The sequence below is a fragment of the Haloarcula amylovorans genome (genome assembly GCF_004681185.1).
Classification (GTDB): Archaea; Halobacteriota; Halobacteria; order Halobacteriales; family Haloarculaceae; genus Haloarcula; species Haloarcula amylovorans.
In genome coordinates, this window is sequence record NZ_SRIF01000001.1 from 1 (window position 1) to 56,040 (window position 56,040).

Sequence of the window (56,040 nt, forward strand, 5' to 3'; positions counted from 1 at the left end):
GAACTTCTTCGAGGGGAACCTCGACGGCGGGACGCTCCGGGCGGACGGCTTCGACTACGACCTGACCGAGCGGATGCAGTCCTCGGCCGAGGGCCGAAACGACCTGGTCCTCGGGATTCGCCCGGAGGACCTCACGCTGCACGACGACCCGACCGGGGGCCACGAGTTCGAGGCCGTCGTCGACGTCGTCGAGCCCATGGGGAGCATCTCCTACGTCTACCTGCAGCCGACACACCAGGACCACGGTGAACCGTTCATCGCGGAGACGGACGGCCAGCGCCCGATCAGTGAGGGGTCGGCGGTCTACGTCGAGATTCCCGACAGCGACGTCCACCTCTTCGACGCCAAGACCGGCGAGACCATCCACCAGCGGCAACTGGACGCGGACGCCGAACTCGCCCTCGAAGACGGGATGCAGACGGTGAGTAGCTCCTCGGACTGAGTCGGGAAACCGGCACCCTTTCGGTGCATAGTACCAATATTCGACTACGCGGTTCGAGACGCGATTTCAGCCACTATCCATGACATCACGAGACCTAGCACACTACGAGACGAGAAACGCTATCTGCGAGTACGGCCGGAGCCTGCTCGAAGACGACTTGACGACCGGAACCGGCGGCAACCTGAGCGCCCGCCTCGACGACGACCTCGTCGCCATCAGTCCCTCGGGGATTCCCTACGACGACGTGACACCCGCAGACGTGCCGGTGGTCAAGACCGACGGCACGGTCGTCGAAGGCGAGGCAGCCCCGTCGACGGAACTGCCGATGCATCTGGCCGTCTACGAGTCCCGGCCCGACGTGGGCGGCGTCGTCCACACCCACTCGCCCTATGCGACCACGTTCGCCTCGCTCGGCGAGTCGATTCCGGCCTCACACTACCTCATCTCCTTTACGGGGACCGAGGTGCCGGTCGCCGAGTACGAGACCCACGCGACGGCCGAACTCGGCGAGGCGGCCGTCGAATCGCTCGGCGAGGAGTTCAACGCGACGCTGCTTCGCAACCACGGCGTCCTGACCGCCGACGAGTCCCTCGACGACGCCTACACCGTCGCCCTGATGGTCGAATACTGCGCGCGCATTCACCATCAGGCGAAGGCCATCGGCGACCCCGAAATCCTGCCGGACGACGAGATCGATCGACTGAGCGACAAGCTCGACGCCTACGGGCAGTGATAGGGAGCTGACTCAGGCATGAAACACGTCGCCATCGACGTTGGCGCAAGCGGTGGAACCGTCTACCTCGGCGAGGTGACGCCCGAGGCGTTCGATGTGACGGAAGTCACCCGGTTCGAGAACGGTCCCGTCGAGACGGACGGCCGCTACGCGTGGGACCTCTCGGCGCTCCGCGAGCGGATGGTCGACGGTCTCCAGGCTGCGGCCGAAGCGGGCGGCGCGTTTGAGACGGTCGGCATCGACACGTGGGGCCTCGACTTCGGTCTCCTCGCGGACGGTGAGGTGCTCCGTGAGCCAACGTCCTATCGGGACCCCGAGTCGACGGCCGCCCGCGAGGCGTTATTCGAGGCCGTTGGAAAGCGCCGTCTCTTCGAGGAGACGGGCATCACGAACTGGAACACGCCGAACACGCTCTGGCAACTCTACACCGTCGCTCGGCGCGAGCCGGACCTGCTCGACCGGGCCGACCGCCTGTTGATGATGCCCCAGCTCCTCTCTCTGTTGCTCGGGGGCCGGGAAGCCGGTGAGGTGACTATCGCCTCGACCACGCAGATGGTCGACCCCGCGCAGCGCGCGTGGGCGACCGACCTGCTCGACGAACTGTCGCTCCCGACTGACCTGCTCCCGTCGCTCGCCGAACCCGGCCAGCGGCTCGGTCTCGTCGCCGACGAGGTGGCAGCGGACCTTCCGTCGACGCCCGAACTCGTCACGCCGGCAAGTCACGACACGGCGTCGGCCGTCGCGGGGCTCCCCCTTTCGGACGACTCCGCGTTCTTGAACACGGGGTCGTGGTTCATCCTTGGCGTCGAACGCGAGGAGCCGGTTCGGACCGACCGAGCCTTCGACCGCGGCGTCTCGAACGAACTGGGCGCGGACGGGACCGTCCGTCTCCTGAAGAACGTGGACGGCTTCTTCATCCTCGAAGCCTGCCGCGACGCCTGGCGCGAAGCGAACGACTCCGTCGACTACGACGACCTGCTCGCGGCGGCGCGCGACGCGCCAGCGCGGAGGTCGTTCGTCGACCCCGACGCCGACTCGTTCAGCATCGACGACCCGATGCCCGAGCAGATACGCGCGTACTGCCGTCGGACCGACCAGCCGGTTCCGGACGACAGGGGTGGTATCGTCCGCTGTCTCCTCGACAGTCTGGTAGCGAAGACAGCCCTCGCCTTCGACGAGATCGCGGCCGTCGTCGAGGAACCGCCCGAACGCATCAACCTCGGTGGCGGCGGCGTCAGGAACGACCTGTTCTGTCGGTTGCTCGCCGACGCCACCGACCGTCCGGTGACGGCCGGCCCGGTCGAAGCCACCGCCGTCGGCAACGTCCTGACACAGGCCATCGCGGCCGGGACGCTCTCGGACGTGGCGACCGGTCGCCGACTCGTCGAGTCGTCGTTCGCGACGACGACCTACGAACCGACCGGGGAGGACTGGGAACGGACGAAAGAACGGGTCGCGGCGTTGCCGACCGACTGAGCGATCGGCTGCGTTATAAGGGTTCTTCTGCCCCTACCGGGCCGTGTAGCCGCCGTCGATGTTGACCGTCGTTCCGGTCATGTACGAGGAGGCGTCCGACGCGAGGTAGACGACCAGGTCGCGCAGTTCTTCGGGTTGACCGAGTCGACCCAGCGGCGTGTTTTCGAGCCAGGTCTCCTCCATGTCGGGGTTCGCTGCCAGCACCTCGTCGACGAGGTCGGTGCGCATGTAGCCGGGCGCGATGGCGTTGACGCGGACGCCGCGGTCGCCCCACTCGACGGCCAGCGACTGGGTCAGCATCCTGACGCCCGCCTTCGTCGTGTTGTAACTGGCCTGTTTCTGTGGGACGTTGACGTCGAAGCCCGACATCGAGGAGATGTTGACGATGCGCCCCTCGCCGCGCTCTAACATCTGTTGGCCGACGTGTTTCGCACAGAGGAAGACGCCGTCTAAGTTGACGGCGACGACGCGCCGCCAGGAGTCGATATCCGTCTCCTCGGCCGCCGAGTTCTCGACGATGCCGGCGTTGTTGACCAACACGTCGATAGGGCCGAGCCGGTCGGTGACATCTTCGACCATCGCTTCGACGGATGCCTCGTCGGTCACGTCGACTTCGACGGCGACGACGTCGGTTTCGCCGTCGAGTTCAGCGGCCGTTCGCTCGGCCTTTTCGAGGTTGACGTCCGCGATGGCGACGTCGGCCCCCATCTCCGCAAGGGCGTCCGCCATCTCTCTGCCCAGGCCCTGTGCGGCCCCGGTGACGATAGCCGTCTCTCCGTCTAGAGAGAAGCGTTCGAGTGCGCTCATGTGAACGATTAAAGGAGCGGTTCCCACCGGCATAAAACTAGGTCCGACCGGCGCGCTCGTCCCGCTGACTCGCCCCGTTTCCGAGCCTGTCGTTTCAAGTGGTCGCTCGTCTATGACCTACGCATGCAAATCACCGATTACGAACTGTTTGCCGTGCCGCCCCGGTGGTTGCTACTGAAGTTGGAGACCGACGAGGGTGTCGTGGGTTGGGGGGAACCGATCGTCCAGGGGCGACTGGAGACGGTTCGGGCGGCCGTCAGCGAACTCGTCGAGGGGTACCTGCTGGGGATGGACCCACTCCGGACGGAGTACCACTGGCGGAAACTCTATCAGTCGGGGTACTTCCGCGGCGGACCGATACTGATGAGCGCGCTCGCTGGCATCGACCACGCGCTGTGGGACATCAAGGGCCGGCACTACGACGCGCCGGTTCACGACCTACTGGGCGGACACGTCCGCGACCGGATGCTGGTCTACCAGTGGGTGGGCGGGGACGACCACCGCGACGTCGCGAGGTCGGCGAAAGCGGACCGAGAGCGCGGCTATCGTGCGTTCAAGCTCAACTACCCACGGGAGTTCCGCCCGCTGGAGACGCCGATGGCCGTCGACCGCGCGGTCGACCGAATCGGGGTACTCCGGGACGCCATCGGCCGCGACGCGTTCCTCGGCATCGACTTCCACGGTCGCGTCTCGAAGCCGATGGCCCCGGAACTCGTCAGACGACTCGAACCCTACAATCTGATGTTCGTCGACCAGCCGCTCTCGCCGGAACACGGCGACGGGTTCGAGAGCATCGCGAACCGCACCACCATCCCCATCTCGACCGGCGAACGGCTCTACTCTCGGTACGACTTCAAGCGACTGCTCGTCGAGGACGCCGTCTCCATCATCCAACCCGACGTCACACACGTCGGCGGTATCAGCGAGATGCGCCGCATCGTCTCGATGGCCGAGGCCTTCGATGTGGCAGTCGTCCCGCACTGTCCGCTTGGTCCCGTCGCCTTCGCCGCCAGTCTGCAGGTCTGTTTCTGCTCACAGAACGTCCTCGTCCAAGAGCAGGACCTCGAACTCCACGACCCCGAGTCCAGCCAGCGACTGGCGCTGCTCGAAGACCCCGCGGTGTTCGGCTTCGACGACGGCTACGTCGAGCGGCCGACCGGGCCGGGACTCGGTATCGAGATCGACGAAGAGTCCCTCCGCAAGCAGGCCCAGACGCAGGTCAACTGGAACAACCCGGTCTGGCACCACGAGGACGGCAGCATCGCCGAGTGGTGAACTCCGAGCGTCGGCCCCCGCATTTTTTGTGGTTTCACGAGAAGAGGGCACGTATGCGTACCGCAGTGTTAGCCGAACCTACCCAGTTCGAACTGGAGGACCGTCCACGACCGTCACCCGGGCCGGACGACGTGCTCGTCGCTATCAAAGACGTCGGTATCTGTGGCTCGGACGTCCACTACTACGAACACGGCCGCATCGGCGACTACGTCGTGGAAGACCCACTCGTCCTCGGCCACGAGAGCGCGGGCGAAGTCGTCGAGGCCGGCGAGAACGTCACGGGTCTCGAACCCGGCGACCGCGTCGCGCTCGAACCCGGCGTGCCCTGCCGCCACTGCGCCCACTGCAAACGCGGCGACTACCACCTCTGTGAGGACGTGCAGTTCATGGCGACGCCGCCCCACGACGGCGCGTTCACCGAGTACGTCTCGTGGCCCGCCGATTTCGCCTACGAACTACCCGAGAACGTCTCCACCGTCGAGGGGGCGCTCTGTGAACCCCTCTCCGTCGGTATCCACGCCTGTCGACGCGGCGATGTCGGGACGGGCGATACCGTCCTCGTCACCGGAGCTGGCCCCATCGGCCTGCTGGTGATGGAGGCCGCCCGCGCCGCCGGTGCGACAGATATCGTCGTCTCGGACATCGTCGCGGAGAAACTCGACTTCGCCGAGGAGCGCGGGGCCGATATGACTGTCGATGTCACTGAAACGGACCTCGAAACCGCAGTCGAGGAGTATACCGACGGCGTCGGCGCGGACGTGGTCGTCGAGGCGTCCGGTGCCGACCCGTCTATCCGCGCGACGGTGGACACCGTCCGCCGCGGCGGCACCGTCGTCCTCGTCGGACTGGCCGACGAGGCGTCGGTGCCGTTCAACGTGCTGGAAGTCATCGACAACGAGATCGACGTCCACGGCTCGTTCCGCTACAAGAACACCTACGACGCGGCCGTCGACCTCCTCGCGGACGACGCCGTCGACGTCGAGGAAATCGTCGACTTCGAGTCGACGCTCGGCGACATCGACGCTGCGTTCCAGCGAGCGATGGAACCGACGACTCTCAAGGGGATGATTACGCTCGATTCGTAAGACGGACGCGGCAGCGACGCACGTCAAAATAGATGTAAACGACGAGGTGTAGCTCGAATACGAGTAAATCAGATGTCAAACTACGGTACCTATGTGATGATCTATGAATATGGGCACAATATCGGGTCTATATCTGGGTTGTGAGTCTATAAGTTCCAATCTAGAAGAGTAACTGAGTCAGATAGGGGCGGATGCACAGAAAATACGCTATCGAACGCAGTTGGATACTCGTCATTCGATGACGGTGGCTGGCGTTCGGACGACCGGTCACGACACCGGCCCTGTGAGAATCGGCTGTTCACCGCTCTCAACGCCGAAAAAGAGGCTGCGACGACACGACGCTCTCACTCAGTTCTGGTAGATGTGGTCTTCGAGCATCTCTTGGTTCCATACGTTGGCCTTCCAGAACGCGTCGAACACCGTCCCCAGGACGGGGACCGAACCGCCAGCGATGTCGACGGCGACCAAGAGGAGCATTTTCGCCAGCGTGCTCCTCGGAACGTCGAGGCGAACCGCTTCCACCAGGGGGTACAGCGAGAAAGCGCCCGCGATGATGTCACCGGCGACCGGCAGGACGCTCAGTATCGGGTCGAGCCCGATGCGGAAGTCGGTCCCCGGTACCGGAATCGCGTCGTCGAGCAGGTTACTCACTGTCTCGACCCGCTGGAGGGCGGCCTCCTCGCGGGCCGTCGCCTGCCCGTCGCCGTCCGTCTCGACGGTCACGTCCCCTGACGTGTCTTCTCCGTCCGTTTCGGTCTCGACAGGAATCTCCTGCCCTGCCGTCTCCTCGCTGTTCGTCTCGTCGGTCGAATCGTCCGAACTCGCTCCGGAGACCTTGCTCTCGTTTTCCATACATGAACATGGTGACTACGCCGAATAAGCCTCTTCCCGGCAGGTGCAGGGTTCGCGAACTCACAAAACCACGAGAGAATGGGGTATTGCGTGGTTACCGGCCGCGGTCGAGCTGCAGTTCGTCGTCGGTCGTCTCCGCCACCGCGTCGGCCTTGATGGGATACGTCTCTTCGTCGCGGTCTCCCCACCCGAGCACCGACTTCAGTTCGTCGGTTAGTCCGGCGTTGGGGTCGACGTAGGCCGTACCGCGGTCGACCTCTTTGACGATGCCGACTTTCTCGCCGCCGGCCGTGACGACGTCTTTGCCCTCGTCGCTGTCAGATAGTGTTGCCATCGTAGCTCTGTATCCGGGACGCGCCGGCCTGTCCGTTCAGCCTGCACGTGCCACGTCTCCCGCCTGCCGGGAATTCCAGCGGCTATTAAAACACGGGCGGCCCTCTGGCCGACCATGCAACGCGTAGTCGTAAGCGACGACCCGATGGTAGATGCCACGCTGCTTCGCGCGGAACTCGACGCCGAGGTAATCGTAGCTGACACCGGCGACGAGGGCGCGCTACTGGCGGCAGCGACCGGTGCCGAGGCGCTCGTCGTGGACGTGAACACGCCGGTCACCGCTGCCGTCCTCGACGAACTCGACGAACTGCGAATCGTCGCCCGCGCGGGCGTCGGTATCGACAATATCGACGTGGCTGTGGCGGCCGAGAACGGTGTCGCGGTGACGAACGTCCCCGAGTACTGCACCGAGGAGGTAGCGACCCATACGGTGACGCTCTTACTCGACTGTATTCGCACCGTCGCCGCCTACGACCGCGACGTTCGAGGCGGCAACTGGGGGTGGGAGCGGACGCGACCAGTTCACCGGGTCCGCGGCCGGACGCTCGGACTGGTCTCTTTCGGCCCCATCGCTCGCCGCGCTCGCGAGCGCCTGCGCGGATTCGACCTCGACGTGGTCGCCTACGACCCCTACGTGGACGCCGAGACGATGGCCGACGCCGACGTAGAGAAGGTCGCGCTGGACGAGCTGTACGACCGGGCCGACTACGTCTCCCTGCACGCGCCGCTGACCGACGACACCCGCGGGATGGTCGACGCCGCGGCGCTCGACGCGATGCGTGACAACGCTGTCCTCGTCAACACTGGTCGCGGTGGCCTGATCGACGAGGAGGCGCTCGCGACGGCGCTGACCGAGGGAACCATCGCTGGAGCTGGACTGGACGTGCTCTGTGACGAGCCGCCGAGCGACGGACATCCGCTTGTCGGGCTGGACAACTGCGTCGTCACGCCCCACGCCGGGTGGTACTCCGAGGAGGCCCGCGAGGAACTGCACGCCACCGTCGCCACAAACGTCCGGGCCGCGCTGGCCGGCGAGACGCCGCCTAACTACATCGACCCGGAAACCGGGTGGCTATAGGTCGACATCTCTCGGTAACTACCCGATAGCTGATTCGTATCGAACGCACTAGCTTATGCTGTCTACGGTCCTCTAGAGGGTGATGAATCACGTTCGATTGGCAACGCTGTTCGTGGGACTGATGGTGGCACTGGCCGGCTGTACCGGCGGCGGACTCGTCTCCGACGGTGGGGTGACGGACGCCGACGGGTCGGCGAGTGATGGTGACGCAGGCAACGGCGGGGCCGGGGACGGCTCGGCCGCGGAAAGCGGACTCGACGTGACCGAGTCCGAGCGGCTCCTCAGCGAAGCGGGGAGCTTTACGGCTGAGTGGTCCTACACCGTGACCGACAGCAACGGAACCGAGTCCGCGGTTACCAATATGTACCTCGTGGACCTCGACAGGAACCGATCGGTGGAGCGGTTCGGGACGGTCGGTCCGGACTCGCAGATGGACTTCGAGACGTTCTACGCCGATGGGACGACCTACACGCGCTACGGCGACGGCGAGGAGGAGTTCTATCAGGTCGTCGAAGGGGCCGACGACACGTTCGGGTCGGCGCTGGCCCGCGGTTCCTTCGGCTACGAATCGGTCGAGGATGCGGAGTTCGTCGGGCAAGAGACCTTCGACGGCGTCACCGTCGACCGCTACGAGTACACCGACACCCAACTGTGGCGACAGTACGGAGCGAGTGCGTTCGGGAGTGACGAGAACGTCACGGTGACGGACTTCACTGTCGTCGTCCTCGTTGACGGGGACGGGCTGGCGCGCAAGACGCAGTGGACGCTTACCGGCGAGACCGACGACGGCAAGCCGGTCTCCGCAGCGTGGCACTACACGCTGACTGGCGTCGGCGCGACGACCATTGAGGACCCCGAGTGGCTGGATACGGCTATTTCCCAGCAGGGTGCACGGGACTCAGCACGTATCGAACGCCCGGCGCGCGCTTCCTAAGGGGTCGCCGTGAGTGAGAAGCGTTCGTACGTCCCACGCGAGATTTTCGAGGTACGCGACGACGCCGGGGTCACAGGTCCCGGTTCGTCTGGCCTGTCGGTAATCGAAGAACAGCGCGACCGGCAGAACCGGCGTAGCGAACACGGAGACGACGGTGACGCCAAGCGAGGACGGGTGACCCGTGGGGACGAGCGCCCCCACCGCGAGCAAGAGCGTCCACAGGAGCGCCCCGTGGACGACGGTCGGTCGCCAGTTGTGGGTGGGGAGTTGCCCGCTTGTGGCCCCCACGTCGGGCCGCTCTCGCTCGGGCGAGTTCGACGATGAGCACGACATACACAGAGCCAGGCGGTCGGCGACCAAGGTCGCTCGTTCGGCACACGCCGAAACTTTGGGGTGGATATATATACTTCGGCGGGCTACGAGCGGGCAATGCGAGAGTTCATCTTCACGATCGACTACGAGCGAGGGCTGGACCCGCTGATGGACGTGTTCATCGACAACCCGGCGACCCACTCTCGGACCATCGCCTGTAACGTCACCACCGAGGGGATGTGGCGACTCGAACGCATCGCGGGCACCGAGGACGCTCTCGAACGCTTAGACGACGTCTTCGACGGGCCAGTTCAGTGTACGGAGTGTATCGGCACCCGCGACTGTGACACCGAGTGGCACTACGAGGTAATCGCCGCCGAAGCGGGGAGTCGCACCGTCTACAGCTACCGGTCGGAGGCCGGCGATTGCCATTCTATCCCACGGCTGGCCATCGAACACGTCGGCAAGGGCGTCCTCTGTGAGACGGAACGGCGGGGCAGTCGCTGTGAGTGGCGGCTGCTCCTCTGCAGCGACGAGGGCGTCGACGACCTGTTCGGGGCGCTGGAGGCCGAACTCCGGCCCGGACTCACCGTCGAGTTCCGACAGCTGGGTGACCCCTCCTACTGGACCGACGAGGCCGTAACGCTGGCGGAACTTCCGCCGGAACAGCAAGCGGCTGTCGAGGCGGCCGTCGAACACGGGTACTACCGCACCCCGCGGGACACCTCGCTGTCGGACCTCGCCGAGACGCTCGACATCTCCCGCTCGACCCTGCAGTACCGCCTCCAGCGGGCCGAAGCGTGGATCGTCCGTTCGTTTGTCACCCGGTCGATGGGGCCCGTCGAGGCCGACGAATCGGTGGCCGAGGGCTCTCGCCTCCGCGTCAGCCGTTCACGCGTGTGAGTGTCTAACACACTCCTTTGGCACATGCCGAACTAGACCTGATACGGGAAGCGGCCCTTCCCTAGAGTACCTACGCGAGCGGTAGTCTTATCGCTCGCCTTCCTTACCATGACCACACTCAGCACCTACGACGCCGACGAACGCGACAGCACCGTCGAGGAGGAGGAGACGGAGCGCGGCGAGCACGTCTGCCCGGACTGTGGCGGCAACCTCACCCAGGACGGCACACGCGGCGAAACGGTGTGTGCCGACTGTGGACTGGTCGTCGACGAAGACGCCATCGACCACGGGCCGGAGTGGCGCGCGTTCGACTCGGCCGAACGCGACCAGAAGTCCCGCGTGGGCGCGCCGACGACGAAACTGATGCACGACGAGGGGCTCTCGACCAACATCGGCTGGCAGAACAAGGACGCCAACGGCAACTCCCTATCCTCGCGCCAGCGCGAGAAGATGCAGCGCCTTCGCACCTGGAACGAGCGCTTCCGCACCCGCGACCACAGCGAGCGCAATCTCAAGCAGGCGCTCGGTGAGATCGACCGCATGGGAAGCGCGCTCGGCGTCCCCGAGAGCGCTCGCGAGACGGCCGGCGTCGTCTACCGCCGCGCCCTGGACGAGGGACTGCTTCCGGGGCGCTCTATCGAGGGAATTGCTACGGCCTCGCTGTACGCGGCCATCCGGCAGACGAACCTGCCCCAGACCATCGACGACATGGTGGTCGTCAGCCGCGTCGACGAACAGGAGTTCACCCGCGCCTACCGCTACATCAACCGCGAACTCGCCTTAGAAATCGGACCGCCGGACCCCGCGAACTACCTCACCAAGTTCGTCTCGAAGGTCGACGCCAGCGACGAACTGGCGATGCAGGCTCGCGACCTCATCGAGACGGGCAAAGACGAGAACGTCCACAGCGGTAAGAGTCCCGTCGGCCTGGCCGCGGCCGCCATCTACGCCGCCGGACTGCTCGTCGACGAGGAACTCACGCAGGAGACGGTCAGCGAGGCCACCGACGTGAGTACGGTCACCATCCGTGACCGCTACCGAGAGCTGCTCGAAGCGTCGGCCGGCGGCGACGCGGTCGAGACGAACGCGCCGTCCGGGTCGGGCGCGAGCGCCTGAACCGAAGGCGAAAACAGCGTCTCCCCCCACTCCGCGCCCTTTTTGTCGGGTGACGCGGATACATCTGTATGACAGGTTCGGGGTCGGGGAGGGGTGGCGGCGGCGCGGCCGATCTGTGGGGTGTCATCCTGAGCGTGGCTCTCGCGGTGATCGTCGCGTTCTCACCGCTCGTCGAGTGGCGACCCGCGGCTATCTTCGTCGGTCTCCCCTTCGTCCTCCTCGTTCCCGGCTACGCCCTCGTCTCGGCGGTCTTTCCCCGCGCAGGCGAGGCGGCACCGGGATCGTTTTCCGGGACCTCGTGGCTCGCCCGACTCGGCCTGAGCGTCGGCGGGAGCGTCGTCGCTATCGCCGTCGTCGGCGTCGTCCTCGATTTCACCGTCTGGGGGTTCCAGCGGACCGCCGTCCTCGCCGGGCTGTGTCTAGTGACGCTCGCGGCGACGGCCCTCGCGTTCTACCGCCGTCGGCGAATCCCGGCGGACACCCGCGTCACCCTCCACTTCTCGACGGTTCGGTCACGGGCGAGACACGCCGTCGCGGGCGAGGGGGCTGTCGGCGTCCTGTTGACCGCCCTCGTCGTGGTCGCCGCGGTGGGCGCGGTCGGCGTCGTCGCACAGGACTCGATGCCGTCGGCGGACGTGACCGCGTTCTACGTCCTCGGCGAGAACGCCGCGGGCGACCTGCGTGCTGATAGCCAACCGAAACAGCTGACCGCCGGCGAACCGGCGACGGTCGGCATCGGCGTGGGCGTTCGCGGGCCAAAGGCGTTCGACGGGACCGTCGTCGGCCGCCTCGAACGGGTCAGCGTCGACGGCGACTCGGTCCGCGTCCGGCGGTCGCAGGAACTCGCTCGGTTTCCGGTGCAGGTCGGGGCCGGCGAGTCAGTCATCGAGCGACACACGATTCGACCATCGATGACCGGTGAACGCTTGCGTCTGACATATCGCTTGTACCGGGCTGGGGACCAATCGCCAGCCAGACAGGTACACGTCTGGACGACCGTTTCGGCGGCGTGAACGCGCGTTCGATGCCGGTACCTATATGACAGAGAACCACGTACGAGTGGTACGTAAACTGTCCGATAGTGAGCCATAACTGGCTGACGTATCGGATATCCGGGGAAGGGGAACTCAGTGGAAACAAGCGACGGGAACTCAGCAGAAGTAATACACGAAGCGGATGTCTCGGTGACGAAGTCCGTCGAGAGCATCGACGCCGACACGCGGCTCGTGACACTCTCGATGCGCTCTATGGCCGACGAACCCGTGATGGTCTCGATCACCGATTCGGTTCCGGAGACACACGCGCTCACGTCGCTCGCTGGAGACGGGGCGGGAACTGACGAACGGACGACCGACGAACGGACGGGCTACAGCGACGGGTCACTCGCCGTCGAGCAGGTCGCGCGACCGGGCGACCACGCCACGCTCGGCTATCTCGTTTGCGGGCCGTTTGAGACGGAGCTGCCGACTCCGACAGTCAGGAGCGTCGTTCCAGTCACCGACGACGCGCAGTTACTCGCTGGGACGACTGTCGAGTGGATCGGGACTGACAGCACGTCGACGCTCGACATCGAGTCGTCGTCTATTCCGGCGGTTTCCGACGAGGCACTGCCGCTACTACACCTTTCCGACGCCGGACCACCGGCAGCCGCGAGTGCGATGGCGGACGCCGCCGTCGGCGTCGTCCTCACGGCGACGAACGAGGACGCCGCCTACCGAACCGCCCTACGAGCGAGTCGGCGTGGGCACCCGGTGATAGCGACGTACGCGGGTCTCGACGACGACGCGGAGGCACTCGACACGCTCGCGGACCTCGGCGCGAGCGTCCTCTCGCCGCCTCGCCAACGGGCCTCGCAGTCGGAACTCCACCGGGCGCTCTCCCAACACGCCAGAGAGCGTGGGATACCGGGAATCGTCCTCCAGACGCGAGACTGTCCGCGCATCGACTACGACCGAACGGCGCTGGCGTTCGAACGGGCCGACTACGACGTCGTCGCCATTCCCGAACAGTGGCGCGAGACCGACGACGGTCCCGCCGTCGTGGTAGCGATTCCGGCGTACAACGCTGCCGGCAGCATCGGTGACGTGGTCGAACGAGCCGACGCCTTCGCCGACGAAGTGCTTGTCATCGACGACGGCAGCCGGGACGAGACGGGGACTCGCGCCCGCGAAGCCGGTGCGACCGTCGTCGTCCACGACCGCAACCGCGGCTACGGCGGGGCGCTCAAGACGGCGTTTCGGGAGGCCGCCGCGCGCGACGCGGCCCACCTCGTCGTCATCGACGCTGACGGCCAACACGACCCGGCGGACATCCCCCTCCTCGTCGAGACCCAGAGCCGCGACGACGCCGACGTGGTCATCGGCAGCCGATACGTGGGCGAGTCCCGGACGAAGATTCCGTTCGTCCGTTCGCTCGGCCTGTCGGTCATCAACGACCTCACCAACCTCAGCCTCGGCAACCTCCGACCGAGCGGGTGGGTTCAGGACACACAGAGTGGCTACCGGGCTTACAGCAGACGCGCCGTCCGGTCGCTCGCGGCGGACCCGACCATCGGCGACAACATGGGTGCGAGCACCGACATCCTCTATCACGCTCACCGAAATCGTCTGAGCGTCGCCGAGGTGGGGACGACCATCTCCTACGACGTGGAGAACTCCAGTACGCAGGGGTCGCTCTCGCACGGGCTCGACCTGGTCCGCAACATCGTCTGGACCGTCGAGTACGGCCGCCCGCTGCTCATCGTCGGCGTTCCGGGCGCTGTCACCACGCTACTGGGTGTGAGCGTCACGCTCTTGCTGGTCGCGCAGTTCGTCGAGATGGGGACGCTGTACCCCATCCAACTCGGCACCGCCATCCTGTTCGGTATCGGCGGGCTCCTGCTCTGTATCACGGCGCTGATGATGCACGTCCTCAACGGCCACCCCTCGCTCAGACGGTTAGAGCGATGACGGGAACAGCTAAGCGCTCGGCGAGACTGGTCGCCGATACGATGGAAACTCACGTCGACCGGGTGGTGAACGCCCGTGGATAGCTCCGCACACGCCGCGGCCGGCGGTCGCCTCCGCGACCGATTCGGCGAGCGCAACCCGGTACCGCTGTTCGCCGTCCTCGGCGTCGCCCTGTTGGCCGCCGGCGTCGCCGTCCCCGACTTCGAGACGCTCCTGTTCGCGTGGGGCGGCACCGCCCTGTTCACCGCGTTCCTCCTCCAGTTCGTCACGCGGACGGCGACACTGCCCGCCGCAGTGACGACGGACGTCCACACGACGATGGCCCGCAATTCTCGCCGTCTCACGGGCGGCGGTTCGTCTCGCTACGTTCCCGAAGACGGGTCGGTGACGCTCGCCGTCGACGGCTCCGAGCGCCGGCTCGACCCGGTTGGCGCGCGCTTGCTTGCAGCCCGCGGAGACGCCTCCGACGCGACGGCTGAGGAGTGGCTGCCGGTGCTCGTCGACGTGCTCGTCAACGACCTCGAACTCGTCGGACACGCCAGCGCGGTGCCAGTCGAGAACGGTGTCGAAGTGACCGTCACCGACAGCCGCGTCGGCACGGACGAACTGTTCGACCACCCCGTCGTCTCCGTGCTGGGGGTCGGTCTCGCTCGCGTCGTCGGCGGCCCGGTTCAAGTCGAACCGGTCATTGACGGCGAGCAGTTGGTCGTCACCTGCCGCTTCGAGTGACGGACGGGGTTTCCGAAAGTCGATTGCTGCGACCGCTCACAGCGATGCGATAAACTTCTCCAGCGTGCGGAGCGCGACCAGTGCGACGAAGACGACCGCGCCGACCATCAGCGGCCAGCGGAGTCGCGTGCGCCAGTGCGGTGTGGCATGGACCGGACCGGTCAGCGCGGTCAGGAGCACGAGACCGACGAACGAGCAGACGAAGACGTATTCGAGCGTCAGCGCGCCGACGGTCGCCAGTAGCGCGATACCGAGCAGCGTCCAGCTGACGTGGGCATACAGGAAGCGACGCTGGCGCGGTGTCGTCATCGACCGCCGCTACGCTGGGCGAGTGCATAATTACGTGGGGTCCGGGAGCCGCCGCAGCGCCGTCTTGAAGGTGTTCCGTCGCATCCGTTCGATAGCCATGTTCCCGTGGACCCACGCCGCCTTCGGCTACGCCCTCCTCCTCGTCCTCGCCGTGGCCCTCTCCCGGCGCGTCTCACGGGCGGAACTGCTCGCGGTCGTGGTCGGGACCCAACTCCCGGACCTCGTCGACAAACCGCTCGCGTGGTGGTTCAACGTCCTCCCTTCTGGGCGGTCGCTCGCCCACTCGCTGGTCGTCGCCGTCCCGCTCTTGGTCCTCGTCCTCGCGGTCGCGTGGTATCGCTCGCACCCGGCGGTCGGCGCGGCGTTCGCACTCGGGTACGCCAGCCACCTGCTCGGCGATACGTACGTCGAACTCCTCTACTGGCGCACGGAGGACCTCTCCTTCCTCCTCTACCCGTTCCTGCCGGCGTATCCCTACGACGACGGGATCGGGTTCGGCGAGTTCCTCAGCGCCATCGAGGTGACGACGCCCCTCTTGCTCGGGTTAGCAGTCGCCGTCGTCGCCGGGTTGGGCTTTCTCGTCCACTTCCTGCGTGCCCCGTGGCTACCGGAATGAGTTTTTCTCCCGTCGCACCAGCGGCTATTTACCCACCGCTCGCGCAGGGGAGGCCATGACTGCGACGGTCACCGATCGGACGGTGCTGGTGACGGGTGGGGCGGGGTTCATCGGCAGCCACATCGCGGACGCGCTGGTGCCAGAAAACGAGGTCCGCATCCTCGACAGTTTCGTCGGGGGCGACCGGGCGCACTGCCCCGACGAGGCGACGGTGTTCGAGGGCGACGTGCGCGAGGAAGCGACGCTCTCCCGGGCGATGGACGGCGTCGACCTCGTCTTCCACGAGGCGGCTATCGTCAGCGTGGCCCAGTCCGTCGAGGACCCGGCGACCAGCCACGCGGTCAACGTGGACGCGACGCTCGCTCTGCTGGAAGAAGCCAGGCGGCAGGACGCCCGCGTCGTCTTCGCCTCCAGCGCCGCCATCTACGGCGCTCCCGAGACGCTCCCGGTCGCGGAGACGGCGCGGAAAAATCCCGAGTCGCCCTACGGTCTCGAAAAGCTCTCGGCCGACCACTACTGTCGCCTCTACGCCGACCTCTACGACCTGCCGACGGTCGCCTTGCGGTACTTCAACGTCTACGGCCCGCGCCAGTCCGGCGGGGACTACGCGGGCGTCATCACCGCCTTTGCACGACAGGCCCGCGCGGGCAGGCCGCTGACCGTCCACGGGACCGGCGAGCAGACCCGCGACTTCGTCAACGTCGCCGACGTGGTGCAGGCGAACCTCTGTGCGGCGACTACTGACGCGACTGGCGAGGCGTTCAACGTCGGCACCGGCCGCGGGACGACCATCAGCGAACTGGCAACCGTCGTCCGCGACCGCGTCGCCCCGGACGCCGAAATCACGTCCGTCGAGCCGCGAGCGGGCGACATCCAGGACAGCGTCGCCGCCATCGGCAAGGCTCGGACGCGACTGGGCTACGAGCCCTCGGTGACGCTCGAAGACGGCCTCGCAGACTATCTCGGGTGAGCACTGTCTTGGGTGGGAGTCGCCGGAGAGCCTCGTTGCAGCGCCGTCTGGCGACGCTCACTCCACGACGATAGTGCCGCGCATCCCCGATTCGTGGGGGATGCAGAAGTAGGGGAACTCGCCGGCAGTCTCGAAGGTGTGGCTGTACGTCTCGTCCGCACCGACGCTGCCGTCCGGGTAGGACCCGCGGGCCGCGGACTCGCTGTCGAACTCGCCGGAGGCGAAGTAGGCCGCGCCGTCGGGCAGTTTCTCCTCGTAGGCGGTGACGCTGTGGGCGACCGAACCGACCGTCTTCCACGTGACGGTGTCGCCGACGTTCACGGTGAGCGTCTTCGGTTCGAACGCGAGGCTATCGGTCATCGCGACGTTGGTCCCGCCAGCCCAGCCGTCGTCGCTGGTCTCGCCGCCGCTCCCGTTCCCGCCGTCGCCGGAGCAGCCGGCCAAGAGGCCAACGACTCCAGCGCTCGCCGACCGCAACATCGTCCGTCGGTTCATATCGGGAGGAAGATTGCCAGTTTGTTAAGTGTAGCTACCGACTGCAACACTTTTGCTATCCGGCGCTGAAAGATAGTCAACGCAGAGCGTTTCGATGACACCTCTCTCAAATCTTCGGCGAACCGAGTACGTTCCGCTGGCGGTCTGTCTCCTCGCGGCCGTTGGCCTTCTCGTCCTCGACACGCTCACAGTCCTGGAGCGACCGACGCTGCTTCGGGCCGGGTTCACTCTCGTCGGGGCCGCCGTCGCCCTCGTGCTGTTCTACGCCTCACGGGGCGACATCACTGCCCCCACCGGCTCTCGCCAACTTCCGCCGGGCGTGGCGACGAAAGCGGTGGTCGCGCTGTCGGCTGGAGCCGTCGTCGCCGCCGCCGAGACGGGGTCTCGCTTGCTGCCGTTCGCCGTCGTCCTCCCAGTGGGATTCCTGTTGGTCGCCCTCCAACTGCGCTCCGAGCCGTCGGTGCCGGCGGTGTTGACACAGCTCTGTGCGCTGTTTCTCGCGCCGCGACTCGGGAAGTACGTCACGACTGGCTTCTACTTCGGCGGCACCGATACCTTCGCTCACGTCGCCGCGGTGAACTCGCTCACGGAGGTCGGGTATACGACGGCCATCCCGCACGGCTACGACCTCTACCCGGTGTTTCACTTCCTCGTCGGGGCAGTCACGTACGCGACGGGTCTGCCGGCGTACGACGCGCTTGTCCTCACCGGCGCGACGCTGTTCACGCTCGTCGTCCCCATCGCGTATTTGATTGGGACTTCCGTCTTCGGGTCGACGCGGCTCGGCCTGCTGGCCGCGCTGGCGGTCACGTTCTCGGAGTTCGCGGCGTATCACGCGCTGTATTTCTACCCGCAAGGGCTCGCCGTCGTGTTGTTGCTCGTCGCGCTCTACCTCAACAGCCGACTGTTTTCGGCCGACGACGAGCGGGCCTACCGCCGCCTCTCCGTGTTCGTCCTCGCGCTGGTGGCGACGATGGTCCTCACGCACCACCTGACGTACATCCTCTTTGCCGGCGTCGTCGCCGCGGCGCTCCCGGTTGCGCTCGCCCGCCCCGCTCTCCTCGGCGAGACGACCGACCGTTGGCGAGGGCTCCGGTACCGTTGGCTCTTTCCCGGTCTCGCGGGGGCGGCGCTCCTGTTGACGTACTGGTCGTACTCGCCGAGTATCGTCGCCGTCGGCATCGTCCAGTTGACCGCCGGCGTGCTGTTCGACGTGGCGACCGTTCCCGCCTCGCAGCTGTACGGCTACGGTCTCACGCTCCCCGGCGATAGCGTGGCCCGCGCGATCGAGTGGTTGCTGACGCCGACCGGCGTCTACGCCGCCGGACTGGGGTCGCTGCTCTTACTGGCAGGGTACGAACTGCTCGATCACCCCCGCGACTATCGCCGCGGCTTCACGCTCTCGGTGACTGGGCTCGGCCTGTCGGCGTTGCTCCTCCCGCTCCCCGTGCCGATTCCACAGGTCGAGCGGCTGCGGTTCGTCGTGACCATCGTCGCTCTGTTTCCGCTCGCCATCGGTCTCCGTCGGGCACTCGCCGTCGACCGCCGCTACGCCGCCGTCGCGCTCGTGCTGGTGGCGGTAATGGGCGGCGCGACGGCCTTCACCGTGCTGAGCGCCGACGATATGGACGGCGTCTACACCGACGAACGGCGCGAGCAGGTGTCGATGAGCGACGCCGAGCTCCGGTCGGTACAGGCGAGTTCGGCGTTCCTTGGAACGTACGCGAACGACAGCGCGGCTACGGACCGCGTGACGAATCGTGCCTTCGAGACGACTGGGTTCAACGCCACGCGGTCGCTCAGGGCACGGGAGTCTGGCCTGCGAACCGGCGCGTCGTTCCTCGTCGTCCGCGACCGCTGGACCGATCACCTCGTCGCGCTGGGCCAGGGGCTCCGCAGCAGCGAGCAGAACGTCTTCACCGTCTCCGAAGCGCGCTTCGACGCCGCCGATGCGCGGGCCGATAAGGTGTACACGACCGGCCGCGTCCGGATCTACCACAGCGACGACGGCTACCGCGGGCTCTACGGCGAGAACGCGACGGCGGGAACGCCGGTCGGCTAGTCGGCTCGGTCACTAATTCGGCGGCGTCACTCGCCGAACCGGCGGACGTTCGAGCGCAGTTTTCCCCGGAGCGAGGGCGACGCGAGGACGACGGCGACATAGACGACGCCGCCCAGCAGTATCTGCGCGAGGAGGCCCGGAAGCGTCGTGGGGGCGACCGTTCCGGCGACGACCAGCGCACCGCCCATCACCGCGGCCGCCCCGGAACACCACGCTACCGCGTCGGTCGGGAATGACAGCGGGATGATGCGTCGGAGGAACCCGCCGAGGACGAGCGTGTTGACCGCCATCGCGGTGCCCGTCGCGGCGGCGGCCCCGACGAGACCGTATCGGGGCACCAACAGGACGTTCAGGACCACGTTCAGCGAAAGCGACGCGACGGTCGCGTACGCGCCGATGTCGGGCCGGTCGACGGCCCGCACCGTCGCGTCGAAGACGTTGTTGACCGCCGCGACCAACTTCTCGCCCATCAACACGACGAACGCGCCGGCCGCCAGCAGGAACTCCGGCCCGAAGACGAGCCCGAGAATTTCCTCGGAGAGCAGCGCCACGCCGACGAACGCCGGAACGACGAGCACGAGCGAGGCGAGCAGCCCGTCCTGCACCGTCGGCGCGATGCGGTCGCGCTGGCCGGCGGCGTCCCACGCGCTCATTTGGGCGAAGACGGTGTTGGCGACGACACCGCCGACGACGCCGGTCATGACCGTGACTCGCCAGGCGAGTTCGTAGCTGGCGACGTGCGCCCCCGAGAGGAAGAACCCGACGACGAGGAGGTCCATGGTGTTGTAGACGTGGCCGCCGAGCCCCCAGATGCCGTTGAACTTCGCGTAGTCGACGAGCGTCTGCACGTGTTCGACCGACGGCCGGGCGACGCGGGTGGTCATCCGGACGAGACCGGCCCCAAGCAAGACGACGTATCCCACGAGCAGTCCGTAGACGAGTGCCATCGCGCCGAACTCGAACTGGACGAGGACGACGGCGACGACGACGTAGGTGGCGAGGCGCAGGAACTGGAGGACGGCCGTCTCGTCGGCGCGCATCTCGGCTCTGAGGACGTGGAGGGTGAGCATCGACAACTGGTACAGCACCATCGCCAGTAAGAGCGGGACGACGACGCTCGCGCCGACGTATGCGTTTATCGTCCCACGGAACGGGACGACGAGAGCGGTCAGGCCGAGCAACAGCGCCCCCTTCAGGAGCAGGGCGGCCCCCAGAACCGCGTCGGGGTCGGTTCCCTCGCTGATGCGCTTCTCGACGGCCCCGTTAATGCCGAAGTCCGCGAACGTCCCGAGGGTGCTCAGGACGGCCTCGAACAGGAAGAACACGCCGAGCGCCGCCGCGCCGAGCGTCCCCGCGAAATACACCGTCGAGCCGAAGCCGACGACGACGCCGACGACTTCCAGCGCCAGCAGGAGGCCGCCCGCTTTGGCGAAGTTGAGCGTCCGGGGCATCGTCGGCCGTCCGACCGTCTTCGTCTCGGGGTCGCCATCTCCCGTCATGGTCCGTTCAGTTCACCGCCCGTTCGAGAATCGACCGAAGGAGGTGGGCAAGCGTCGCCGGATGCGGCGCGATGCGAAGCGCCCGTCCGAAGTAGGTGATCGCCCGGTCGTACTCGCCCTCCCGGCGGCAGGCCTGCCCGACGGTGGTGAACAGTTGCACGTAGAAGACGTCGACGTAGGGGTGGGCCGCGGGCACCCGCCGGTCGACGAGGTAGCCGAAGCGTTTGGCCTGTGCCAGATACTCGTCGACGGCCATCCCGGTGGCCATCATGCTCCGCTCGTGTTTTCGGCGGGTGAACAGGTCGGGACAGCAACAGACGCCCGCTTCCGTGGCCGCTTCGAGGACGTACAGGATGTCCTCGCCGCGGCGTAGCGACGACTCGAAGCGCACGTCGACGTGGTCGGTGTCGACGAGGATGGCCGACGTGACTTCCTCCAGGTCGCCGACGAACGCCTCGTAGACGAAGTCGTCGAGCGACATCGGGTCGCCCTCCAGACAGAGGCCAGCGCCGGTCTCGGCCATCCGGTCGAGCTGGCGGTCGAGCTTGTCGGGTTCCCAGAGGTCGTCGGCGTCGAGGAAGGCGACATAGCGCGTCGCCGCGCGGTCGAGTCCCGCGTTCCGGGCGTCCGCCGGACCAGTGTCCACGTCGTCGACGACGAGCAGTTCGGTCGGCACCGTCTGTGCGGCGACCGTCGCCTTGGCCTCTTCGAGCATCGACTTGGGTGTGTACTCGGCGCTGTACGGGACCACGACGGTCACCGGCTCGTCCTCTCCGTCCTCTCCGGCGGTCACCATTCTGCCGTCACCATCCGTCCAGCACCTCTCGGTGAATCTCGCTCACCCGTTCGGCGTGGGCCGTCCACGTCCAGCGCTGGTCGCGGAGTCGCTGGAGCCCGGCCGCGCCCATCTCGCGCAGGCGCTCGGGGTCGTCCAACAGCGAATCGAGCGTCCGCGCGAGCGTCCTCGGGTCCTTCGGCGGGACGAGAACGCCGGTTTCGCCGTCGACGACCATCTCGGGGATGCCACCGACGTTCGAGGCGAGCACGGGTGTTTCGGCGGCCATCGCCTCGTAGAGGACCGTCGGCCGCCCCTCCGTCCAACTGGGGTGGACGAGCAGGTCTGCGGCGACCTGCCAGCGCCGGAGCGCGATTGGGTCGAGCCGCCAGAACGACCGCGCCGGGTGAGAGAGTTCGCCGAGTTGGTCTAAGAGCCACCACCGCAGGTCGCCCTCGTGGCCGACCGTGACGAGCTGTACGTCCCCACGATCCAGCGCGTCGACGGCGCTGACGAGTTCTTTCAGCCCCTTCTGTTCGGTGTACGCGCCGACCGACAGCAGTACTTTCGTATCGGGGTCGATACCCAACTCCTCGCGTATCCGGTCCCGGCGGTCGGTCGGGAACTTCTCGGGGTCCTCGCCGATGGGGACCGTCGTCACCTTCTCCTCGGGCGCGAACCGCCGGGCGCGGGCGGCGAGTTCGTCGCTGACGACGAGGATGCGCGAGGCGTAGTCGATGGTCTCCCGGATGCGGGCCTGCGCTTTCGCGTTGAACGAGTCGTAGTTGTGGAGGTCGACGGCGTGGCTGTTGACCACGAGCGGTCGGTCGTGCTGGCGGCAGTACTGCAGCATTCCGTAGCCGTCGAGGTAGATGTCGGAGGTGTGGACCACGTCGTGGGGCGTCTCGAAGGTGCGCTCGACGTAGGGCGTGACGCGCTTCTGTATCGAATCGCCGGAGACGTGGTAGAAGCGGCGTTTCGGGACCGCGTAGAGAAAGCGCGGGTAGTGGGCGACGTAGGTGCCCCAGCGCTCAGTTTTCGGTACCCGCGAGTACTCAGAGTGGGGACCGACCGGCGGAGCAAACGGCGTCGGAACGACCACGTCGAGGTCGGCGGCGGTGCGGTTCAGCGCGTCGAACGAGCGGTGGTTGAACGGCGAGCGGACCTGCAGGGGATGGCTCTGATGGTGGATACAACAGGCCAGCACGCTGTAGGGGTCGCAGTCGGCGGCGTCGGTGACGTCGCCAGCAGTCGCGGTCACGCTGTCCTCCCGGCCGCCAGCGCCCGGAGACCGAGCAGCGACCAGAAAAGCAGTCGAGCGAGGTCCTTCGGGCGCGTGAACGCCCGGCGGTCCAGAAACTCCCTCGCCTCCAAGAACCGTCCCTCGGTGAGGAAATGACCGACGAGTCCCATGCGGTGGATGTGCCGGACGGCGACGCCCCGTCGCTCTACCTCAGCGACGAGGTCGGCGTTGCGGTCAAGGTAGCGCTCGTCGTTCCCGACGTACGCCTCGGCGGGCGCGTCGCCAGTGAAGTGGGTCACCGCGAGCGCTTCGTCCACGTAGGCCACCCTCCCGGCGGCGAGCAAGCGGAGGACGAGGTCCCAGTCCTCGTAGATCGACAACCCCTCGTCGAAGCCGCCCGTCCCCCGCAGGGCGTCGCGTTTGGCCAGTAGCGTCGACCCCGGCCCCATGAACACCTGCATTGACAGCAGCGATTCGGCCAGCTCACGACCCCCCTCTCGTGGTGCCTTCGAGCGAAATACGCTCTCGGAGACGGCGGCGGCGAGTCGCCCGGCCGTCGAGCGGTCTGCCGTCACCACGTCGCAGTAGGCGCCGACCCACCCCTCGCCGCGCGAGTCCAGCAGCGCCAGTTGCCGGTCGAGTTTCCGCGGGAGCCACTCGTCGTCGGAGTCAAGGAAGGCGACGTACTCTCCCGACGCCGCCTCGACGCCGGTGTTGCGGGCGGCGCTGACCCCCCGGTTGGTCTCGTGAGCGAGATAGCGGACGCGGGAGTCGTCGAAGCCTGTGACGACGCGCTCCGTCCCGTCGGCGGACCCGTCGTCCACGACGAGGACTTCGATGGCGTCGACGGTCTGGGCGAGAGCGCTGTCGATCGCGCGCCCGATCAGGGCTTCTCGATTGTACGCCGGAATCACGACGCTCACGCGGGGGCGGTCACTCACGCATGGCCTCCCGGTGAATCTCGCGTAACCGCTCGGCGTGGGCCGTCCACGTCCACTGTTGGTCCAGCAGTCGGTCGAGCCCGGCCGCACCCATCTCGCGCAGGCGCTCTGTGTCGTCGAGCAGGTGGTCGACCGTCGCCGAGAGCGTTTCGGGGTCGTGGGGCGGAATCAGGACGCCGGTCTCGCCGTCGACGACCATCTCGGGGATGCCGCCGACGTTCGAGGCGAGCACGGGTGTCTCGGCGGCCATCGCCTCGTAGATGACCGTCGGGCGCGCCTCGACGTGGCTGGGGTGGACCAGCAGGTCCGCGGCGACGTGGAGGCGGCGCACCGCAATGGGGTCGAGTTGCCAGTAGGCGTGAGCGGGGTGGCGCAGTTCGCCCAATTGGTCGAGGAACCACCAGCGGAGCGCGCCGCCGTGACCGACAGCGGCGACGGTCACGTCCTCGCGGGAAAGCGATTCGAGCGCGGCGACGAGTTCGCGGACGCCCTTCTCCTTCTCGAAGCGGCCGACATACAGCAGGAGCTTTGTCTCCGGGGAAATCCCGAGTTCCTGCCGGACGGCGTCCCGACGCTCGGTCGGGTACTTCTCGGGGTCCTCGCCGATGGGCAGGGTCCGCACCTTCTCGGCGGGGGCGAACTGCCGAGCGACGGCGGCGAGTTCGTCGCTGACGGTCAGTACCGCCGAGCAGTAGTCGATGGTCTCGCGAATGCGCGCCTGGACCTCGTCGTTGAACCGGTCGAAGTTCTTCAGGTCGCCGGCGTGTGAAAGCGTGACCAGTGGAACGTCGTGCCGGCGGCAGTACTGGAGGGCGGCGTAGCCGTCCAGATAGAAGCTACACGTCTGTGCGACGTCGTGTGGCGTCTCGAAGGTGCGCTCGACGTAGCGCGTGACGCGCTTCTGTGCGGAGTCACCGGAGTACTGGTAGCAGTAACGCTTGGGTAGGGCGTAGAGAAATCGCGGGTAGTGAGTCTGATACGAGCCCCACTGCTCCGTTTTCGGGACGTGACGGTACTCGGAGTAGGGGCCGACCGGCGGGGCAAAGGGCGTCGGCGACACCACGTCGAGGTCGGCGGCGGTGCGGTTCAGCGCGTCGAACGAGCGGTGGTTGAACGGGGTCCGAACCGGGAAGACGTGGTTCGGATGTTCGGTCGCACAACCGAGGACGCGGTAGGCCGCCTCAGCGTCTGACCCGGTCGACGGGTCGCTTCTGGATGTCGAGTCGTCTGACATGAGATGGGTAGCGTCTCGCCGGCATCGTGACCGGGCGACGGTATGTTCGTCCTACCATATCAGCAGATAGGTGTTAGGCTTTCCGGGCTGAGCGGCGGAAGCGCGAGCGGAACCGGCCAGTAGCGACCGGCTGGTTGCATCGCACCGATAGGGTTATCCAGTGACACAGCGAGGATGCAGCCGTGTCGACGAATCTGCGCGGCGAGAGCGCCCCGATGGTGTCCGCGGTCGTGGTGACCTACGACTCAGAGCGGACGGTCGCCGAGACGCTCTCCTCGCTCACCGCGCAGACGTACCCCGACGATTGCTACGAGGTCATCGTCGTCGACGGCGGCTCGACCGACGGCACCGAGGACGTTGCCGCGGAGTACGGCGTCCAGTTCCGTGTCGTCGAGGGGGCCACGATCGGCGCGTGTCGGAACCGGGGCATCGAGGCCGCGAGCGGCGAGTACGTCGCCTTCACCGATTCGGACTGTGCGGTCCCGGCGACGTGGCTCGAATCCCACGTCGAGCGCATCGAGCGCTACGCCGACCGTGAGAACGTCGTCGGCGTCGGCGGCCCCAACCGCCCGTTCCCCGACGACCCCCCCTTCGCGAAACTGGTCGGGAGTCTGCAGGGGACGATGTTCGGATCCGGGGGGTCACCCCAGTCTCACGCCATCGACGGAGAGCGACTGGTCCGGTCGGTCGCGGCCTGTAACGTCTGTTACGACGCCGCCGTCTTCTCCGAGTTCCGCTACGACGACGCGGTCAACGTCGGCGAGGACGCCGAGTTCCACTTCCGCCTGAGCGAGGCAGGCTACCGGTTCGTCTTCGACCCGGCTATCGCTGTCTCGCACCACCTCTCGGCCGATTTCGGCTCCTTCTGCCGGAAGAGCCGCTCGTACGGCTACGCGATGGCGCGCATCCAGCGCCGCCACGGGAGAGTCATTCGGTGGTACTCGGCGCTGCCGTCGCTCGGCCTCGGAACTGGATCGCTCGCCACGCTGAGCGACTGGCGCGCCCGTAAGGCCCGCTACGTCCCGTTTCTCCTGTTGGCGTTCCTCCTCGTGAGCGGGTACGCGACGGCACAGGTGTACCGTGATCGACGGACGCCGCTGGCGCTGCTGGTCCCGGTCATGCTGGCCGCCCAGTACGCGTATTACGGCGTCGGGTTCATCGAAGGGGCGCTCGCGCCCGACCCCGTGCCACAGGAATTGCCGTAAGCTCGCGACGTCGCTCAGCTTGTCACTCGGTTCCTCAAACGTCTAGCGAACTAGAAAACCTCCGGCTGTTATCCCGCTCTACTATCAACTGCTTGTATGGATTCCATGGCGCGGCCAAGTCTCCCTGACGAGTTACTGGGCGCGCTGGCCGACGCCGAACGCCGAAAACTGTTAGTAGCGTTGCTGATAGACAACCCGCGACCTGACCCTTCCGCCGTCGTCAATGGGGACGCTCCCGGAGATCGGCTCGATTCGAACGGCGTGCGGATGCATCACGTCCACCTGCCGAAACTGGCCGATTACGGCCTCGTCGAGTGGGATCGGGAGAACAACGAGGTGCGGCGGGGGCCGAACTTCGACGAGCTGCGGCCGCTGCTCGAACTGTTGGTGGCCCACGAAGACGAACTGCCAGCCGAGTGGTTTTGACTCGGAAGAGCTACTGTCTCGCTCAATCGTTGCGGGTCTCTATCGAGCGAACTACGATGCCACCATGGCTATCGATGGTCACGTCAGTCCCGGCGTATTCGAACGAGACGCGGATTGCACTTCCAGAGCCAGTCGTCCTCTCGGCGAGAATTGCTGACAGTGCGTCGGGGTCGACGGTGTTGTACAGCGGCGGCAGGTCGGCCGAATCTCCCGTTGTCGACGCGGTAACGGCCTCGATGACCGCGGTGCACGGATTCTCGGCCGGTTCCCACTCGAACCGGGATTCATCCGTTTCAGTAGGTGCTGTCGAGGGATTCCTGTGGTCTGTATTATCGTCCATAGCGTGCTCTGTTCCCGACGACTCCGTACTCGGCACATGGCTTCGCTGTCCGCACTGCTCTGCTTCGACTGTCCCTTGGAGTGAGACCGATATAGACCTTTTGTGACCTTTTGGGTGACGCTTTCGCGAACGCTATCTGGTTTCGTCCAGTTGCCAGGTAAACATCGCTCGGAGGACGACGACGAGGCTGTTCGATTCGCCGGTTCCCCAGATGGCTGTCTCGTCGCGCGGTTCCGGGGGATGGTCGCCGGTACCGTCTACGAGCACGCTCACGAGCGTCCGCTCTTGGTCTACCATCAGCATGCGCCCGGCCGGCGTGTCCGACCAGACCCACATGGAATCGAAGACCTCCGCTTCCGGCACCGCGTCGCGGATGTCCTGTTCGACGCCGTTAGCCATCCCCGCGAGTTTAATCGAGACGCCGCGCTCGCTGGCGGCCCGGAGACGGGCCACGTCGTCCTCGGTGAGCAGATTATCCACGGTCATGTACACGACCTCGTCGCTGGCAGAATCGATCAAATCCGCGACGCGTTCCGAGACGGTCTCTCGGCCCACGACGGTCCAGACTCCGCGTTGTTCCTCGGTTCGTTCGGGCGATTCCAACCCGCCGAGGGCTTCGGTGAGTACGTCCACGCGGTGAGCGTACTCCCGTTCGAACCGCCGGCCCGTCGTCTCCGGGGAAACGGCCCAGAACTGCTTCGGCTTCGAGTGCTGGACATCGGCCAATCCTTGGTCACAGAGTTCCTCGACGGCGTCGTAGACGCGAGTGCGGGGAACGTTGGCGACGTCGCTTACGTCTTTTGCCGTCCCGCTACCCAGACTTACGAGTGCGACGAACGTCCGGGCGGCGTATGTACTCAGCCCCAGCGCTTCGAGTTGGTCGATCGCGATAAAACGGGGCTCGTCCGAGGACTCTGAAGTCATGCGTGTTGATATTCCGCTTGAGTACTGGCGCGCAGCAACAGAGCGGTTGGGACCCAACCTGACGCTGCGCGCCAGTGTTTCATACCTGTCCGCCCCCTATAACGCTATTGTGATTATTCGGGTGAATGTAGGACCGCTCGTCGTCGTGTTCCCGAGCCCGTCCGGAGGATACGGGCCGGATCCCCGTCTATGTTCCACTATCGGGTGCTGATGGTGGGCTAATTCGGCCACGTCCTCCCTCTCAACTTCGAGTGTGACTGTCGGCATTAATGGGGGTTCTGACTGGATACCATACGAAAGGAGTGACAACGACTTTCAGGCCCGGTGAGAAATCAAAACATAGGCTACCGAGTACGGTAGCGATGGTTGGGACCCACATGGATGAAATCGCAAACCAAGAACACGCAACCGAACTACTTCAGCAACTCGGCCTCAAAGAGTACGAGGCCAAAGCCTTTGTTGCGCTCTCGCGGCTTCCGCGAGGGACGGCCAAAGAAATCAGTGATATCTCGGAGGTGCCCCGCACCCGCGTCTACGACGCTATTCGGGTTCTGGAGACGAAAGGACTCGTCGAGATTCAACACTCGAATCCGCAAGTGTTTCGCGCCGTCCCCATTGACGAGGCGGTCGAGACGCTCCGGAACGAGTACGACGACCGAGTCGAGACACTTCGACAGACCCTCGAAGGACTCGACCCAGCCGTTACCGACGAAGAGGCGGAGGTCACGCACGAAGTCTGGGCGTTGGCAGGCGCGCCGGGGATAACGAGTCGCACGGCACAGCTGATAGGTGACGCCGACAACGAAGTCGTCATCGTCCTCGGCCACCGAGACGTTTTCACGGACGACCTCGCGGACCGCCTCCGCCAGGCCCAACAACGTGGCGTCAACGTGATTATCGGGACGATCTCCAACGAGTTGCGCGACCAGGTGGAGGAAGCGCTCCCCGAGACAGAGGTGTTCGTCTCGGAACTGGAGTGGTTAACCCACTCTGCGCTGCCGGACGACGACACGGAGATCGGTCGGTTGCTACTGGCCGACAGGGAGGCGATCCTCGTGAGCTCGTTCCACCGGGCAACCGGCGGCGGGCAGGCACAGGAACAGGCTGTCTTTGGCGGCGGGTTCGATAACGGACTCGTAACGATCGTCCGTCGCATCTTGGCGACTGGCCTGCTTTCGTCCGCGAAGGCCGATGACGACGACTGAATCCGTGAGACGCCTCTCAGTCCGACGACGAGTTTACGCCCGGTAGATACCGATGGCCCAGTGGTGTTCGCCGAACACCCGATACCCCGCGCCGATGTTGCCGTCGACCGCGCAGTGCCAGCCCTCGCCGTCGAACCACGGGTCGACCTGGTGCATCGCGCCGGAGTTCCAGCCGAGGCCGCCCGTCGGTTCGAGGACCGGCGAGTCGTCTCGTTCGTGGTCTTCGAACGTCGTCGGCGTCAACTCGGCAATCTCGAACGCTCGCACCTGTTCGCCGTAGCGGGCCACACAGTCCTGATAGAACACGAGTACGCGGTCCTCGAAGACGATGGGGCGGCCGCCCGGCCGGGCCGCGTGTGGCCGGTCGCGGACCACGGGATTCGCTTCGTGTGGCGTCCAGTCGGGCGCTTCGAGGTCGTCGCTGTAGTAGACATAGAGGTCCCGGCCGTCGCCCAACAGCGCCCACCAGCGGCCCGCCCAGCGGAAGGGGCTGAAGTCGTGCAACGGCGTTTCCGGCTGGACGAGGTCCGCGACGGGCGTCCACTCGTGGGGGAACCGCTCGGCGCGGTAGAGCGTCACGCCCGCTGGCCCCTCCTCCTTGGCCCAGCGGTCTGGAATCATGTAGTGTTCGCCCTCCCAGCGGAAGATGTAGGGATACGAGAGGTGTTCGTCTGTCTCTAAGACGACGCGATCGTAGGTCCAGTCGTACCCGTCAGCACTCTCGGCGTGGGCGATTGCGGCACTCGGCTCTCGGTTCTGGGTGTACACCTCGAAAAAGAGGTGCCACTGTCCCGCCTCGGTGACGAACAGGAACGGGTCGGCGACGCAGTCGGTGCGGCCGAAATCGGTGACATCGGCGGCGGTCACCACCGGGTCGATGTTGCCCGCCGGCAGGAACAGCGACGGCTCCCGGTCGGCGACGGCGTAGGGGTACGACGGGACCGTCGGACCGTCGTAAAGTCCAGCGACGTCCACGGCATCGGGCAGCCGCCTGCCGCGCGGTGCTCGCATGTGTAGGCGCTCGCCCGCATGCCACGCCGTTCGTTCGGCGAGCGTCGAGCGAGCGAGAACGGCACGAAGACGGTTCGTCACAGAGTCGGTCCGGTACCGCGCGTGCGCGAGCAATCGAGTCGGAGGAGCGTCGGCGGCCATGGTAGCTATCTCTGCCTCCGTCACAGAACTACTTAACCACACACGACGGCATTCACGCTCAGAAACCGGTTCCGGCCGTCCCGAGCGCGCGAAGACCGCCCGTGTTCCCCTGATCGTGGGTGACGCTTACGTCGGCCGGGGCACCCTGATAGAACGACGGCGCGGCGGGGTCGGCCGGGTACGCGAGGTTGACGACGTTCGAGGAGATAGCCGCCTCTTGGCCCAGTTCGATGTATGGCCCCAGTATCTTTCGAGCGGGGCCGCGGCCGTTGTAGCTGTCGTAGCCCAGTTCGTAGACGTTGTCTGCGGTCCCGGTGACGTGTTTGACCGCGCCGACGACGCCGGTGCCGTGGCCGCGAAGGCGGACGATGGCCGGCGGGTTCGTCGGATTGGTCGTCGGCTCCCAGTGGACGTGGCCGAACTCGACGACGCTGTCCCACGTCTGGTCGACGGCGACGCCGGCGGACCCGCCCATCGTGAGATAGTCCACTGTCTGGGTGCCGCCGCGAGAGAAGAATACCGTGGTGTTCTGCCCGCTGACGGTCGCGCCCGGATAGGCAGCGATCGTACCGAACCAGTTGGCCGGGCCGTACCACGACCGGAACTCGAAGAGGCCGTCCTCGTCCCCGGCGTCGCACTCGTAGATGGTGAGCTGGTCGTGACGGCACTGGAAGGGACCGACGCCCTCGTCGACGCGGTACACCGAGTTGTTCCATCCCCAGAACAGCAGGCGACCGACGTGGAGGTCCTGCGTGTCGCGGTTCGTGTGGTGGATGGCGACGCCGGTCGCGCCGGTACCGGCGGGTCCGTTCAGCGCGAACCCGTCGAGTGCGACCCGGTCGGCCCCCGCGTCCCGGTCGAAGCGGATGCCGTCGGCGCTCCGGTCGGTGATGGACACCTTCGAGATTTCGACGCCGAGTCCGAGAATCCGTGTCTCCTCGTAGGGTCGAATCGGTCCCGTCTCCTCGACGACGCCCGTCGGGAGGCGGACCGAGCCGCCGCCGTTGGCCGCGAGGACGTCGAGTGCGTCCTGAATCGGGGTATCCGTCTCCGTGGGGTCGACTGTCTGCGGCGACGAGAGGTTCCGCCCGAGGGCGACGACGTAGCCCTCCAGGAGCAACGACATGAGGTCCGTCCCATCGACGGTCTCGCTCCCGCCGGACCCGCTCGAACCGATGGTGCCGAGGCGGTTCCACGACCCGCCCTCGCCGATGTAGACGTCACCGGTGTCCGTCGCCAGGAACTTCGCGCCGGTCTTGGCGACGTAGTTCGACCGATTGGTGTCGGTGTCGCGGATCTCCACGTCGGTGTCGATGCGTTCGAAGTTGCGATTCAGCGGTTCGTCCCAGTCCAGCGTCCCGGCCGCTGGCGTCTCGTATTGGTGGTTGTCTGTCATGGTTCCGTGTTCTCGACGCCGCCGCCGTATCCGTGGCTGCCGTAGCCGGATTCGCCGAACTCGTCGTTCGCAATCGTCGTCGCGGTCGGTGTCGCAGTCTCAGTGGCTCTGGGCGCCGGTGACGCACTCTCCCCCTCGTACAGCGCGCCGACGTCGCTCGCGGGCAGTGCGCGTTCGTAGACGCGAACGTCGTCGATTGCTCCGTCCATCCCGTAGTAGGCGGTGTAGCCGTTGTCGCCGCGGCCGACGAACAGCGAGCGGTTGCTGTGAACGACACGTCCCGACTGCGAGGTATCGCGGTCGATCTCCTCGCCGTCAAGATAGAGGACGAGCGCGCTCCCGTCCCACGTGAGAAAGAGGTGGTGCCACTCGCCATCGTGGGTGGCGACGCCGAAGGGGTTCACCGTCGCTCGGCCGCTCTCGACGGCGACGTGGCCGCGGATACTGTTGGTCGTCTGGACGTCCACGGCGTACCCCGTCTCCCCGAATCGAGCGTCGGCTTTCTGGACCAGCGTCTGACCGGTATCGCCGCTCTCGGTGCGGTACCACCCGCCGACGGATAGTTCGGCGGTGGGCCGGAGGATGCCGGCGTCGGCGACCTCGACGTAGTTGCCCGACCCCGACCGGAAGTCGTAGGCCGTCGAATCGTGAACGCCGGGAACCCCCTGTCGGGGCGCGCCGCGGATAGCGCCGTCGTTGCCGCCGACTGCGTCGGCCGCGGTCGAATTGGTCCCGTCCAGCGTCCAGCGAGCGACGAGGCCGTCCTCGGGCGTGGACAGCGACAGTCGCCCCGCCGCGAGCATCGCCGGAGTAACCCCACCGTAACCGACTCGTCGTTCGCCGCTCGGGGCTTCGCCCAGACAGCCGGCGACGGCCGCCGTCCCGAATGCGGTGCCGGTCAATTTAAGAAGCGACCGTCGGGAGAGACCAGAACTGTCTCGCTGATCGGTCGGCGGTGGATCTGGTAACATCTGACAACCAGTTCCATACCAGCAACAATATCCTTTTCGCCAGATTATCAGTGTAGATACCCTGAGCGGCCGTCTCCACGTTCGTCCCAGAAGATAGAGACATCTCTATGCTTGTCGCGTTTCCAACGGTTCTGGGTCGATCTATCCGGCGACGAATCTCGGCGGCGTCGGTACGGCGAGTGCCCTCAATATCTCTATTGAGGCTCAGAGAGAGGTCGGTAGTACTATCGCCGTCGCTGATGTGACAGGTAGACTATCGAAATTTCTCGCAGTGTTCGGTGAGAGACCTGCGAAGGTTTTCGACGCTATCGCGCCGTTCGGAAGGGCTCCGTTGGCTCTGGCGCGCGTGAGCGCGAGCAGATTACGTCACTCGACGGTGACGCTCTTTGCGAGGTTGCGCGGCCGGTCGATGGGGCGGGCCTTCCCGTCGGCGACGTAGTAGGCGAACAACTGAAGGTAGACGTTGGCGACCAGCGGTTCGAGGACGCCCAAATCGGGCACGTCGAAGCCCACCTCGTAGTCGCCTTCCCGACCCGTCTCGGAGGTGACGGCGACTACCGGCGCGCCGCGGGACTGGACCTCTTTGACGTTGTTGTGCGTCTCCTCGGGTCGAGCGCCATCCGTGAGAATCGCCAACACGGGCGTTCCCTCCGTGATTAGCGCCAGCGGCCCGTGTTTGAGTTCCCCGGCCGGGAACCCCTCTGCGTGGTCGTAGGAGATCTCCTTGAGTTTCAGCGCCCCTTCGAGCGCGACCGGCGTGGCGAACTGCCGACCGATGAAGAAGAAGGCGTCGCCGCCGGCGTAGGCATCGGCCACCTCGCGGACCTCCTCGTCCCGGTCGAGGGCTGTCTGGACCGCGCCAGGCAGGGCCTGCAGGTTCGAGAGCAGTTCTCGACCGTCCGCCGGGTCGAGTTCGCCGCGCGAATCCGCCACGTCGATGGCGAGCAAAGCGAGCGTCACGACCTGCGAGGCGAACGTCTTGGTCGCGGCGACGCCGATCTCGGGGCCGGCCTGGATGTAGAGCGCGTCGTCGCACTCGCGCGCGACCGTGCTGCCGACGGTGTTCGTGACGCCGAGCGTCCGGATACCGGTTCGTTTCGCCGTCCTCAGCGCCCGCAGGGTATCGGCTGTCTCGCCGCTCTGACTGACGCCGACGACGAGCGTTCGCTCGGGGTCGCGGCCGCTCCCGACGGCGTACTCGCTGCCGAACTCGACGGTGACGCGAACGTCCGCGAGCGATTCCAGCAGCTGTTTCCCGTAGAGACACGCGTGATAGGACGTACCGCAGGCGACCAGTTGAATCTCGTCGAGCGAGTCCAGAAACGCCGCCGACAGCGAGAGGTCCAACTCGACGCGCTCCTCGACGGCGTCGATACGGCCGGCGATGGCCTGCCGGAGTGCCTGTGGTTGCTCGTGAATCTCCTTGAGCATGTAGTGGTCGTAGCCACCCTTCTCGGCGGCGTCGGGGTCCCACGCGATGCGGTGGACGGCCCGCTCGACGCTCGCGCCGTCGTGCCGGACTTCGACGCCCTCGCGGGTGACGTGGGCGATGTCGCCGTCTTCGAGGTAGGACACTTCGCGCGTGTGTTCCAGCAGCGGCGTCACGTCGCTGGCGACGAAGTTGCCGTCGCTCCCGTGGCCGACGACCAGCGGGCTGTTCCGGCGAGCGACGACTATACCGTCGTGTCCGGCCGCGACGACGCCCAGCGCGTAACTCCCCTCGATGCGTTCGACGGCGGCGCTGACCGCCGCGACGAGGTCGTCGGTGAACTCCAGTTCGACTTCGATGAGATGGGCGACGACTTCAGTGTCCGTCTCGCTCTGAAACTCGTGGTCGGGCAGTTCGGCTCGCAGGTCGTCGTAGTTGCCGACGATGCCGTTGTGGACGACGGCGACCCGTCCCGAGCAGTCGGTGTGCGGGTGAGCGTTTGCGTCCGTCGGTCTCCCGTGCGTGCTCCAGCGGGTGTGGCCGATGCCACACGTCTGTGGCGAGTCGGCGGGGAGGTCTAAGTCGCCTACGAGGCCGACCTGTTTGTACACCGACAGCGCGTCGTCGACCAGCGCGATGCCCGCAGAGTCGTAGCCGCGGTACTCCAGTTTCTGCAACCCGGCCACGAGCCGTGACTGGGCGGCCGATTCGCCGACGTACCCGATGATTCCACACATGAGTTATCCCCTCCGTACCGTCTCGTTCGAGTCAATTCGTCCGCGCAGGACGGTCCCACAGTCCGCTTCGACGTCGCGGCCGACGAGGGTCCCGGGCGCGACCGTCACACCGCCGCGAAGGACGGTCCGGTCGGCCAGCACCGCGCCGAGACCCACGTCGTCGTGGATCGCGTCGCCAACGACGACGCGGGCCGGACCGCCCTCGGCGGTGGCGTTCGGCCCGACCGATACTGACTCGCCGACGATGCAGTCGTGTAGCACTGCGCCGTCACCGATTCGCGCCCCGTCCATCACGATGCAGTTCGAGAGCGTCGCGTTCGGGCCGACGCGGACGTTTCGGCCGAGCGCCGTACCCGGCAGGAGCGTCGCATTCGGGCCGACGGAGACACCCGCGTCTATAGCCACGCTCACCGAGACGGCGGCGGTCGGATGGACCTTCGCGTCCTCGGCGACCGCCTTCCCGTCGCGCCGCCGGAGCAGCGTCGCGTTCGTCGAGAGCAGGTCCCACGGGTAGGTCAGATCCTGCCACGACCCGCGATGGAGCACCGCCGAGAGCCGTCCCGCGTCGGCGAGCCGCTGGAGCGTCGTCGCCATCCCGAAGTCGGTGCCGTCCGTGGCCTCGATACCCCGAACGACGTCGAAGACGGCCTCGTCGAGGACGTACGCACCAGCGTTGACGAGGAACGGCGGATCGGTCGCCGGCGTCTTCGAGACTGCCACGACGGTTTCACCGTCCACCTCGACCGCGCCGTACTCCGTCGGCCGGTCCGACTGCACGGCGGCGATGATCGGCATCTCGGTCGCCTCCCACCGCTCCAGTAGCCGTTCCAGCAGGGCGGTCTCGATCAGTTGGTCGCCGTGGAGGACGAAAAACGGTCCCTCGACGACGGACTCGGTCTGGGCAAGCGCGTGAGCCGCGCCGAGCTGGTGGTCCTGGACGACGTAGCGTATCGGGACGCCCCAGTCGTCGCCGTCGCCGAAGTAGCTTTGAATGCGCTCTCGGCAATGGCCGACGACGAGAACTACCTCGTCCGCGCCCGCGCCGACCGCGGCTTCCAGTACGGCTTCGAGGATCGGTCGGTTCCCGATGGCTACCATCGGCTTGGGTCGGCCCTCCGTCAGCGGCCCCAGTCGTTGTCCCTCGCCCGCGGCCAAGATCACTGCTTGCATCGACTTACCATCTGGATAATCATCATTTTATAGCTCACTCCAGACAGTATATATCTTTGCTATAGCCGAATATCCTCATTATACATATCGGCAAATAGTTAAATAGTATCGAAACTTCTTACAGGCATGAATTTACGAAACGAGCGCCAGGCACAGCCGACGCCGGGGCCGTCGCGGCGGGACTTCTTGCGGACGATCGGCGTCGTCGGTGCGACCGGCGCGCTCGCCGGTTGTTCGTTCGGCAGCCGCGACGACGCGGCAGGCGATGGAGCGGACGGCGGGAGCACCGACGGCGATGGGGGAGACGGTCTGACGGGCACGGACACGTCGGCCTCGTCGGGCAACTTTTTCGAACCCGGCCCGACCGTCTCGCTGGAACCGGTGGCGAGCGGCCTCGTCTCGCCGACGGCGCTCGTCACCGCCGACGACGGCACCGACCGGCGGTTCGTCGTCGACCAGGTCGGGAAGGTGTACGTTCACGACGCCGACGGCCTCCGCTCCGAGCCGTTTCTGGACCTCACCGACCGGCTTGTCGCTGTCGGCGAGAACCTGCCTGACTGGGTCGCCTACGACGAACGCGGCCTGCTGGGACTGGCCTTTCATCCCGGCTTCGCCGAGAACGGTCTGTTCTACGTCCGCTACAGCGCACCGCCGGACGACGACGAACTGGACCACCGCGAACGCCTCTCGGAGTTTCGCGCTACCGACGACGGATTACGTGGGGACCCCGACAGCGAGCGAATCTTACTGGACCTGCCGTGGGCGCGCCCCTTGCATCAGGCGGGCACCATCGAGTTCGGCTCCGACGGCTACCTCTACGCAGCGCTCGGCGACGGGCTGAACCCGTACAACGGCCAGGACCTCACCGACAATCTCAAGGGGAGCATCCTCCGCATCGACGTGGACGACCGCACGGGTGACCTGCCCTACGGTATCCCCGAGGACAATCCGCTCGTCGGGAAAGAGGGCCGCGACGAACACTACGCGTGGGGATTTCGCAACCCCTGGAAGATGGGCTTCAGCAGCGACGACCTCATCGTCGGCGACGTCGGGCAGGCGACGTGGGAGGAGGTCAACGTCATCGAGAAGGGCGGCAACTACGGCTGGCCGCTGAAAGAGGGGTATCACTGTCACGACCCGCAGGTCGGGACGAGCGAGGACGGCGAATGCGTCGTCCTGTCTGACCGCGGCGAGTCACTGGTCGACCCCGTTCTAGAGTTCCCGCACTTCGACGACGAGGGCTATCCGGTCGGCTTCGCGGTCATCGGCGGCCACGTCCACACCGGGCCGGTCGAGGCGCTGCGCGACTCGTACGTCTTCGGCGTGTTCACGAGTTCGTTCACCGAGGCCGCCGGTCGTCTCCTCGTCGCCGCGCCACAGGAGTCCGGTCGCTGGCCGATTCGGGAGGTGCAGGTCGAGGGCGGCCTCGACATCCAGATACTTGCGCTCGGCAGCGATGGGACCGACAGCTACGTCCTCGGGACGCGAACTCCGCTAGCGGACGGCCCGCTCTCGACCGAAGAGGGCGTCGTCTATCGACTGAGCGCCTGAACGGATCTAGAGGACGCCGACGGTCCGGTACCAGTCCATGGTCTCGGTGAGCGCGGCCTGCCACGAGCGCTGGCGCACCGGGGCCCGCCTCGTGAGGTCCGCTCGAACCGTGCCGTAATCCCCACGCTCCAGAAAGCCCGAACCGGGGACTGGCGAGACGCCGACGCGGTGGAGCAAGTCCATCGCGGGCTTGACGGCCCAGCGCGTCACGCCGTAGGGAACGTTCACGACGCGGCAGTTCCCGGGCGCGTGCCGGGCGATGGTCCCGAGCACTTGCTGGTTCGTGAGGTTCGGCCCGGTTATCAAATACCGGTCGGTCGCGCCCGCGTCGAGTGCGTACTTGATGCTGCCGACCACGTCTTCGACGTGGACGACGTTGTACTCGTCGTAGGTGTACAGCGGCGGGACGAGCACGCGGTTCGCGGCGACGGGCCGGACGTGTTCGTAGCGAGTCAACCGGTAGTCCCGCGGACCGAAGATGTACGTGGGGTACAGCGCTGCGACCTCGAAGGGGTGGTCGTGCTCGAACAGCAACTCCTCGGCGGCGACCTTCGAGCGCTGGTACGGCGAGTCGGCGTCGGCTGGCACTTCGGGATGGGCACCGATGGTACTGAGGAAGACGACCTGTTCGACGCCAGCCTCGGCCGCCGCGTCGAGCAGCCGCTCTGTTCCGGCGACGTTGGTGCCCTGCATCGCCGACTGGTCGTACACCGCCGCCGCCAGATGGACGACGCTGTCGGCGTCGGTGTCGGCCATCGCCGCGGCCAGCGATTCCGAATCCGAGAGGTCCGCCTCGACGGTGGCCACGCCGTCTGGGAGCCGTGCAGTCGAGGCGCTCGCGCGGACCATCGCCACCGGGTCGCGTTCGCTCCCGCCGCCCGCCATCGCGTGCAGGAGGTTCAGGCCGATGAATCCGGTCGCGCCCGTGACGAGGACGGTCATCGTTCGTCCTCCTGTTCAACGTCCCGTTCGACGCCGCTCTGCTCGTAGACGGCGTCGATCACCTCGGCGACGGCGACGCCGCGACTGGGCGGTGCGGCCGTCTCTCTATCCCCCGCCGCCGCGTGGTCGGCGAAGTCGTGGATGCGAGCGGTGTGCGCGTCGTCGTCGCTCGCCGGGAACAGGTCGGCGACGCCGATATCGAACAGCGGTAGCGTGCCGTGTTCGAACTCGAATGGCCGGCCGTGGACCTCGCCCCGTAAGGTCTTGGCGTCGAGTTCCAGCCATCCCTCCGTGCCGATGATCAGCACTCGGGAGACGCCGTCGGTCTGCGTCCACGATGCCGAGAGCCGCACCGGAGTACCATCGAAGGAAAGAGACGCGCGAGCGATGTCCTCGACCGGACGCTCGCGGAGGGAGCGGACGCTCGCGTCGGTGACGGTCACGCTCTCGCCGAACACCGCCATCAGGGCGTCGAGCGAGTGAGGAAACAGGTCGCGGGCGACGCCGCCGCCCGACAGCTCGGGAGTGTAATACCACCCCTGTGCCGGCGGCGCGGAGTGATGGGCGACGGTGACTTCGACGATCTCACCGAGTAAGTGATTCGAGAGCATGTCGAGCGCTCGCTCGTAATTCCGGTAGTAGCGATGGAGGTAGCCGACCTGCGCGACGATGCCCGCCTCGGCAGCGGCGTCGGCCATCCGCTGCGCGCTCTCGGCCGTCAGGGCGAGCGGTTTCTCACAGAGAACGTGACAGCCCACCTCGACGGCGTCGAGAAATATTCCCTCGTGTGTGCTTGGTGGCGTGCAGATGCTCACCACGTCGAGGTCCTGCGCCGCGAGCATCGATGCCGCGTCGGCGTAGCCGGGCAGAGAGAGATCGGCTTCGACGGTTTCCCGTCGGGCGTCGTCGCGTTCGGCGAACGCCGCGACGCGAGTGTTTCGATGACTGGTGAATGCCGGGACGTGATAGTCGGTGGCCATCCACCCGGCCCCCACCACCCCGACGGCCAGTTCGGTCATGGGTACGACTCTACCGACGACGGCATAAACCCTCCCATAGACGCCGCGTACCGCACGACGACGCCGGAGTGCGAGAACCATACAGTTAGGGGCCTGTCTCTGTGAGCGGGATATTATCCGTCGGTTCGGGACTGCCAATTCGTCCTCGACATCGACCGACCTTCGAGGGAGTGACCACGTCGTCGCTCGTGTTTTCGGCCCGGCGATGGGTCGGCAGAGCGACTAGTCGTCACCGACCGCGGCTTTCGCGCTCGCGTCGAGCGCTCGCCCCAGAGCGGTCTCTTGCGGGTCGCTCAACCGCTCTCTCGCCGTCGTTTCTGACACCCACGCTGAGTCGGTGTGCTCTTGGCTCAGCGTCACTTCGGCGCTCGTCGCAGTACAGTGATAGTAGACGGCGAGGCGGCCGTCGTCGGTGTCGTTCTGCCAGGAGACGACGTGAACTGGCTGGTGGACCGTAACCGAGAGTGCCGTCTCCTCGTTGATCTCTCGCCGGAGACAGTCGGTCACGTCTTCGTTGCGATTCATCCGCCCGCCCGGCAGTTCCCACCCTCCGTCGCTCGCGCGACGGACCGTGAGAATCTGCTCGTCGGGCGTACAGATCACCCCGCGAACGCTCACCGTCGCTTTGAGGAACTGCTCGTCCATAGCGTGCGATGGAGGGAGGGCGGTGTTAGTCTACCGGTCGCTGGGGAAGACCGACGTTGATAACCGTGGCACCTGAACCGCCGATAGATGTACTCCCGCAACCACGCGATCCTCTCGGCGATAACCGGCGTGGCGCTTCTGGTCGTGACCTCGCCGCCGGTCCACCCCGCGCTGGTCGTCGCGGTCGCCGTCGTCGTCGGCGTCGGTATCGACTTCGACCACTTCCTCGTCGCCTACCTGAACACCGGATCGACCGAGAACGTCCGTCGTCTCCTCCGGAACCCCCTCTCGGCGGTCACTGATCAGGACTCACTGTTCGGCGAGACGGACCTCTCACACGTTCAGCGACTCTTCAGTCACGTCGTCATCGCCGGGGTCGCTGTCGGCGCGCTCTGGGCGCTCTCTGCATCTTACTGGGCGCTCGTCGTCGGACTGACGCTGTACGTTCACGTGCTTGCAGATCTCTACGCGGACGTCAAGCACTACGGCCAGACAGCGGACGCGACGCAGAAAACGACCGAGTCGTAGCGGGTCACCGCATTGGGCGTCTCGAACCCCTTCGTGATGTTTCTGTTTCTCCTCGTCGCCACTGGGAGCGCTACCGACACCGCTCATAGCTCATTTGATATCGCAATATTCGATTTATTCGTCGGTGACTGTCTCGGGGTGCCAAAGGAACACGACTGCAAGACTCTCCGAGACTCGGCGCTGATGGCGAATCGGCTGTCAGTCCCGACAACCCTATACCAGATTTTGAGATACTAACGCATCTGTAGCGAAGTGGCAACGATTCACTTGGCATAGACGCTGGTGTTATCGAGACGGCAGAAACGATCAGGAAATGATACGAACCGACCACGACTGTCAGATAGAGGGAATCACAGACATGGAAGAACTAGAACTCTGGGACAGCATCGCCGTGAGCGGCGTCTGTCTCATTGCTGAAGCGGTCGGCGACGGGTGGTTTCAGGCGTCTCTCGACGGCGTCCGTCGCTCGGCAAACCGGCACTTGGTGTGTCGGGAGAAATTGCCGACGGGACCGTCGTTGTCCGGCCATCTGGCGCTTATATTACGGCAACATCCACCCCCTCTTGAGTGTCTGGCGAGCGCAGGCCGAGTACCCAGATAGGTGGCTTGCGACTACCAGAGCGTGGGCAGGTTGGCTCACATCAATCATGAAACTCGGCATCGAAATGGAGTTCTGGACCGTCGACGAACAGGGAAAACTGGCCGACGGACGGGCGCTGCCGGAAGAACACGAGCAGATCGCTCCGGAGTTCATCGCCCCACTCGTAGAGGTACGTACCTCCCCACACGAGACGGAGGACTCCCTCCGCCGAGAACTGCAGTCGGTCCTTCAAACCGCGCTCACCGCGGCCCGGAGCGAGGGACTCCACCTCGTTCCGCTCGGGACACCGCTGACAAGCGCAGCGCCGGACGCGACGTGTGACCGCGGCCGGCTGTTCGAGGACATCTACGGCGGGCAGATTACGAGCGCGAAGAACTGCGCGGGCACGCACGTCCACTTCGAGAAGACCGAGCCGGTGCGACAGCTGAACCTCCTGACGGCGCTGGACCCGGCGCTGGCGCTGGTGAACTCCTCGCCGTACTACCTCGGGGAGCGCCGACAGCAGTCCTCTCGCGCTCACGCGTATCGACAGCAATCCAACGACGAGTTCGCCCGGTACTGCGGCCTCTGGTCGTACACGGACTCGGTCTCGGAGTGGAACGACCGCGTCGAGACGGCCTTCGAACTGTTCAAGGACGTCGCGGCGAGCAACGGCGTCGAAGCCGATACCGTCGAAGCGCACTTCTGCCCGGAGGACACGATGTTGAATCCGGTTCGGTTGCGCGAGGCGACTCCGACCGTCGAGTGGCGAGCACCCGATACAGCGTTACCTAGCGAGACGGTGCAACTCGCCTTCGACATGGGGCGCATCGTCGAGCAGACAGCGACGAAATCCGTGGGTGTCGAGCGAGACGGGAACGACCCGAACCACATCGAAATCCCGTCGTTCGGCGACCTCCGGGACCTCAGCGACACCGCGATCTCTCAGGGACTGGGATCGGTGGCCGTCCGTGAGTACCTCTCGGAGATGGGGTTCGATCCGTCGACGTACGACCCGCTCGCCGACCGACTCATCGGGCCGGATGTCCTCTCTACCGCCGAGGCCCGGCAGATGCGACTGCTGGCCGCGCAGTTACTCCGCGACGACGTGGCGACGTTGGTCGACGACGACGATCCGGTGGCTGCGAAACCAGCAGTGTGACTTGGACGGGCGATCGGCTGGTTCTCAGTCGCCGTCGTCGGCTTGGCCGATGAGGAGCGTATCCTCGACCAGCGCTCCCGTCGCTCGCCGGAGTCGCTCGGAGAGGGCCTGGTGTGAGACGCCGATGGATTCGGCGAGTTCTTCGAGCGTCGCCTCGCGCGGGACTTCGAAATAGCCCGCTCTCGCGGCGGCGACGAGCGCTTCGTGTTGCTCGACGGTCAGGCCGTATCGACCCGCCGGCTCTCCCTCCATCTCGCGAATGAACTCGACTTCGAACGGGATGTCGTGGTCCGCGGCGAACTCGTGCGTCTCGGCGAACAGTTCCCGAGTCGGATACATGACCCGTAACTGCCAGCTATCCCCGCTGCCGAAGGCGGTGAGAATCGTCGCCTTCGAGTTCGTCAGCATCTGGACTACGAGTTGGACGTGGTTGATCCACTGCATCCAGTAGAGACACTCGCTGCCGAAGTCCCCGATGAGCGTCACGTCGCTGACTGTCGGGTCCTCGTCGAGGGCTTTCTCGATCCCCTCGGCGTCGTCGCTTCTGACCCACAGTATCGGCATCACCTGCCCGTCCCCGCTTTGTGCTATCCGCTCGACTTCGAACTCCGTCTCTGGATACTGTTCGAGCGTATAGCTGAGTGCGAAGTCCGTTGCCGGAACCGTCCCTCTGACGATAGTGACCATTCGCTACGTACGACCTCCGGAGGGATAACGTCCTTCATTTATCTAACAAGTTCAGCACGGGCTAGCGATTTGCTTCCTCTCCGTTACCGTCCCAGGCGGCCTGAACGCCGAATCTCGGTGACAGTGCCGGCTTAGAGCGCGGGGCGAATCGGCACGCTCGCCAGCCCCTTCGGTCCGCCGTCCCGAGCGAAGACGAGCGTGAGTCGCCAGTCTCCGTCGATGTCAGCTGCCCGAAGCGCCGTGGGTGGCCAGTCGCCAGCGCCTCGGTAGAGCGCCAGTACGAGCGGGAGGACGGGGAGCCGTCCGTTCCGCGGCGAGAGAACGTAGCCGGACAGTCGGACGACGACTGACCGGGTGCCACCCTCGGTAGACACTGACGACGGTGATCGGACGTAGCCGTCCAGCAGTCCCCGATCTCGGAGATGGGAGAACGCCGCCGGGATCGGCTGTGCCGCGGAGTCGACCGGCGGCAGCCGTCCCGCGGCATCGGCGAGGATATTTGCCTGTTCGTCGGGTGAGAGCCGTCGGTCGAGTTCGCTCGCCATGCTCTCCAGAAGGCAGACACAGAGGTCGTCGAGGTCGTCGACGGTCTCCGCGAGGTCGAAGTAGGTATCCATGACCGCCCGTTCGACGGCGTCGTGACCGGCCGCCGACAGCGTCTCGAAGACGGCGGCCGCGACGCTGTGACAGAAGTCGATGCGCCGACGGCGGGTCGGTTCCGCGGGCGGGCCCTCGCTCCCGGTGTCCGCAGGCGCTCCGCTATCGTCCTTCAAGTTGCTCGCCGACCGGCCGCCTGCGACGGCCGGGTCGACCGCTTGACAGACGACGACGTCGTAGTGCGGGAGCCGCGGGTCGTAGCGCCGGAGCGCTCGCCGATACTGTTCGGTCGCGCGCGCCGCGCGTTGAGCCGTCGAGCGACTGTCGAAACGCGCCTCGGTCGCCGGGACCGGGCGGTCCCCGGTACGCGCACAGACGAGGTAGTACTCGCCGCCGGGACTGGCGAGTGACTCGATGCGGTCGCGGAGTTCGGTGAGTGTGGTTCCGACCATGGGTGGCCCGATTACGGCGTCCGTTTGCCGGGTTCCGCTTCCAGATAATCGCTGATTCGGTCGTCGTCGATGGCGTCGAGCACCGCGTCGCTCCCGACGGCCTCGACTAGACTACCCGGATCGAGGTGTTCGGCGAGGCGTCGGTGGCCCTCTTCGGTAAGGCGCTGAATCTCCTTGTCACTGCGATGGGTCTCGAACGCCCGGTCGACGGCCCGTTCGCGGAGCGTCGAGAGGCGCTCGTCGTCCACGTCGGCGTCGTCTGCGTGTTCGTCGAACCACTCCCGCCAGCGCGCTCGCTCGCCCCACGCGCCTTCGAACTCCGAGTCGGGGCGCAGCCAGTCGTAGTGGTTGGCGAGGACGCCCTCGGGGAGGCCGTCCGCGCGCCGCCACTCTGCGAGGAGCGTGCGGGCGACGTGGGCACCCTGTCCCGCGGCGACGATGGCCTGAACGTCTCGTGGGCCGGACGGCGAAGCGACGTACAGTCCGTCTACCGGCGTCCGACCGTCGTCGTCGGCATACTCCGGGTCGAAGTGTTCGTGTTCCTCGCCGTCGTGTTCGTGGGTCTCGAACATCTCGTCGCCGTCGAGCGGCCGGAGGTACTCCCCGCCGTAGCGCGTCGCCGCGATGACTCGGTCTGCGGTGACTGAGTCGCCGTCTTGGGTCTCGATTCGGAAACTGTCCTCGCCTTCACCCTCGCGTTCGACGCTCTCGACCATGTCGCCGACCACCTCGCAGCCGGCGGCGTCGGCGTGGTCTCGCGCGAGTTCGAGGAACGTCTCGATATCGATTCCGCCCGGAAAGCCCAGGTAGTTCTGCAGGTACGCACAGCGGGCCAGCGAGGAGTTCCCTCGGTCGAAGACGACCGTATCGAGCCCGTAGCGGGCGGTGAAGACGCCGGCCGAACAGCCGGCCGGCCCACCGCCGACGACGACGACGTCGTAGTGTCTCGCGGCCGCGTCGGTGCCGTCCGTCTCGGTCATGCGCCGTTCTCCCCCGTGATGATGCTGGCGACATTCTCTCGGTCGAACAACCGCTCGTCTTCCGGAATCTCGGGGTAAGGAGCCCCATCTTCGTACTCGGGCCACTCGCCGAAGACGTCGGGATAGAGCTGTTTCGCGCCCATCTCTATTTGGAAGAGGTTCATGATAGGGCCCTGATAGCGCATCCCGGCAGGGTACACCCGGTCGTTCTGGACGGCCTGCAAGGTCTGTCCGGCCGAGTGGTTTTCGAGTTGCTGGCGCGTCTTCACCATGTCGTAGTTGGGTGTCAGTCCCCAGAGGTGGAGGATGACGTCGGGGTCCGCTTCTAGCATCGCCTCGTAGGAGACGCTGCCCCAGAGACTGCCCCAATCTTTCTCGGCGAAGGCGTCGCGGGCCCCGAGCGGTCGCGTGTCGGCCAGCCAGTAGCCCGGCTTGTTGAGGTGGTACGTCCAGAACTTCGAGCCGTCGCTGGCCAGCGTCACTCGCACGGCGGTCGGTCGCTCCGACTCCGGCGGGAGGTTCGACTGGATGTGCGAGACGAGATTGGCGTGGACCTGCGCGAGCGCCTCGTAGCGTTCTCGCTCCCGAAACACGTCTGCAACCTTACCAAACAGGTCCCAGAGGCCGTAGTACTGGTAGTCGCTGTCGCCGTTGGGCGGCGGAGCCTGCGTCCCACTGTAGAAGTTCCCAAACCACGGGGCGATCTGGGAGGAGATCTCGTCGACGTCGGCGTCGCTCCAGTTGTCCTGTGCCGCCGCCCACACGGGGTCGGCGAGGTGGATGTCGCTTCCTAACTCATAGAGCAGTTCTTTCGGAAGCCCGTCGCTCAGGGGGTCCTGCAACCCCTCCCACCCCAGCGAGACGCCGTCGAGGTGGTGGTAGTAGTGGTTCATCGTCGTTCCCGACATTTCGGGGACGTACACCGAGTTCACCGACTCGCCGTGGCCAAGCGCGACGGCCATGTCGAGGTACTGCGGGAAGACGGTGAAGACTTCCTTCGGAACCGCATCGAAGGCCACCTCGCCGACTGGGGACATCGAGACGGCGTATCCCGTCTCGGTAGTGGTCGAACCGTCCGTCTCGGCGGCCGTCTCCGGGCGCTGATCGGCGTCGGTCGCGGTTGACCGTTCGGTCCCGTTTCCGTCGGCGCTGGATCCGCCACATCCCGCGAGTAGTCCGCTCGTCGCTACGCCGAGGCCCGCCGCTACGAACCGTCGCCGCGTCGAACCGGAGTCGTCGATTGGCATTATATTTTAGGGCCACCTAAATACATATATTCGTTCCGGTGTTTCGGCGCACCTAAAAGATAGTGAGTGTCACAGCGGACGACGCGCCGACCGGAAAACTCCCGTACTGTCACCGAGGGTTCTGATACCTCTTCCAGTCACTATACCGAACCGAAACCTCTAATATACTGTTTAGGCAAACCTAAATCCATGCATGGCTAGTGCGCATTCCGATTCAGCCCCCTCGGAGACCGCCAACGAGCGCGGCTGGATCACACCCCAACTCGTGACGTTCTGTCTCGCCTGTCTCGGGGTGACCGTCATCGCTGGCCTGATTCAGGTAAGCTTCGGCTCTTATTCGATGACGATTGGGCAGGCGTGGCGAGCGATGTTCAATCCGGACGTCGTCTTTAATCTTGACGCCTGGGAGTCGTTCCTGTTGGGCAGCGAACTCCCCGAGATGAATCGGCGGAGTCTCGTCGTCTGGAACATCCGCCTCCCCCGGGTGTTCGTCGCCGCCATCGTCGGCGCGTCGCTGGCGGTCTCGGGTGCAATCTTTCAGGCCGTGACGCGCAACGAACTCGCCAGTCCCTATGTCCTCGGTGTCTCGTCGGGGGCAGGGCTCGTAGTCCTGTTGACGCTCGTCGTCTTTCCGGGCGTGACCATCGTGATTCCGGTCCTGTTCGGTGGCATCGCGCTCACTACCTCGGCCCTGCTCCCCCTGCTCGCCGCACTCGGCGGGACCATCGCGTTCCTCCTCGTCTACGGGATCGCGTGGAAAGGCGGCACCAGTCCCGTCCGGCTCGTCCTTGCGGGCGTCATCGTCAACATGGTGTTTCAGTCCCTCCAGCGCGGTCTCTTCTTCTTCGCCGACAGCCTCGGCGTCGTCCAGTCGGCGCTCGCCTGGATCACGGGATCGCTCACTGGTACCGGCTGGGAGCAGGTTCGGCTGGCGATCGTGCCAGCGACGTTCGCCATCCTGCTGGCCGTCGGCGGCGCTCGCCAACTCAACGTCCTGTTGCTGGGCGAACGGACGGCGAAGTCACTCGGCATGCGCGTCGAACGCATGCGATTCCTCCTCTCGGGGGTCGCCATCCTCGCGGCGAGCACGGCTATCGCCGTCGCCGGGATCATCGGCTTTTTCGGCCTCGTCGTCCCCCACGTCGTCCGTATCGTCCTCGGAAGCGACTATCGGCGGCTCATCATCGGCTGTCTCTTTGCCGGCCCGGCGCTGATGGTCGTCGCCGACGTCGGCGCACGGCTCGCGTTGAGTCCCGTCCAGATCCCCGTCGGCGTCGTCACCGGCGTCGTCGGTGGCCCGTACTTCCTCTATCTCATGCGCAAACAGCAGACGATGGGTGACCTCTGATGGCCCGGATCGACGGCGAACACGACCACGAACGGGTCACCGACACCGAGGACGTCCCCGTCGAGAGTGCGGTGGTAGCCGAAGACCTCGCGTTGAGCTATCCGAACGCCGAGGAGACCATCGTCGACATCGCCCGACTGGACATCCCCGAAGGGGAGGTGACCGCCCTCGTCGGCCCGAACGGGAGCGGTAAGAGCACATTGCTGAAGGGCCTGTCGAACCACCTCTCTCCGGAGTCGGGCACCGTCCGCCTGTGGGACCGGGAGATTCAGTCCTTCGGTGAGAAGGAACTCGCCCGCGCGATGGGGGTCCTCTCACAGGAGAACGAGTCGCCCGACTCCATCACCGTCGAGGATCTGGTCTATCACGGTCGCTACCCTCATCGGGGGTTCTTCGAGGGCACCACTGACGAGGACCGAGAAATCGTCGAGCGGTCACTGGAGATGGCCGGCGTCGAGCACCTCCGGCACGCGGAGGTCGGCCAACTATCGGGCGGACAGAAACAGCTCGCGTGGATCGCGATGGTACTGGCACAGGACACCGACGTCCTCTTGCTCGACGAACCGACCACGTTCCTCGACTTACACAACCAGTTCAAGGTGTTAGAGACGGTCCGGCAGTTGAACGCCCAGACGGACGTCACTGTCGCCATCGTTCTCCACGATATCGCACAGGCGGCCCGGTTCGCGGACTATCTCGTCGCGCTAAGAGACGGCGAACTGTACGATTGGGGCCCGCCGACGGACGTTGTCACCGAACAGCTTCTGGCGGATGTCTTCGGCGTCGAGGCGACCGTCACCCACGAGCCGGAACTGCAGGTGCTCCCGAAGCGGGCACTCCCCGACGAGTAGTGTCGCCACTGTTTCGGAAGGGTTTTTAGTTTTTAGGCACACCTAAAAATATGGCCGACGAACCACGACGAACGAGACGTAGCGTGTTGCAGACCGCTGCAGGGCTTGCGGGTGCCGCCGCGCTCGCGGGCTGTTCACAGAGCGAGGGCGGGTCGGGAACGGGGACGCCGAACGACACCGACTCTTCTGGGACCGACGCCGCGACGGCCGCACAGACCGAGCAGACAGACGCCGAAACCGAAGGCTCGACCGGCGGGAGTTACTCCGTCTCGATGGAACCAGTCGGCGAGGTGACCTTCGATGCGGTTCCCGAGACGTGGGTCGCCAACAACGGTAGCTGGGCCGACATGGGCATCGCACTCGGACAGGATCCGCCGGAAGGCGTCTGGCTCCCGAGCCGATACCACACTACCTACTACGACGAGATTCCCGACGTCAGCGTCGACAAAAACGGGATGAAAACCCTCTGGGGAAGCTCCGGCGTTGGCAAGGAGCAGTTCTACTCGATGGACGCAGACGTTCACGTCATCGACCCGAACTTCCTCATCAACCGCGCGAAGGGCTGGAAGCAGAGCGACGTCGACGAGATATCCAACAACGTCGCCCCCTTCTTCGGTAACAGCATCTTCTCGGGCGGGTACGAGTGGCACGAGAGCTACAAGTACTACACGCTGTACGAGGCCTTCGAGAAACTCGCACAGGTCTTTCAGCAGACCGACCGCTACGACGCGTTCGCCTCGCTCCACGACGAGTTCCAGTCGAACGTCGATGAGATCGTCCCCGCCGAAGGTGAACGCCCCGCCGTCGCCATCATGTGGGCCGCCGGAAACGAACCCGAGGAGTTCTCGCCGTATCTCATCAGCCAGGGAACGAGTTTCAAGCAGTGGCGCGACCTGAAGGTCCGAGACGCGCTGGCCGAGACGGACGTCAAGGACTTCCACGCGACGCGTGCGGCCGTCGACTACGAGACGCTCCTGGAGATCGACCCGCCGATTCTCATGTTGCGGGGCCACGAGAGCCAGACGAAGTCCGAGTTCCAGGACACCGTCGTCAGCTTCATGGAAGACCACGATATCGCCAGCCAACTTACCGCCGTGAAAAACGGTGACGTCTACCGCGGTGGCCCCCTGTATCAGGGACCAATCACGAACCTCGTCGTGACCGAACGCGCCGCGAAACAGGTCTACGGCGTCGAGAAAGAACTGTTCGACCGGGAACGCGTCGCCAGCATCGTCAGCGGCGACTTCTAACGGCCAAACTGCCCTACTGCGGCGTCGATTTTTCGCTTCTCCGCTATTGGTAGCCACAACGCTGCCCTCGCCGGTCCGTTCGAGCCGGCCGAATCCGATCGAACGCCGATTTCATATAGCCATATATCATTTATCAGATGAGTCGAGCACGTCGCCAAGACGAGAAAATTCTGTAGAAAATCCGATGGAGACGCTGTGAACCGTCAGTAGCCGGCCAGCGACTCGAATGAGTCGGTCGCCAGTGCATCGGCCACTGCATCGATGTCGATATCCTCGACCTGCGCGGGATACTTCCGCTGGAAGTAGCTCACGAGGTTGTCCACGTCACGAGTCAACAATTCACGCGCATTCTCGTGATCGGTCGGGACGGCCTGGGGCCAGTCGAAGACGACGACCCCCTGGGTCGTGACGAAGACGTTGTACTCGCTCATGTCCGCGTGGACGAACCCCTCGCGGTAGGCCGTCTGCATCTCGTCTAAGATAAGCTCTAGGAGTGGGACCACTTGCTCGGTTTCGAGACCGGTCCGCGAGAGTTCGACGCCGTCTACCTTCTCCATGACGATGGCATGGCGATTCGTGTCGATCGGCTGTGGCACCGAGACATCGGGATACAGCGTTTCGAGGGCTTCGTACTCGCGTTCGGCGGCTTTTCGGGCAGTATAGAGCCACGAGACGTGGTCGCGGTCGGCAGTGTACTCCCGCTCTTTCATCACTTCGCGGAAGTTGGTGTACCCCTCGCGGTGGTACTTCAGGGCCATCGGCTTGTAGGACTGCACCTCGTAGACATCGCTCTCTTTGCCCACACCCAAGGGCGCACCGAAGCCTTCGATCGTATCTCGCTCGACGAAGGTGTGCAGGGCAAGCGCGTCGTACCCTTCGAAGGTGAGTTTGAACCCTTCGTACTGGATCGTCTTGCGTTCGAGTAGTTCCCGGTCAGCACAGCGGTCCAACCGATAGTCGACGTTCTCCTCGCTCAGCCGGGAGAACTCGGTGAGCTTCTCGCGGTTGACGTACTCCGAAAAGCGCATCCCCTGCTCGACGCCCGACAGGAGGTGGAAGTCCTCGGGTTCCAACTCCGTCATCACGGAAGCTACGTTCTGGACCATGTACGTGCTCTAATCGCCCGACTCGTAAAAGTTCGGCGCGTCGGCACGAATCGAGTGATAAATTAAATACCGCGATACAAAATGGGTGTGATCGGGGCTGGCGATGGCGCTCTCGTCATCGTCAGAATCGGTTGGACGCGGCCTAGCGGGCCGAGAACACGGAAAGAATCTCCTCTGTCGTCATCCCGCCGTCCGAGTGCCGGTGAATTCGACGACGACGGTCACATCACGTCCCGTCCGCTCTTCGATTCTCCGTTCGAGCGCCGAGGCGAGGTCCGGATACGACTCGTCGGCGGAGTGACTCACTGCCACTGTCACGTTGATCGGTTCGTCTGACCGGGGCAGTCCGCCGTAGGAAGGCTGAACTGCCGTCAAGGTGAGCGAATCGTACGCCGGTTGCGAGAGCGTCTCTTCTACTGCCTGTGTGGTGTCCTGTGAGAACGCGACGTTCATGCCGGTGAGGACGCCTGTTCCAGTGGTGGCGACGAGGACGAGAGCGAGCACTGCGTACACCGACGTTCGGGACTTCGAGGGAAGCGATTCCCGAAAGCTCGTCAGATTCGATTCGTCGTCTTTCCACCACTCCGGTAGGTATCCCATTGCCACCAACGTGACGGTCGCGCCGACGTTGATCGAGAGGAGGTTCACCAACAGGAGGAGGAAGGCTCCGTAGGTGAACACGGGCAGCGACCACGCGATACCGATGCCGACCGCTGCGACGGCGGGGATGATGGCCGCGGCCACCATCACGCCGATGAGTGCCGTCGACTGTTCAGTCGTGTAGCCGAAGGCACCGACGATGCCCGCGACGACGGCCCCCAGCGTCGAGAGCATCGTCGGCGAGGCTCTGAGTCCCAACAGTTCGAGATTCGTGACAGCCAATCTCGTCGAGACGAATCCGAACTCCTGTAAGAGAAACGCGAACGCGGCGGCACCGACGATTCCGAGTGCGAGACCGAGGAACTGGTCTCTGACACTCGACGTGACCATCTTCCAGTCGCCCAGCATCGTCCCGGCCGGGACCGCGAGCGCCGAACTGACCTGCGGGGCGATTATCATCGACCCGATGACGAGCGACGGCAAGTCGATGAGTAGCCCGGCGGCCGCCGCGATGACGCTGAGCAGCGTGCCGACGTAGTATATCTGGTAGGGCCACTGAATCTCCCGAATCTTCCCCTGTAGCTCCTGTTTCGAGAGGGTCCGAACCGTCGAGGAGTACTTGTCTTGGAGGTCGGGTAGCTTCGGCGTATCTGCAAACTCCGCTCTCGTCACCACCGAGTACGCGTCGCTTCCGACGTTTTCTTCCTCGATAGCGTTCAGAACGTCTCCAACGGCCGGTGTCGGTACGGGCGAGAATAGGTGTACCGAATCGTCTTCGGAAAGCGCCGTGTAGTCCGCCCCGTGATCGTCGAGGACGGACGTCACCTTCGACTTATTTTCCTTTGCCACTCTGATATGAAGTTGGCGCACACGTCTCTCGTGGCTGTTTGAAGGATAAGGGTTGTTGCTTGCCTGCGAAACCACCGTACAGCAGCCGAGCCGAGACGGTTTAGTTGTCTGTGCTGTCGGAAGATAATGGAGAGAACGGCGTCGCTCGCGTTACAGCCCTTCGAACTCGGCAATGGCTTCACGCCAGCTATCGGGGATCGGCTGGGGGGCATCGGCCTTGCGGCTGTAGGTGACCACCGTCGTCTCGCCGGTGGCGGCGACGTGGCCGTCGGAACGGATTTCGTACTCGAAGGGGAAGCTCTTGGTACCGAGACGTGGGACGCGGACGCCGACGGTGACGCTATCGGGGGTCCGAACCGGCCGCTCGTAGTCGAGTTCGAGGTTGGCGATGACGATGCCGGTCCCGTCGCCGGCCGCCGAGAGCAGGTCACCGTCGTCCCGCTCGACGACGGCTTGCAGGTAGTCGATGCGGGCTTCTTCGAGGTAGGTCCCGTATCGGACGTTGTTGACGTGGCCGTAGGTGTCTAAATCGTCGTAGCGGATATCGACCTCGGTCGTGAACTCGAAGCTCATGCCAGTAGCTCCGCGTGCTTGTCCTTGAGTTTCTCTATCTTCGGCGGAATCGTCATCGTACAGTACGCTTGATTCGGATTCTTCTCGAAGTAGTTCTGGTGGTACTCCTCGGCGGGATAGAACGTTTCGAGGGGTTCGACCTCGGTGACGATGTCGTCGTCGTAACCGTGTTGGATGTCCTCGATGAACGCCTCGACGGTCTCGCGCTGGTCGTCGTCGTGGTAGAAGACAGCTGAGCGGTACTGTGTGCCCACGTCGTTGCCCTGGCGGTTCAGCGTCGTCGGATTGTGCGTGGTGAAGAAGACTGCCAGGAGGTCCTCGTAGCTCACGACGTCGGGGTCGTAGGTGAGCTGGACGCACTCGGCGTGACCGGTCTCCTCGCGGCAGACGGCCTCGTAGCTCGGATCCTCGACGTGGCCACCGGCGTACCCGGAGACCACCTTCTCGACCCCTTTCACCTGTTCGAAGACGGATTCAGTACACCAGAAACACCCGCCGGCGAACGTCGCTTGTTCGGTATCGGTCATCGACGAGAGATAGGCGGGGGACGCACAAAAACAGCCGGTCGATTCTCGTTATCGGTCGACGTCGCCCATGATGGGGTCGAGACTGCCAAGGGTCGCCACGAGGTCGGCGACGTACTCGCCTTCAGCCATCGCGGGGAACGCCTGGACGTGCGAGAAGGAGGGGCCGCGAATTTTGAAGCGAGCGGGCGTGTCGGTGCCGTCAGAGCGGATGTAGATGCCGAGCTCGCCCTTGGCGGACTCGACGGCGCGGTAGATCTCGGTGTCGGGGTCGGGCCGAAGCGTGCGGGGGACGTTCGACTGAATCTCGCGGTCCTCCTCGGGCCACTCGGCGAGTAGGTCGGCACACTGTTCGACTATCTTTGCAGATTGCTCGATTTCCTGCAGTCGGAGGAGGAGACGTGCGAAGTTGTCGCCGCCGTCTTTCGTGACGACGTTCCAGTCGAGTTCGTCGTAGTAGCCGTAGGGGTCGTCGCGGCGCAGGTCGTAGTCGACGCCGGACCCGCGAGCGACGGGGCCGGTACAGCCGTAGGCCTTGGCCGTCTCGGGTGAGAGATATCCGGTGTCGACGGTCCGCATCTGGAGTATCTCGTTGTTCGTCATCAGGTCGTGGTACTCCCGGACCTTCTCGGGGAGCGAATCGAGGAACGAGTATATTTTCTCGAGGAACGGCTCGCGGGGGTCGGGGAGGTCCCACGCGACACCGCCCAGCCGGAAGTAGTTGAACATCAGCCGTTGGCCGGTCAGGTCTTCGAGAATCCCTTGGATGAGCTCGCGGTCGCGGACCGCGTACTGCCAGACGACGTTGAACTCGCCGACGACGTCCAGCGCGTAGGTGCCGAATGCGAGCAGGTGGCCCAGCATCCGGCTGAACTCGGCGGACATCGTCCGAATCACCTGTGCGTACTCGGGCACGTCGATGTCCGCTAAGTCCTCGGCGGCACGGGCGTAGGCCCACTCGTTGGCCAGTCCGGCACCGCTCCAGTCCCAGCGGTCGGGGTAGGGCATGATCTGGTGGCGGTATGTCCCCGACTCGCACATTTGCTCCTCACAGCGGTGGATAAAGCCGATGTCGGGGTCGACGCCGACCACCTGTTCGCCGTCGAGTTCGACTTCGAGGTGGAGGACGCCGTGCGTCGAGGGGTGGTGTGGCCCGATGTTGAGGTGCATTGTATCGGGACCGGTGCGTTTGTCTTCGAGCAGGTGCTGGTGTTCGCGGAAGGTGACGATCTGTGGCTGGTCCTGATCGTAGTCACGGGACAGCGGGTGGCCCTGCCACGTCTCGGGCAGGAGGATGCGTCGCAGGTCCGGGTGGTCGTCGTACTCGATGCCAAGCAGGTCGTAGGCCTCGCGCTCGTGCCACTCGGCGGTTCGGTATACCGGTGCGGCCGACTCGCTGTGGGGGCGGTCCGACGTGGTGGGGACGACGACTGACAGTTCGCAAGTCGGGTCGTCGTAGCTCCGCAGGTGGTAGATGGTCTCGAAGCGGTCGGCGTACTCCTGTGCGGTGACGCACGCACAGTGGTCTAGCCCCGATTCGGTCTTCAGCGTCGAGAGCACCGCCTGTACCTCGTCGGCGCGAATCACGACCGCCGGCGCGTTCTCGTGGGTCTCCTCGTCGATGACGTACTCACGTATCGGTTCGACGAGGTCCTCGTTCGCGTCGCGCGCTGTGGCCCCGACTGTCCGTGACATACGTGATTCGTCGGCTGCGTCCCCCCTCGCCTTGCTGCCTCTGTTGCGAGGTGCCTTTATACCAAGTGTCCGAACTACCGACATGAAGTACGTCAGGCTCTCCCTCTCGATGGCTCCCGACCTGCGCCATCCGATGCACCAGTTCGTCGTCGACCACGACGGCTACGATGCCAGCTACCTCGTCCGCGGGAACGCGCTCGGCGAGGACGTACAGACCTTCCTCTTTCACGTCAATGGTCACCCGGTCGAACCCTACCGCGAGGCGCTGGACCACGCCGAGAACGTCGTCGAGTACGCCATCTCGACGTGCCCCGACGAGACGTTCTACCTCTACGTGCGGGGCAACCCGTCCGAACAAGACCACGAACTCGTCGACGCGCTCGTTACGGCGGGGCTCGTCGTCGTCTCACCTATCGCCTACCGCGCCGACGGGACCGTCGGTCTCGCGCTCGTCGGTCCCGGGGAGACTGTCCAGCGGGCTATCGAGGCCGTCCCCGACGGCATCTCCGTCGACGTACGATCGGTCAGCGAGTACGACAGCCGGCGCTTCGAGACGGCCGCGACGCTGACCGACCGGCAGTTCGCGGCCGTCGCGGCCGCCGTCGACTGTGGCTACTACGACGACCCGCGAAGCGGGACGACCGAAGACGTCGCCGAGCGACTGGACTGTGCACCGGGGACGGCCGCCGAACACCTCCGGAAGGCCGAGGCCCGCGTGATGGAACGCGCCGT

The 56,040-nt window shown here is 65.5% G+C and carries 55 protein-coding genes (1 of these 55 only partly in view); 25 read left to right on the forward strand and 30 right to left on the reverse strand.

The window, feature by feature from the left end; all coding sequences use genetic code 11:
• From E4S61_RS00005 to E4S61_RS00015, 3 genes are all read left to right on the forward strand, one after another.
• Positions 1-442 (forward strand): TOBE domain-containing protein (locus E4S61_RS00005; protein ID WP_135301868.1); only part of this gene is annotated, 442 nt, incomplete at its 5' end.
• Positions 443-521: 79 nt separating this feature from the next.
• Positions 522-1,175 carry a class II aldolase/adducin family protein gene (locus E4S61_RS00010; RefSeq protein WP_135301869.1) on the forward strand — a complete coding sequence of 218 codons (654 nt, stop codon included), beginning with the start codon at positions 522-524 and terminating at the stop codon, positions 1,173-1,175.
• Positions 1,176-1,193: 18 nt separating this feature from the next.
• Complete coding sequence (locus E4S61_RS00015; protein ID WP_135301870.1) at positions 1,194-2,651, forward strand: rhamnulokinase; 1,458 nt, start codon at positions 1,194-1,196, stop codon at positions 2,649-2,651.
• 33 nt (positions 2,652-2,684) lie between these two features.
• On the opposite strand, the gene E4S61_RS00020 is transcribed toward E4S61_RS00015, so the two are convergent.
• Positions 2,685-3,458, reverse strand: a complete 774-nt coding sequence (locus E4S61_RS00020) for an SDR family NAD(P)-dependent oxidoreductase (RefSeq protein WP_135301871.1) — start codon at positions 3,456-3,458, stop codon at positions 2,685-2,687.
• A 123-nt stretch (positions 3,459-3,581) separates the two neighbouring features.
• Here E4S61_RS00020 and dgoD point away from each other — a divergent pair, with 123 nt between their 5' ends.
• Both dgoD and E4S61_RS00030 read left to right on the forward strand, forming a co-directional pair.
• Positions 3,582-4,733, forward strand: coding sequence for a galactonate dehydratase (gene dgoD / locus E4S61_RS00025; RefSeq protein WP_135301872.1), 1,152 nt, complete (start codon positions 3,582-3,584; stop codon positions 4,731-4,733).
• A 53-nt stretch (positions 4,734-4,786) separates the two neighbouring features.
• Complete coding sequence (locus E4S61_RS00030) at positions 4,787-5,818, forward strand: NAD(P)-dependent alcohol dehydrogenase (RefSeq protein WP_135301873.1); 1,032 nt, start codon at positions 4,787-4,789, stop codon at positions 5,816-5,818.
• Positions 5,819-6,166: 348 nt separating this feature from the next.
• On the opposite strand, the gene E4S61_RS00035 is transcribed toward E4S61_RS00030, so the two are convergent.
• Entirely contained in the window at positions 6,167-6,670 is a 504-nt protein-coding gene (locus E4S61_RS00035) for a DUF4112 domain-containing protein (RefSeq protein WP_135301874.1), read from the reverse strand.
• 94 nt (positions 6,671-6,764) lie between these two features.
• Positions 6,765-7,004, reverse strand: coding sequence for a PRC-barrel domain containing protein (locus tag E4S61_RS00040; protein WP_135301875.1), 240 nt, complete (start codon positions 7,002-7,004; stop codon positions 6,765-6,767).
• Positions 7,005-7,118: 114 nt separating this feature from the next.
• Here E4S61_RS00040 and E4S61_RS00045 point away from each other — a divergent pair, with 114 nt between their 5' ends.
• Both E4S61_RS00045 and E4S61_RS00050 read left to right on the forward strand, forming a co-directional pair.
• Entirely contained in the window at positions 7,119-8,081 is a 963-nt protein-coding gene (locus tag E4S61_RS00045) for a C-terminal binding protein (protein WP_135301876.1), read from the forward strand.
• An 82-nt stretch (positions 8,082-8,163) separates the two neighbouring features.
• Entirely contained in the window at positions 8,164-9,015 is an 852-nt protein-coding gene (locus tag E4S61_RS00050; RefSeq protein WP_135301877.1) for a DUF7537 family lipoprotein, read from the forward strand.
• Here the strand turns inward: E4S61_RS00050 and E4S61_RS00055 are convergent.
• Positions 8,980-9,348, reverse strand: a complete 369-nt coding sequence (locus tag E4S61_RS00055; RefSeq protein ID WP_135301878.1) for a hypothetical protein — start codon at positions 9,346-9,348, stop codon at positions 8,980-8,982. The two genes, E4S61_RS00050 and E4S61_RS00055, sit on opposite strands and share 36 nt — an antisense overlap.
• Before the next feature lie 96 nt (positions 9,349-9,444).
• On the opposite strand from E4S61_RS00055, the gene E4S61_RS00060 reads away from it, so the two are divergent.
• The 5 genes from E4S61_RS00060 to E4S61_RS00080 all read left to right on the forward strand — a co-directional run bounded on the left by E4S61_RS00060 (position 9,445) and on the right by E4S61_RS00080 (position 15,023).
• A complete protein-coding gene (locus E4S61_RS00060) occupies positions 9,445-10,230 on the forward strand; it encodes a helix-turn-helix domain-containing protein (RefSeq protein WP_135301879.1) in 786 nt (261 codons plus the stop codon).
• A 108-nt stretch (positions 10,231-10,338) separates the two neighbouring features.
• Entirely contained in the window at positions 10,339-11,346 is a 1,008-nt protein-coding gene (locus tag E4S61_RS00065; protein WP_135301880.1) for a transcription initiation factor IIB, read from the forward strand.
• A gap of 68 nt (positions 11,347-11,414) precedes the next feature.
• Positions 11,415-12,359, forward strand: a complete 945-nt coding sequence (locus E4S61_RS00070; RefSeq protein WP_135301881.1) for a DUF1616 domain-containing protein — start codon at positions 11,415-11,417, stop codon at positions 12,357-12,359.
• A 171-nt stretch (positions 12,360-12,530) separates the two neighbouring features.
• The gene (locus E4S61_RS00075) at positions 12,531-14,294 is read left to right on the forward strand and encodes a glycosyltransferase family 2 protein (protein WP_135301882.1); all 1,764 of its coding nucleotides are present in this window, start codon (positions 12,531-12,533) and stop codon (positions 14,292-14,294) included.
• A 75-nt stretch (positions 14,295-14,369) separates the two neighbouring features.
• On the forward strand, positions 14,370-15,023 hold the full coding sequence (locus tag E4S61_RS00080) for a hypothetical protein (protein ID WP_209309418.1): 654 nt from the start codon (positions 14,370-14,372) through the stop codon (positions 15,021-15,023).
• 36 nt (positions 15,024-15,059) lie between these two features.
• Here the strand turns inward: E4S61_RS00080 and E4S61_RS00085 are convergent, their stop codons facing one another.
• Positions 15,060-15,332, reverse strand: a complete 273-nt coding sequence (locus tag E4S61_RS00085; protein WP_135301883.1) for a hypothetical protein — start codon at positions 15,330-15,332, stop codon at positions 15,060-15,062.
• Between the two features lie 34 nt (positions 15,333-15,366).
• On the opposite strand from E4S61_RS00085, the gene E4S61_RS00090 reads away from it, so the two are divergent.
• Together E4S61_RS00090 and E4S61_RS00095 are read left to right on the forward strand one after the other, a co-directional pair.
• Positions 15,367-15,948 carry a metal-dependent hydrolase gene (locus E4S61_RS00090; RefSeq protein ID WP_209309419.1) on the forward strand — a complete coding sequence of 194 codons (582 nt, stop codon included), beginning with the start codon at positions 15,367-15,369 and terminating at the stop codon, positions 15,946-15,948.
• 55 nt (positions 15,949-16,003) lie between these two features.
• The gene (locus E4S61_RS00095) at positions 16,004-16,918 is read left to right on the forward strand and encodes an NAD-dependent epimerase/dehydratase family protein (protein ID WP_135301884.1); all 915 of its coding nucleotides are present in this window, start codon (positions 16,004-16,006) and stop codon (positions 16,916-16,918) included.
• A gap of 57 nt (positions 16,919-16,975) precedes the next feature.
• Here E4S61_RS00095 and E4S61_RS00100 read toward each other — a convergent pair whose 3' ends face one another.
• On the reverse strand, positions 16,976-17,413 hold the full coding sequence (locus tag E4S61_RS00100; RefSeq protein WP_167768369.1) for a plastocyanin/azurin family copper-binding protein: 438 nt from the start codon (positions 17,411-17,413) through the stop codon (positions 16,976-16,978).
• Positions 17,414-17,507: 94 nt separating this feature from the next.
• Between E4S61_RS00100 and E4S61_RS00105 the strand changes: the two genes are divergently transcribed.
• Entirely contained in the window at positions 17,508-19,475 is a 1,968-nt protein-coding gene (locus E4S61_RS00105; RefSeq protein ID WP_209309420.1) for a hypothetical protein, read from the forward strand.
• A gap of 26 nt (positions 19,476-19,501) precedes the next feature.
• On the opposite strand, the gene E4S61_RS00110 is transcribed toward E4S61_RS00105, so the two are convergent.
• Genes E4S61_RS00110 through E4S61_RS00130 form a run of 5 tightly spaced genes read right to left on the reverse strand, consistent with a single transcriptional unit; the run spans position 19,502 to position 25,167 of the window.
• Entirely contained in the window at positions 19,502-20,974 is a 1,473-nt protein-coding gene (locus tag E4S61_RS00110; protein WP_245180500.1) for a lipopolysaccharide biosynthesis protein, read from the reverse strand.
• 7 nt (positions 20,975-20,981) lie between these two features.
• Positions 20,982-21,770, reverse strand: a complete 789-nt coding sequence (locus E4S61_RS00115) for a glycosyltransferase family 2 protein (RefSeq protein ID WP_135301885.1) — start codon at positions 21,768-21,770, stop codon at positions 20,982-20,984.
• Between the two features lie 7 nt (positions 21,771-21,777).
• Entirely contained in the window at positions 21,778-23,010 is a 1,233-nt protein-coding gene (locus E4S61_RS00120) for a glycosyltransferase family 4 protein (RefSeq protein WP_209309421.1), read from the reverse strand.
• Positions 23,007-23,933 carry a glycosyltransferase family 2 protein gene (locus E4S61_RS00125; protein WP_245180502.1) on the reverse strand — a complete coding sequence of 309 codons (927 nt, stop codon included), beginning with the start codon at positions 23,931-23,933 and terminating at the stop codon, positions 23,007-23,009. The genes E4S61_RS00120 and E4S61_RS00125 overlap by 4 nt, the downstream gene beginning before the upstream one ends.
• Positions 23,926-25,167, reverse strand: coding sequence for a glycosyltransferase family 4 protein (locus tag E4S61_RS00130; RefSeq protein ID WP_135301886.1), 1,242 nt, complete (start codon positions 25,165-25,167; stop codon positions 23,926-23,928). Before E4S61_RS00130 ends, E4S61_RS00125 begins: the two co-directional genes overlap by 8 nt.
• 182 nt (positions 25,168-25,349) lie before the next feature.
• Between E4S61_RS00130 and E4S61_RS00135 the strand changes: the two genes are divergently transcribed.
• Positions 25,350-26,372, forward strand: coding sequence for a glycosyltransferase (locus E4S61_RS00135; RefSeq protein WP_245180504.1), 1,023 nt, complete (start codon positions 25,350-25,352; stop codon positions 26,370-26,372).
• Positions 26,373-26,468: 96 nt separating this feature from the next.
• Positions 26,469-26,798 (forward strand): DUF7344 domain-containing protein, encoded by a 330-nt coding sequence (locus E4S61_RS00140; protein ID WP_209309422.1) that lies wholly within the window; start codon positions 26,469-26,471, stop codon positions 26,796-26,798.
• 22 nt (positions 26,799-26,820) lie between these two features.
• Here the strand turns inward: E4S61_RS00140 and E4S61_RS00145 are convergent, their stop codons facing one another.
• A complete protein-coding gene (locus E4S61_RS00145) occupies positions 26,821-27,138 on the reverse strand; it encodes a HalOD1 output domain-containing protein (RefSeq protein WP_167768370.1) in 318 nt (105 codons plus the stop codon).
• 132 nt (positions 27,139-27,270) lie between these two features.
• Complete coding sequence (locus E4S61_RS00150) at positions 27,271-28,062, reverse strand: TrmB family transcriptional regulator (protein ID WP_135301887.1); 792 nt, start codon at positions 28,060-28,062, stop codon at positions 27,271-27,273.
• Positions 28,063-28,424: 362 nt separating this feature from the next.
• On the opposite strand from E4S61_RS00150, the gene E4S61_RS00155 reads away from it, so the two are divergent.
• Entirely contained in the window at positions 28,425-29,267 is an 843-nt protein-coding gene (locus tag E4S61_RS00155) for a TrmB family transcriptional regulator (RefSeq protein ID WP_245180506.1), read from the forward strand.
• Between the two features lie 33 nt (positions 29,268-29,300).
• On the opposite strand, the gene E4S61_RS00160 is transcribed toward E4S61_RS00155, so the two are convergent.
• From E4S61_RS00160 to E4S61_RS00180, 5 genes are all read right to left on the reverse strand, one after another.
• Positions 29,301-30,419 carry a glucosamine inositolphosphorylceramide transferase family protein gene (locus tag E4S61_RS00160; RefSeq protein ID WP_209309423.1) on the reverse strand — a complete coding sequence of 373 codons (1,119 nt, stop codon included), beginning with the start codon at positions 30,417-30,419 and terminating at the stop codon, positions 29,301-29,303.
• 58 nt (positions 30,420-30,477) lie between these two features.
• Complete coding sequence (locus E4S61_RS00165; protein ID WP_135301888.1) at positions 30,478-31,815, reverse strand: hypothetical protein; 1,338 nt, start codon at positions 31,813-31,815, stop codon at positions 30,478-30,480.
• Positions 31,812-32,786 (reverse strand): LamG domain-containing protein, encoded by a 975-nt coding sequence (locus tag E4S61_RS00170; protein WP_135301889.1) that lies wholly within the window; start codon positions 32,784-32,786, stop codon positions 31,812-31,814. The genes E4S61_RS00165 and E4S61_RS00170 overlap by 4 nt, the downstream gene beginning before the upstream one ends.
• Positions 32,787-33,152: 366 nt before the next feature.
• Entirely contained in the window at positions 33,153-34,952 is a 1,800-nt protein-coding gene (gene glmS / locus E4S61_RS00175) for a glutamine--fructose-6-phosphate transaminase (isomerizing) (RefSeq protein WP_135301890.1), read from the reverse strand.
• Between the two features lie 3 nt (positions 34,953-34,955).
• Positions 34,956-36,122, reverse strand: a complete 1,167-nt coding sequence (locus E4S61_RS00180; RefSeq protein ID WP_135301891.1) for a sugar phosphate nucleotidyltransferase — start codon at positions 36,120-36,122, stop codon at positions 34,956-34,958.
• Between the two features lie 126 nt (positions 36,123-36,248).
• On the opposite strand from E4S61_RS00180, the gene E4S61_RS00185 reads away from it, so the two are divergent.
• Positions 36,249-37,673 carry a PQQ-dependent sugar dehydrogenase gene (locus E4S61_RS00185; protein ID WP_135301892.1) on the forward strand — a complete coding sequence of 475 codons (1,425 nt, stop codon included), beginning with the start codon at positions 36,249-36,251 and terminating at the stop codon, positions 37,671-37,673.
• A gap of 6 nt (positions 37,674-37,679) precedes the next feature.
• Here the strand turns inward: E4S61_RS00185 and E4S61_RS00190 are convergent, their stop codons facing one another.
• From E4S61_RS00190 to E4S61_RS00200, 3 genes are all read right to left on the reverse strand, one after another.
• A complete protein-coding gene (locus E4S61_RS00190; protein WP_135301893.1) occupies positions 37,680-38,615 on the reverse strand; it encodes an NAD-dependent epimerase/dehydratase family protein in 936 nt (311 codons plus the stop codon).
• Positions 38,612-39,634 (reverse strand): Gfo/Idh/MocA family protein, encoded by a 1,023-nt coding sequence (locus E4S61_RS00195; protein ID WP_135301894.1) that lies wholly within the window; start codon positions 39,632-39,634, stop codon positions 38,612-38,614. The genes E4S61_RS00190 and E4S61_RS00195 overlap by 4 nt, the downstream gene beginning before the upstream one ends.
• Before the next feature lie 222 nt (positions 39,635-39,856).
• Entirely contained in the window at positions 39,857-40,279 is a 423-nt protein-coding gene (locus E4S61_RS00200; protein ID WP_135301895.1) for an NUDIX hydrolase, read from the reverse strand.
• 87 nt (positions 40,280-40,366) lie between these two features.
• On the opposite strand from E4S61_RS00200, the gene E4S61_RS00205 reads away from it, so the two are divergent.
• Together E4S61_RS00205 and E4S61_RS00210 are read left to right on the forward strand one after the other, a co-directional pair.
• On the forward strand, positions 40,367-40,807 hold the full coding sequence (locus E4S61_RS00205; RefSeq protein WP_135301896.1) for a hypothetical protein: 441 nt from the start codon (positions 40,367-40,369) through the stop codon (positions 40,805-40,807).
• Between the two features lie 647 nt (positions 40,808-41,454).
• On the forward strand, positions 41,455-42,549 hold the full coding sequence (locus tag E4S61_RS00210) for a glutamate-cysteine ligase family protein (protein WP_135301897.1): 1,095 nt from the start codon (positions 41,455-41,457) through the stop codon (positions 42,547-42,549).
• 24 nt (positions 42,550-42,573) lie between these two features.
• Here the strand turns inward: E4S61_RS00210 and E4S61_RS00215 are convergent, their stop codons facing one another.
• From E4S61_RS00215 to E4S61_RS00230, 4 genes are all read right to left on the reverse strand, one after another.
• Positions 42,574-43,236: a helix-turn-helix domain-containing protein gene (locus E4S61_RS00215; RefSeq protein WP_135301898.1), complete on the reverse strand. Its 663-nt coding sequence runs from the start codon at positions 43,234-43,236 to the stop codon at positions 42,574-42,576.
• A gap of 131 nt (positions 43,237-43,367) precedes the next feature.
• Positions 43,368-44,285 carry a DUF7551 domain-containing protein gene (locus tag E4S61_RS00220; protein WP_135301899.1) on the reverse strand — a complete coding sequence of 306 codons (918 nt, stop codon included), beginning with the start codon at positions 44,283-44,285 and terminating at the stop codon, positions 43,368-43,370.
• Positions 44,286-44,296: 11 nt separating this feature from the next.
• A complete protein-coding gene (locus E4S61_RS00225) occupies positions 44,297-45,265 on the reverse strand; it encodes an NAD(P)/FAD-dependent oxidoreductase (RefSeq protein ID WP_135301900.1) in 969 nt (322 codons plus the stop codon).
• Positions 45,262-46,512, reverse strand: a complete 1,251-nt coding sequence (locus tag E4S61_RS00230) for an ABC transporter substrate-binding protein (RefSeq protein ID WP_135301901.1) — start codon at positions 46,510-46,512, stop codon at positions 45,262-45,264. Before E4S61_RS00230 ends, E4S61_RS00225 begins: the two co-directional genes overlap by 4 nt.
• 193 nt (positions 46,513-46,705) lie before the next feature.
• Here E4S61_RS00230 and E4S61_RS00235 point away from each other — a divergent pair, with 193 nt between their 5' ends.
• The 3 genes from E4S61_RS00235 to E4S61_RS00245 are packed head-to-tail and all read left to right on the forward strand — an operon-like array spanning position 46,706 to position 49,961.
• Positions 46,706-47,860, forward strand: a complete 1,155-nt coding sequence (locus E4S61_RS00235; RefSeq protein WP_135301902.1) for a FecCD family ABC transporter permease — start codon at positions 46,706-46,708, stop codon at positions 47,858-47,860.
• Positions 47,860-48,711, forward strand: a complete 852-nt coding sequence (locus E4S61_RS00240) for an ABC transporter ATP-binding protein (RefSeq protein WP_135301903.1) — start codon at positions 47,860-47,862, stop codon at positions 48,709-48,711. Before E4S61_RS00235 ends, E4S61_RS00240 begins: the two co-directional genes overlap by 1 nt.
• Before the next feature lie 50 nt (positions 48,712-48,761).
• A complete protein-coding gene (locus E4S61_RS00245; protein ID WP_135301904.1) occupies positions 48,762-49,961 on the forward strand; it encodes an ABC transporter substrate-binding protein in 1,200 nt (399 codons plus the stop codon).
• Positions 49,962-50,164: 203 nt separating this feature from the next.
• Here the strand turns inward: E4S61_RS00245 and E4S61_RS00250 are convergent, their stop codons facing one another.
• The 5 genes from E4S61_RS00250 to E4S61_RS00270 all read right to left on the reverse strand — a co-directional run bounded on the left by E4S61_RS00250 (position 50,165) and on the right by E4S61_RS00270 (position 55,308).
• Complete coding sequence (locus tag E4S61_RS00250) at positions 50,165-51,067, reverse strand: serine/threonine-protein kinase RIO2 (protein WP_135301905.1); 903 nt, start codon at positions 51,065-51,067, stop codon at positions 50,165-50,167.
• A gap of 180 nt (positions 51,068-51,247) precedes the next feature.
• Positions 51,248-52,516 (reverse strand): DUF389 domain-containing protein, encoded by a 1,269-nt coding sequence (locus E4S61_RS00255; protein WP_209309424.1) that lies wholly within the window; start codon positions 52,514-52,516, stop codon positions 51,248-51,250.
• Positions 52,517-52,666: 150 nt separating this feature from the next.
• Entirely contained in the window at positions 52,667-53,089 is a 423-nt protein-coding gene (locus tag E4S61_RS00260; RefSeq protein ID WP_135301907.1) for an acyl-CoA thioesterase, read from the reverse strand.
• On the reverse strand, positions 53,086-53,616 hold the full coding sequence (msrA, locus tag E4S61_RS00265; protein WP_135301908.1) for a peptide-methionine (S)-S-oxide reductase MsrA: 531 nt from the start codon (positions 53,614-53,616) through the stop codon (positions 53,086-53,088). The genes E4S61_RS00260 and msrA overlap by 4 nt, the downstream gene beginning before the upstream one ends.
• Before the next feature lie 48 nt (positions 53,617-53,664).
• The gene (locus E4S61_RS00270) at positions 53,665-55,308 is read right to left on the reverse strand and encodes an NADH-quinone oxidoreductase subunit D (RefSeq protein ID WP_135301909.1); all 1,644 of its coding nucleotides are present in this window, start codon (positions 55,306-55,308) and stop codon (positions 53,665-53,667) included.
• 82 nt (positions 55,309-55,390) lie between these two features.
• Between E4S61_RS00270 and E4S61_RS00275 the strand changes: the two genes are divergently transcribed.
• Positions 55,391-56,040, forward strand: partial view of a helix-turn-helix domain-containing protein gene (locus E4S61_RS00275; RefSeq protein WP_135301910.1) — the 5' portion only. It continues 31 nt past the right edge of the window; only the first 650 of its 681 coding nucleotides appear in the window; the start codon lies at positions 55,391-55,393; its stop codon lies beyond the right edge, outside the window.

Bases quoted from the DNA above. Each gene is read 5' to 3' on its own strand.
- E4S61_RS00010 (WP_135301869.1), top strand. From the start codon at position 522: ATGACATCACGAGACCTAGCACACTACGAGACGAGAAACGCTATCTGC.
- E4S61_RS00015 (WP_135301870.1), top strand. From the start codon at position 1,194: ATGAAACACGTCGCCATCGACGTTGGCGCAAGCGGTGGAACCGTCTAC.
- E4S61_RS00020 (WP_135301871.1), bottom strand. From the start codon at position 3,458: ATGAGCGCACTCGAACGCTTCTCTCTAGACGGAGAGACGGCTATCGTC.
- dgoD (WP_135301872.1), top strand. From the start codon at position 3,582: ATGCAAATCACCGATTACGAACTGTTTGCCGTGCCGCCCCGGTGGTTG.
- E4S61_RS00030 (WP_135301873.1), top strand. From the start codon at position 4,787: ATGCGTACCGCAGTGTTAGCCGAACCTACCCAGTTCGAACTGGAGGAC.
- E4S61_RS00035 (WP_135301874.1), bottom strand. From the start codon at position 6,670: ATGGAAAACGAGAGCAAGGTCTCCGGAGCGAGTTCGGACGATTCGACC.
- E4S61_RS00040 (WP_135301875.1), bottom strand. From the start codon at position 7,004: ATGGCAACACTATCTGACAGCGACGAGGGCAAAGACGTCGTCACGGCC.
- E4S61_RS00045 (WP_135301876.1), top strand. From the start codon at position 7,119: ATGCAACGCGTAGTCGTAAGCGACGACCCGATGGTAGATGCCACGCTG.
- E4S61_RS00050 (WP_135301877.1), top strand. From the start codon at position 8,164: ATGAATCACGTTCGATTGGCAACGCTGTTCGTGGGACTGATGGTGGCA.
- E4S61_RS00055 (WP_135301878.1), bottom strand. From the start codon at position 9,348: ATGTCGTGCTCATCGTCGAACTCGCCCGAGCGAGAGCGGCCCGACGTG.
- E4S61_RS00060 (WP_135301879.1), top strand. From the start codon at position 9,445: ATGCGAGAGTTCATCTTCACGATCGACTACGAGCGAGGGCTGGACCCG.
- E4S61_RS00065 (WP_135301880.1), top strand. From the start codon at position 10,339: ATGACCACACTCAGCACCTACGACGCCGACGAACGCGACAGCACCGTC.
- E4S61_RS00070 (WP_135301881.1), top strand. From the start codon at position 11,415: ATGACAGGTTCGGGGTCGGGGAGGGGTGGCGGCGGCGCGGCCGATCTG.
- E4S61_RS00085 (WP_135301883.1), bottom strand. From the start codon at position 15,332: ATGACGACACCGCGCCAGCGTCGCTTCCTGTATGCCCACGTCAGCTGG.
- E4S61_RS00095 (WP_135301884.1), top strand. From the start codon at position 16,004: ATGACTGCGACGGTCACCGATCGGACGGTGCTGGTGACGGGTGGGGCG.
- E4S61_RS00100 (WP_167768369.1), bottom strand. From the start codon at position 17,413: ATGAACCGACGGACGATGTTGCGGTCGGCGAGCGCTGGAGTCGTTGGC.
- E4S61_RS00105 (WP_209309420.1), top strand. From the start codon at position 17,508: ATGACACCTCTCTCAAATCTTCGGCGAACCGAGTACGTTCCGCTGGCG.
- E4S61_RS00110 (WP_245180500.1), bottom strand. From the start codon at position 20,974: ATGACGGGAGATGGCGACCCCGAGACGAAGACGGTCGGACGGCCGACG.
- E4S61_RS00115 (WP_135301885.1), bottom strand. From the start codon at position 21,770: ATGGTGACCGCCGGAGAGGACGGAGAGGACGAGCCGGTGACCGTCGTG.
- E4S61_RS00130 (WP_135301886.1), bottom strand. From the start codon at position 25,167: ATGTCAGACGACTCGACATCCAGAAGCGACCCGTCGACCGGGTCAGAC.
- E4S61_RS00140 (WP_209309422.1), top strand. From the start codon at position 26,469: ATGGATTCCATGGCGCGGCCAAGTCTCCCTGACGAGTTACTGGGCGCG.
- E4S61_RS00145 (WP_167768370.1), bottom strand. From the start codon at position 27,138: ATGGACGATAATACAGACCACAGGAATCCCTCGACAGCACCTACTGAA.
- E4S61_RS00150 (WP_135301887.1), bottom strand. From the start codon at position 28,062: ATGACTTCAGAGTCCTCGGACGAGCCCCGTTTTATCGCGATCGACCAA.
- E4S61_RS00155 (WP_245180506.1), top strand. From the start codon at position 28,425: ATGGTTGGGACCCACATGGATGAAATCGCAAACCAAGAACACGCAACC.
- E4S61_RS00160 (WP_209309423.1), bottom strand. From the start codon at position 30,419: ATGGCCGCCGACGCTCCTCCGACTCGATTGCTCGCGCACGCGCGGTAC.
- E4S61_RS00165 (WP_135301888.1), bottom strand. From the start codon at position 31,815: ATGACAGACAACCACCAATACGAGACGCCAGCGGCCGGGACGCTGGAC.
- E4S61_RS00170 (WP_135301889.1), bottom strand. From the start codon at position 32,786: ATGTTACCAGATCCACCGCCGACCGATCAGCGAGACAGTTCTGGTCTC.
- glmS (WP_135301890.1), bottom strand. From the start codon at position 34,952: ATGTGTGGAATCATCGGGTACGTCGGCGAATCGGCCGCCCAGTCACGG.
- E4S61_RS00180 (WP_135301891.1), bottom strand. From the start codon at position 36,122: ATGCAAGCAGTGATCTTGGCCGCGGGCGAGGGACAACGACTGGGGCCG.
- E4S61_RS00185 (WP_135301892.1), top strand. From the start codon at position 36,249: ATGAATTTACGAAACGAGCGCCAGGCACAGCCGACGCCGGGGCCGTCG.
- E4S61_RS00190 (WP_135301893.1), bottom strand. From the start codon at position 38,615: ATGACCGTCCTCGTCACGGGCGCGACCGGATTCATCGGCCTGAACCTC.
- E4S61_RS00195 (WP_135301894.1), bottom strand. From the start codon at position 39,634: ATGACCGAACTGGCCGTCGGGGTGGTGGGGGCCGGGTGGATGGCCACC.
- E4S61_RS00200 (WP_135301895.1), bottom strand. From the start codon at position 40,279: ATGGACGAGCAGTTCCTCAAAGCGACGGTGAGCGTTCGCGGGGTGATC.
- E4S61_RS00205 (WP_135301896.1), top strand. From the start codon at position 40,367: ATGTACTCCCGCAACCACGCGATCCTCTCGGCGATAACCGGCGTGGCG.
- E4S61_RS00210 (WP_135301897.1), top strand. From the start codon at position 41,455: ATGAAACTCGGCATCGAAATGGAGTTCTGGACCGTCGACGAACAGGGA.
- E4S61_RS00215 (WP_135301898.1), bottom strand. From the start codon at position 43,236: ATGGTCACTATCGTCAGAGGGACGGTTCCGGCAACGGACTTCGCACTC.
- E4S61_RS00220 (WP_135301899.1), bottom strand. From the start codon at position 44,285: ATGGTCGGAACCACACTCACCGAACTCCGCGACCGCATCGAGTCACTC.
- E4S61_RS00225 (WP_135301900.1), bottom strand. From the start codon at position 45,265: ATGACCGAGACGGACGGCACCGACGCGGCCGCGAGACACTACGACGTC.
- E4S61_RS00230 (WP_135301901.1), bottom strand. From the start codon at position 46,512: ATGCCAATCGACGACTCCGGTTCGACGCGGCGACGGTTCGTAGCGGCG.
- E4S61_RS00235 (WP_135301902.1), top strand. From the start codon at position 46,706: ATGGCTAGTGCGCATTCCGATTCAGCCCCCTCGGAGACCGCCAACGAG.
- E4S61_RS00240 (WP_135301903.1), top strand. From the start codon at position 47,860: ATGGCCCGGATCGACGGCGAACACGACCACGAACGGGTCACCGACACC.
- E4S61_RS00245 (WP_135301904.1), top strand. From the start codon at position 48,762: ATGGCCGACGAACCACGACGAACGAGACGTAGCGTGTTGCAGACCGCT.
- E4S61_RS00250 (WP_135301905.1), bottom strand. From the start codon at position 51,067: ATGGTCCAGAACGTAGCTTCCGTGATGACGGAGTTGGAACCCGAGGAC.
- E4S61_RS00260 (WP_135301907.1), bottom strand. From the start codon at position 53,089: ATGAGCTTCGAGTTCACGACCGAGGTCGATATCCGCTACGACGATTTA.
- msrA (WP_135301908.1), bottom strand. From the start codon at position 53,616: ATGACCGATACCGAACAAGCGACGTTCGCCGGCGGGTGTTTCTGGTGT.
- E4S61_RS00270 (WP_135301909.1), bottom strand. From the start codon at position 55,308: ATGTCACGGACAGTCGGGGCCACAGCGCGCGACGCGAACGAGGACCTC.